The sequence below is a fragment of the Pseudoalteromonas sp. MelDa3 genome (assembly GCF_002863625.1).
Classification (GTDB): domain Bacteria; phylum Pseudomonadota; class Gammaproteobacteria; order Enterobacterales; family Alteromonadaceae; genus Pseudoalteromonas; species Pseudoalteromonas arctica.
The window spans coordinates 1-45,681 of the sequence record NZ_PJBR01000018.1; the positions used below are offsets into that span (position 1 = coordinate 1).

At 39.3% G+C, this 45,681-nt stretch carries 37 protein-coding genes, 6 tRNA genes and 1 other RNA gene; 28 read left to right on the plus strand and 16 right to left on the minus strand.

Annotated elements, in window-relative coordinates; all coding sequences use genetic code 11:
- Window positions 1–28: 28 nt before the first annotated feature.
- Window positions 29–1,144 (minus strand): energy transducer TonB, encoded by a 1,116-nt coding sequence (locus CXF89_RS05860; RefSeq protein WP_121954067.1) that lies wholly within the window; start codon window positions 1,142–1,144, stop codon window positions 29–31.
- 249 nt (window positions 1,145–1,393) lie between these two features.
- On the opposite strand from CXF89_RS05860, the gene ribA reads away from it, so the two are divergent.
- The 6 genes from ribA to csrA all read left to right on the plus strand — a co-directional run bounded on the left by ribA (window position 1,394) and on the right by csrA (window position 7,466).
- Window positions 1,394–2,017 (plus strand): GTP cyclohydrolase II, encoded by a 624-nt coding sequence (gene ribA / locus CXF89_RS05865; RefSeq protein WP_121954068.1) that lies wholly within the window; start codon window positions 1,394–1,396, stop codon window positions 2,015–2,017.
- A gap of 81 nt (window positions 2,018–2,098) precedes the next feature.
- A complete protein-coding gene (locus CXF89_RS05870) occupies window positions 2,099–2,887 on the plus strand; it encodes a BPSS1780 family membrane protein (RefSeq protein ID WP_024600767.1) in 789 nt (262 codons plus the stop codon).
- A complete protein-coding gene (locus tag CXF89_RS05875) occupies window positions 2,887–3,339 on the plus strand; it encodes a regulatory protein RecX (protein WP_121954069.1) in 453 nt (150 codons plus the stop codon). Before CXF89_RS05870 ends, CXF89_RS05875 begins: the two co-directional genes overlap by 1 nt.
- 19 nt (window positions 3,340–3,358) lie before the next feature.
- Entirely contained in the window at window positions 3,359–5,959 is a 2,601-nt protein-coding gene (alaS, locus tag CXF89_RS05880; protein ID WP_121954070.1) for an alanine--tRNA ligase, read from the plus strand.
- Window positions 5,960–5,965: 6 nt separating this feature from the next.
- Window positions 5,966–7,183, plus strand: coding sequence for an aspartate kinase (locus CXF89_RS05885; protein WP_101217461.1), 1,218 nt, complete (start codon window positions 5,966–5,968; stop codon window positions 7,181–7,183).
- Window positions 7,184–7,274: 91 nt separating this feature from the next.
- A complete protein-coding gene (csrA, locus tag CXF89_RS05890; RefSeq protein WP_004587515.1) occupies window positions 7,275–7,466 on the plus strand; it encodes a carbon storage regulator CsrA in 192 nt (63 codons plus the stop codon).
- 50 nt (window positions 7,467–7,516) lie between these two features.
- Here csrA and CXF89_RS05895 read toward each other — a convergent pair whose 3' ends face one another.
- The 3 genes from CXF89_RS05895 to CXF89_RS05905 form a co-directional block, all read right to left on the minus strand.
- Window positions 7,517–7,984, minus strand: coding sequence for a YcxB family protein (locus CXF89_RS05895; protein WP_024608368.1), 468 nt, complete (start codon window positions 7,982–7,984; stop codon window positions 7,517–7,519).
- A gap of 132 nt (window positions 7,985–8,116) precedes the next feature.
- Window positions 8,117–8,308 (minus strand): hypothetical protein, encoded by a 192-nt coding sequence (locus tag CXF89_RS05900; protein WP_007378921.1) that lies wholly within the window; start codon window positions 8,306–8,308, stop codon window positions 8,117–8,119.
- A gap of 58 nt (window positions 8,309–8,366) precedes the next feature.
- On the minus strand, window positions 8,367–8,540 hold the full coding sequence (locus CXF89_RS05905; protein ID WP_002961939.1) for a DUF1328 domain-containing protein: 174 nt from the start codon (window positions 8,538–8,540) through the stop codon (window positions 8,367–8,369).
- Window positions 8,541–9,059: 519 nt separating this feature from the next.
- Here CXF89_RS05905 and CXF89_RS05910 point away from each other — a divergent pair.
- The 5 genes from CXF89_RS05910 to CXF89_RS21165 all read left to right on the plus strand — a co-directional run bounded on the left by CXF89_RS05910 (window position 9,060) and on the right by CXF89_RS21165 (window position 13,543).
- Window positions 9,060–9,302: an OadG family protein gene (locus tag CXF89_RS05910; RefSeq protein WP_007583814.1), complete on the plus strand. Its 243-nt coding sequence runs from the start codon at window positions 9,060–9,062 to the stop codon at window positions 9,300–9,302.
- Between the two features lie 11 nt (window positions 9,303–9,313).
- Window positions 9,314–11,095 carry a sodium-extruding oxaloacetate decarboxylase subunit alpha gene (gene oadA, locus CXF89_RS05915; protein WP_024608367.1) on the plus strand — a complete coding sequence of 594 codons (1,782 nt, stop codon included), beginning with the start codon at window positions 9,314–9,316 and terminating at the stop codon, window positions 11,093–11,095.
- A 13-nt stretch (window positions 11,096–11,108) separates the two neighbouring features.
- Window positions 11,109–12,239, plus strand: coding sequence for a sodium ion-translocating decarboxylase subunit beta (locus tag CXF89_RS05920; protein ID WP_002961942.1), 1,131 nt, complete (start codon window positions 11,109–11,111; stop codon window positions 12,237–12,239).
- Between the two features lie 142 nt (window positions 12,240–12,381).
- Complete coding sequence (locus CXF89_RS05925) at window positions 12,382–13,353, plus strand: aldo/keto reductase (protein WP_121954071.1); 972 nt, start codon at window positions 12,382–12,384, stop codon at window positions 13,351–13,353.
- A 13-nt stretch (window positions 13,354–13,366) separates the two neighbouring features.
- Entirely contained in the window at window positions 13,367–13,543 is a 177-nt protein-coding gene (locus CXF89_RS21165; protein WP_007583822.1) for a hypothetical protein, read from the plus strand.
- Between the two features lie 82 nt (window positions 13,544–13,625).
- Here CXF89_RS21165 and CXF89_RS05935 read toward each other — a convergent pair whose 3' ends face one another.
- Window positions 13,626–14,939 carry a peptidoglycan DD-metalloendopeptidase family protein gene (locus CXF89_RS05935; protein ID WP_007585425.1) on the minus strand — a complete coding sequence of 438 codons (1,314 nt, stop codon included), beginning with the start codon at window positions 14,937–14,939 and terminating at the stop codon, window positions 13,626–13,628.
- A gap of 322 nt (window positions 14,940–15,261) precedes the next feature.
- Between CXF89_RS05935 and tyrS the strand changes: the two genes are divergently transcribed.
- Complete coding sequence (gene tyrS / locus CXF89_RS05940; protein ID WP_007585427.1) at window positions 15,262–16,461, plus strand: tyrosine--tRNA ligase; 1,200 nt, start codon at window positions 15,262–15,264, stop codon at window positions 16,459–16,461.
- A 96-nt stretch (window positions 16,462–16,557) separates the two neighbouring features.
- Here the strand turns inward: tyrS and CXF89_RS05945 are convergent, their stop codons facing one another.
- From CXF89_RS05945 to folE2, 4 genes are all read right to left on the minus strand, one after another.
- The gene (locus tag CXF89_RS05945; RefSeq protein ID WP_024594516.1) at window positions 16,558–17,502 is read right to left on the minus strand and encodes a cobalamin biosynthesis protein CobD/CbiB; all 945 of its coding nucleotides are present in this window, start codon (window positions 17,500–17,502) and stop codon (window positions 16,558–16,560) included.
- Window positions 17,503–18,210, minus strand: a complete 708-nt coding sequence (mtnN, locus tag CXF89_RS05950) for a 5'-methylthioadenosine/S-adenosylhomocysteine nucleosidase (RefSeq protein WP_024589694.1) — start codon at window positions 18,208–18,210, stop codon at window positions 17,503–17,505.
- A 122-nt stretch (window positions 18,211–18,332) separates the two neighbouring features.
- Complete coding sequence (locus CXF89_RS05955) at window positions 18,333–18,929, minus strand: DUF2726 domain-containing protein (protein ID WP_121954073.1); 597 nt, start codon at window positions 18,927–18,929, stop codon at window positions 18,333–18,335.
- 116 nt (window positions 18,930–19,045) lie between these two features.
- Window positions 19,046–19,966: a GTP cyclohydrolase FolE2 gene (gene folE2, locus CXF89_RS05960; protein ID WP_121954074.1), complete on the minus strand. Its 921-nt coding sequence runs from the start codon at window positions 19,964–19,966 to the stop codon at window positions 19,046–19,048.
- A gap of 232 nt (window positions 19,967–20,198) precedes the next feature.
- On the opposite strand from folE2, the gene arcB reads away from it, so the two are divergent.
- On the plus strand, window positions 20,199–22,517 hold the full coding sequence (gene arcB / locus CXF89_RS05965) for an aerobic respiration two-component sensor histidine kinase ArcB (RefSeq protein WP_121954075.1): 2,319 nt from the start codon (window positions 20,199–20,201) through the stop codon (window positions 22,515–22,517).
- A gap of 16 nt (window positions 22,518–22,533) precedes the next feature.
- On the opposite strand, the gene arcA is transcribed toward arcB, so the two are convergent.
- The 4 genes from arcA to trmB all read right to left on the minus strand — a co-directional run bounded on the left by arcA (window position 22,534) and on the right by trmB (window position 27,314).
- Window positions 22,534–23,250 (minus strand): two-component system response regulator ArcA, encoded by a 717-nt coding sequence (gene arcA / locus CXF89_RS05970; RefSeq protein WP_002962549.1) that lies wholly within the window; start codon window positions 23,248–23,250, stop codon window positions 22,534–22,536.
- A gap of 490 nt (window positions 23,251–23,740) precedes the next feature.
- Complete coding sequence (locus tag CXF89_RS05975; RefSeq protein WP_024600754.1) at window positions 23,741–25,345, minus strand: sensor histidine kinase; 1,605 nt, start codon at window positions 25,343–25,345, stop codon at window positions 23,741–23,743.
- 151 nt (window positions 25,346–25,496) lie between these two features.
- Window positions 25,497–26,522 carry a methyltransferase gene (locus CXF89_RS05980; RefSeq protein WP_121954076.1) on the minus strand — a complete coding sequence of 342 codons (1,026 nt, stop codon included), beginning with the start codon at window positions 26,520–26,522 and terminating at the stop codon, window positions 25,497–25,499.
- A 66-nt stretch (window positions 26,523–26,588) separates the two neighbouring features.
- Window positions 26,589–27,314: a tRNA (guanosine(46)-N7)-methyltransferase TrmB gene (gene trmB / locus CXF89_RS05985; protein WP_024600752.1), complete on the minus strand. Its 726-nt coding sequence runs from the start codon at window positions 27,312–27,314 to the stop codon at window positions 26,589–26,591.
- Between the two features lie 161 nt (window positions 27,315–27,475).
- Between trmB and mutY the strand changes: the two genes are divergently transcribed.
- Both mutY and CXF89_RS05995 read left to right on the plus strand, forming a co-directional pair.
- Window positions 27,476–28,537, plus strand: coding sequence for an A/G-specific adenine glycosylase (gene mutY / locus CXF89_RS05990; protein WP_121954077.1), 1,062 nt, complete (start codon window positions 27,476–27,478; stop codon window positions 28,535–28,537).
- 35 nt (window positions 28,538–28,572) lie between these two features.
- Window positions 28,573–28,845, plus strand: a complete 273-nt coding sequence (locus CXF89_RS05995; RefSeq protein ID WP_024600750.1) for an oxidative damage protection protein — start codon at window positions 28,573–28,575, stop codon at window positions 28,843–28,845.
- A gap of 52 nt (window positions 28,846–28,897) precedes the next feature.
- Here CXF89_RS05995 and CXF89_RS06000 read toward each other — a convergent pair whose 3' ends face one another.
- Entirely contained in the window at window positions 28,898–31,675 is a 2,778-nt protein-coding gene (locus CXF89_RS06000; RefSeq protein WP_121954078.1) for an ATP-binding protein, read from the minus strand.
- A gap of 340 nt (window positions 31,676–32,015) precedes the next feature.
- Here CXF89_RS06000 and CXF89_RS06005 point away from each other — a divergent pair.
- The 9 genes from CXF89_RS06005 to CXF89_RS06050 all read left to right on the plus strand — a co-directional run bounded on the left by CXF89_RS06005 (window position 32,016) and on the right by CXF89_RS06050 (window position 39,381).
- Window positions 32,016–32,091 (plus strand) — tRNA-Phe (locus tag CXF89_RS06005).
- A gap of 71 nt (window positions 32,092–32,162) precedes the next feature.
- Window positions 32,163–32,238 (plus strand) — tRNA-Thr (locus tag CXF89_RS06010).
- Window positions 32,239–32,372: 134 nt separating this feature from the next.
- Window positions 32,373–32,448, plus strand: a tRNA-Phe gene (locus tag CXF89_RS06015).
- A gap of 59 nt (window positions 32,449–32,507) precedes the next feature.
- Window positions 32,508–32,583, plus strand: a tRNA-Thr gene (locus tag CXF89_RS06020).
- A 55-nt stretch (window positions 32,584–32,638) separates the two neighbouring features.
- Window positions 32,639–32,714: transfer RNA gene (locus CXF89_RS06025), tRNA-Phe, on the plus strand.
- Between the two features lie 102 nt (window positions 32,715–32,816).
- Window positions 32,817–32,892: transfer RNA gene (locus CXF89_RS06030), tRNA-Thr, on the plus strand.
- 687 nt (window positions 32,893–33,579) lie between these two features.
- Window positions 33,580–34,995, plus strand: a complete 1,416-nt coding sequence (locus CXF89_RS06040) for an efflux transporter outer membrane subunit (protein WP_121954079.1) — start codon at window positions 33,580–33,582, stop codon at window positions 34,993–34,995.
- Window positions 34,985–36,301, plus strand: coding sequence for an efflux RND transporter periplasmic adaptor subunit (locus CXF89_RS06045; RefSeq protein ID WP_010554901.1), 1,317 nt, complete (start codon window positions 34,985–34,987; stop codon window positions 36,299–36,301). The genes CXF89_RS06040 and CXF89_RS06045 overlap by 11 nt, the downstream gene beginning before the upstream one ends.
- Entirely contained in the window at window positions 36,298–39,381 is a 3,084-nt protein-coding gene (locus CXF89_RS06050) for an efflux RND transporter permease subunit (protein ID WP_007587324.1), read from the plus strand. Before CXF89_RS06045 ends, CXF89_RS06050 begins: the two co-directional genes overlap by 4 nt.
- 186 nt (window positions 39,382–39,567) lie before the next feature.
- Here CXF89_RS06050 and ssrS read toward each other — a convergent pair.
- A non-coding RNA gene (ssrS, locus tag CXF89_RS06055) (6S RNA) lies at window positions 39,568–39,750 on the minus strand.
- 193 nt (window positions 39,751–39,943) lie between these two features.
- Between ssrS and CXF89_RS06060 the strand changes: the two genes are divergently transcribed.
- From CXF89_RS06060 to CXF89_RS06075, 4 genes are read left to right on the plus strand one after another with little or no spacing between them, the layout of a single operon-like run.
- Window positions 39,944–40,507 carry a UPF0149 family protein gene (locus CXF89_RS06060; RefSeq protein ID WP_007587323.1) on the plus strand — a complete coding sequence of 188 codons (564 nt, stop codon included), beginning with the start codon at window positions 39,944–39,946 and terminating at the stop codon, window positions 40,505–40,507.
- Window positions 40,508–40,537: 30 nt separating this feature from the next.
- A complete protein-coding gene (gene pepP / locus CXF89_RS06065) occupies window positions 40,538–41,860 on the plus strand; it encodes a Xaa-Pro aminopeptidase (RefSeq protein ID WP_121954080.1) in 1,323 nt (440 codons plus the stop codon).
- 15 nt (window positions 41,861–41,875) lie between these two features.
- Window positions 41,876–43,063 carry a 2-octaprenyl-6-methoxyphenyl hydroxylase gene (ubiH, locus tag CXF89_RS06070; RefSeq protein WP_121954081.1) on the plus strand — a complete coding sequence of 396 codons (1,188 nt, stop codon included), beginning with the start codon at window positions 41,876–41,878 and terminating at the stop codon, window positions 43,061–43,063.
- Complete coding sequence (locus tag CXF89_RS06075) at window positions 43,060–44,226, plus strand: FAD-dependent monooxygenase (RefSeq protein ID WP_121954082.1); 1,167 nt, start codon at window positions 43,060–43,062, stop codon at window positions 44,224–44,226. Before ubiH ends, CXF89_RS06075 begins: the two co-directional genes overlap by 4 nt.
- A gap of 268 nt (window positions 44,227–44,494) precedes the next feature.
- Here CXF89_RS06075 and CXF89_RS06080 read toward each other — a convergent pair.
- Window positions 44,495–45,681: alpha/beta hydrolase-fold protein (locus tag CXF89_RS06080; protein WP_257983183.1), on the minus strand; the 1,187-nt coding region annotated here is incomplete at its 5' end.

The following is a 45,681-nucleotide window of genomic DNA, read 5'->3' on the forward strand; positions in this document are numbered from 1 at the left end:
ATAAAGCGCCTTTTTTAATGAGCCGCTTTTAGTGGCGGTTAATTTTAAAGTCGAGTTGTACCTGAGAAATAGCGCTAACGGGTTTGCCATTTTCAAACTTTGGCGCGTAACGCCATTGCTCAAGCGCTGCTTTGGCTGACTTTTCAAATGCGCTGCCGCCTTCAGAGCTAAGTACTTTTGGGTTTTTTACAAAGCCAGCTGCGTCTACCTCAAACTCCATAATAACGCTACCATCGGTACTAAATCTGGCTTTGTGCACTGGGTATTTAGGATTAACACGATAGAGTGGTGTTTGCTCTTGCGATTCTTTCCATGGCACCATTTGAGCGATAGCGAGGCAGTGTTTAGTTGCTTCTTCGCTTTTGCCTTGTTTTTCGTACAGACCTACAAGTTTAGAATGAGCGGTTAGCTCAGCACTGTGATCGTATTTTAAGTTATCGTCAAACGCGGTAACTATGTTGTTTAAGCGCTCAATTGCTCGGTTATATTTTTTACTACCTTCGGCAAATGCGGCTATTAAAAAATTAGCTTTAATTTGCTCTACCGAGCTACTAGGCAGATTTTCACGGTAGTATTCGTCGGCTTCTTCTAGGTAGTTTTTCGCTTCGCGATATTTTTTAGAGCTAAACTTTTTAGCAAGCAGTGATGCCGCTTCTAGTTTCATGTCGGCTACAAACTTAGGCTTATTTTGTGTTTTAGCTATATCTATTACTTGTTCTAAAAAGTTAGCTGCTTTGTAAGCTGATGTTGTGTAGTTAGCTTGGCCGAGCAGTGCATCAATTGTTTCTATTGATAGTTTACCGTGATTTGCAGCTAAAATAGTATGGGCTTCGTTATAGAGTGCAAAACGCTGTTCGTTTAGCTCATCGCCGTAGCCTTTTATTGCTTTAGCGTAATTAATAGCTAAGTTGGCAGTATTGTCGTCGCTTTTACCGTAAACGGCTTTACCTGATGTGTAAGCAAGTTTGGCAGTTTGTTGTACGTTTTTGTCTGCTTTAACTGCTGCTAAATAGCTTTGGTATGCTTGGCTAAATACCGTTTGAGGATCGCTTGCTTGGCTGGCAAGTGCTGTAGTGCTTAAAGTTGTTGCGCTTAAAGCAGACAAACTTAAGCCTATAAATAAAGCGAGTTGCTGACGTTTCATAATAATCCCTATCGTTGTTTAAAATACAAAATACCAAACGCGCCCGTAAGTGTCACTGATTAAGGTAAATCAACGTAAATAACATTGGCTGTTATTTGTATTAATTTATTGCTTAACAATCATTGAAAATAACGCCTGTCGTCGCCATATATTTGCCATAAACAGTCTTGTACTACGGTGTATTTATCCTATTTTGTGATATTATCACTTTATTGTCGTGTCGTAGTTATTTAAATATTTGGATTTGTCGTGGCGCAAGTAAGAGCAAGAGTCCAGCTTAATGTTGGCAGAAATAGTGATATCCCTGCAGAAATAATCTCATTTACTGATTTAAAAGATGGCAAAGAACATATTGCTATGGTGTTTAACAACGCTGATACAGAGCAAGATGTACCGCTTATTCGTATGCATTCTGAGTGTTTAACGGGTGATGTATTTTACTCATCGCGTTGCGATTGCGGCGAGCAGCTAAATGAATGTATTGAAATGATGCACCAGCAAGGCGGTATTTTATTGTATTTACGCCAAGAAGGTCGTGGCATTGGTTTATACAACAAAATTGATGCTTACGTATTGCAATCGCAAGGTATGAACACCTACGAAGCTAATAATCATTTAGGCTTTGCTGATGATTTACGTGATTTTTCGGATGCGGTATTAATGCTCAATGCGCTTAATTTAAGCCACGTTAAATTAATGACCAATAATCCTAAAAAGCTTAACGCATTAAAAGACGCCGGTATTAATGTTGACTCGGTTGTGGGCACGCATGCGCACATTAAAGCGGGTGTTGCGGGTAATAAATCGTACCTAGAAACAAAAATTAAGCATGGTGCGCATATGTTAGATATTAAGAAAATTAAAAAACCTTAATCATTTAATTACGTTTCGTCTATTAATACCCCCTCACGCCAAGTTATACTTGGCGTGTTTCGTTTTAAATTAAGAGCAAGTATGTCTACACAATTACGAATTTTTAAAGCCGATGCAGGGCTAAAGTGGTTAAAAGCCGGATGGCTTATTTTTAAAACCCAGCCAGCAACCTTTATTTTTATGCATTTATTTATTGGCATTGTAGGGCTGCTGTCTTTATTTTTACCTTTACTGCAAGTGGTAGCAGCGCTAGCTACGCCATTTTTAACCGCAGGGTTTTATCAAGCGGTGCTTAGTAAGCAGCAGGGCGGAAAAATTATGCTGGCCGATATTCTCAAGCCATTTACGGCAAAAGGGAATCGCTTAGGGTTATTGCGTTTAGCACTTTACCAAATGGGTGCGGGCATTTTAATGGCATTACTTGCTAATGGCTTATTTGCCGATGCAGTGGCTGTTATGAGCCAACCAGGGCTTGATCCAAACGTAGCACTTGAACAAATGCTTGATAGTATTTCGGGCGCAAATGTAATTTTATTTTTTATGGCAATGCTAATTTATTTAACGGCATTTGCGTACGCTGTACCGCTTGTTTATTTTAGTAAAGAAACACGTATTTTAACGGCACTTAAAAAATCGTTAATGGTGTTTTATCATAACATTTTGCCACTTGGCGTTTTTGGCCTTATTTGCGCATTATTTATGGCGCTTTCGATGTTCTTATCGTTCTTACCACTGTTGATTTTAATGCCGATTTGCTACATTAGCTTTTTTGTATCTTATCAAGCCATTTTTATGCCTGTTGTACCACCAAGTGACGACATTAATGTTAAGCCACTTAGCAGTGAAACAAGCGGACGTTTTGACGCTTAATGGATGATAAATTAAAGCAAAAACTAAAAAACTATGTACTTTGGTTACTAGGGCGCCAAGAATATTCGCGTCGTGAGTTAACGCTCAAATTACAGCAAAAAGAAGCCACAGAAGAGTTTATTGAAACGCTGCTTGATTGGTGCGAAAAGCATAATTTTATTAACGAGCAGCGATACTGTGAAGGCTTTGTAAGAAAACACATATTTAAATGCCACGGGCTTAAGCGAATACAAAGCGAAGCTATGGGCAAAGGGATTGATCGTTCGCTACTTGAATTGGTAGTTGAAGAGCTTGAAGTAGATTGGTTTGAGCTTGCGCAGGATGCGTACAATAAAAAATATTCAAATACACCGCCAGATCTCGATTACAAAGATAAAGCTAAGCGCGTGCGCTACTTAATGTATCGGGGTTTTAGCTACGATGAAATTAATTTTGCAATGCAAGCACAGTAAATACAGGTGAGACTTTCAAATGCAGCACATGACTACCGCACAAATTAGGCAACAGTTTTTAGACTTTTTTGCCAGCAAGCAACATCAAATAGTACCTTCTAGCTCGCTTATACCGGGTAACGATGCCACGTTGTTATTTAACAATGCCGGCATGGTGCAATTTAAAGATGTATTTTTAGGCGCAGAAAGCCGCCCTTATACACGTGCGACAAGCTCGCAGCGCTGTGTACGTGCTGGCGGTAAGCATAACGATTTAGAAAACGTAGGCTACACTGCTCGCCACCATACATTTTTTGAAATGTTAGGTAACTTCAGCTTTGGTGATTACTTTAAGCAAGACGCGATTAAGTTTGCATGGGAGTTTTTAACTGAGGTAGTAAGCCTACCTAAAGAAAAACTTTTAGTAACTATTTATCATGATGATGAAGAAGCGTTTGGTTACTGGGCTAACGAAATTGGCTTACCAGAGGATCGTATTATTCGTATTGCGACCTCAGACAACTTTTGGTCTATGGGCGATACTGGCCCGTGTGGTCCGTGTTCTGAAATATTTTATGATCACGGCGAGCATATTTGGGGCGGTCCTCCGGGCTCTCCTGAGGAAGACGGCGACCGTTTCATCGAAATTTGGAACCTTGTATTTATGCAATACAACCGTCAAAGCGACGGTACAATGTTGCCTCTACCTAAGCAATCTGTTGATACGGGAATGGGCCTTGAGCGTATTTCTGCTATTTTGCAGGGCGTGCATTCAAACTACGAAATCGATTTATTCCAAGGCTTAATTGCTGCTGCTGCAAGTGTTACTAATGCACAAGACATGGACGATAAGTCACTACGCGTAGTGGCCGATCACATTCGTTCGTGTGCGTTTTTAATCTCAGACGGTGTTATGCCATCTAACGAAGGCCGTGGTTATGTACTGCGCCGTATTATTCGTCGTGCTGTGCGCCACGGTAACAAATTAGGTGCACAAGGTTCGTTTTTCTATAAATTAGTTGCTGCGCTAATTGAGCAAATGGGTCAAGCGTACCCTGAGCTTGCTAAGCAACAAGAAATTATTGAAAAAGTATTACGCATTGAAGAAGAACAGTTTGGTAAAACACTTGAGCGTGGCTTAGCTATTTTAGAAGAAAGCTTAAGCGACCTTAAAGGCGATATTATACCGGGCGACTTAGTATTTAAACTTTATGATACGTATGGTTTCCCAGCTGATTTAACGGCCGATGTTGCGCGTGAGCGCCAGATGACAATTGATCATCAAGGCTTTGAAGAGTGTATGGCTGTACAACGTAAAACAGCGCAGCAAGCAGGTAAATTTGGTGCAGATTACAATGACCAATTAAAATCAGATAAACACACTGACTTTAAAGGTTACGACAGCACACATTACAGCGCGACCGTTATTGAAATTTTTGCCGGTGGCGAAGCTGTTCAGTTATTAGAAGATGGTCAACAAGGTATTGTAGTACTAGACCGCACACCGTTTTACGCTGAATCAGGCGGTCAAACGGGTGACACGGGTACTATTACAGTTGCTGGTGGCGAATTTAATGTTACTAATACCACTAAGCTTGGTAATGCTTTTGCTCACCACGGTACTGTACAAGGCCGTATTGGTGTTAATGACAAAGTTGACGCAACTATTGATGATACGCGCCGCGATAGCATCAAGAAAAACCACACAGCTACGCATATTTTACACGAAGCACTACGCCAACTATTAGGTGACCATGTAGGCCAAAAAGGCTCACTTGTTCAGCCTGATCGTTTGCGTTTTGACTTTTCACACTTTGAAGCGGTTACTAAAGATGAGCTACGTGAAATTGAGCGTGTAGTTAATGACGAAATTCGTCGTAATTTTGCACTTAATACTGAGCTTATGGCTATTGATGATGCTAAAGCGAAAGGTGCTATGGCATTGTTTGGCGAAAAGTACGATGACGAAGTACGTGTAGTTACTATTGGCGACTACTCTATTGAGCTTTGTGGTGGTACTCACGTTGAGCGCGCTGGCGATATTGGTTTATTCAAAATTGTATCTGAAAGTGGTATTGCCGCAGGCGTACGCCGTATTGAAGCCGTAACTGGTGCAGATGCTGTAGCGTACGTTAGCGAGCAAGAGCAACAACTTAGCGATGTTGCAGCTTTAGTTAAAGGCGATAGCGCATCGGTACTTGAAAAAGTAACTGCGTTGCTTGAAAAATCTAAAGGCCTTGAAAAGCAAATTGCACAGCTTAGCGATAAGCTAGCAAGTGCAGCAGGCGCGTCTTTACTTGATTCGATTGTTGAAATTAATGGCGTTAAGCTACTTGTAGCAAACGTTGAAGGTACTGAATCTAAAGCGCTTCGCGGTATGGTTGATGACCTTAAAAACAAGATTGGCTCAGGTGTTATTGCACTGGGTGTTGCCAGTGGCGACAAAGTAAGCCTAATTGCCGGTGTAACGAAAGACTTAACAGGCAAAGTAAAAGCCGGTGAGTTAGTTAACCATATGGCAGGTCAAGTAGGTGGTAAAGGTGGCGGTCGTCCAGATATGGCACAAGCTGGTGGTAGTGAGCCACAAAATCTTGCTGCTGCACTAGATAGCGTTACAGCTTGGTTAACTGAGCGTACTTAAGCCTAAGTGGCACTTATTGTTCAAAAATTCGGTGGCACTTCGGTCGGCTCAATAGAGCGAATTGAAGCAGTCGCCGACCTTGTTGTTAAAACCAGACAACAAGGACATCAAGTGGTTGTGGTTCTCTCTGCTATGTCGGGAGAAACCAACCGCTTAATTAACCTCGCCAAACAAATTGATACTCGCCCGAGTAGCCGTGAACTAGATGTACTTATTAGCACCGGAGAGCAGGTTTCTGTATCACTGCTTGCTATGGCTATTATCAAACGTGGTCATTCAGCTGTAAGCTTATTAGCCGATCAAGTCAATATTCTAACCGACAACATGTTTGGTAAAGCCCGTATTGAAGACGTTGCCGCTACACGTTTAAAGCATGAGCTTGAGCATAACCGTATTGCTATTATTGCTGGCTTTCAGGGGCGTGACGTTGAGGGCAATATTACAACGCTTGGACGCGGCGGCACCGATACATCGGCTGTAGAAATAGCAGCGGCTATAAAAGCCGACGAATGCCAGATCTATACAGACGTTGACGGCGTATATACTACAGATCCTCGTGTTGAACCTAACGCGCGCAGAATGAGCCAAGTTACTTTTGCCGAAATGCTGGAGCTGGCAAGTTTAGGCGCGAAAGTTTTGCATATTCGCTCGGTAGAAGCTGCAGGTAGACACAATGTGCCACTTAGGGTGCTTTCTAGTTTTAATCCTGATGAAGGCACATTAATAAGTTTTGAGGAGAACGATATGCCAAGCAAGGTGGTATCGGGGATTGCGTTTAATCGTGACGAATGTTTAATTAAAGTAGATGGTGTGCCAAGCGGTACGCAATATCTTTCAAAAATATTGAAACTTTTTGCTGATAATGGCATCGAAATAGATATGATTAATCAAGTTAATCATATCTTTGAAAAAATAGACTATGCTTTTACTGTGCACTCGAATGATTATCTGCAAGCACTTGAATTATTGAGCGAAGATCAAGCTCAACTCAGTGCTCAAAATATAAGCGGATTACCAACAGTCGCTAAAGTTTCTGCTGTTGGAATGGGTATGAAATCGCATTCTGGTGTAGCAAGTTTATTTTTTGATGCATTAGCGCAGGAAAATATTAATGTGGTTTTAGTCTCGACTTCTGAGATCAAAATTTCAGTTTTAATAGATGAAAAGTACCTAGAGTTGGCAGTTCGTGCATTACACAAAGCATTTTTAACAGAAAATGGATAGATTGAGAGTTTTTACTTACTTTTCAGTCTAATTTTCATTAGTATGTTTAAGCGGAATCTTATAATTTTTATTGGAACATGGGAGCAAGAGAATGCTAATACTAACTCGTAGAGTAGGTGAAACCCTAATGATTGGTGACGAAGTAACAGTTACTGTTCTAGGTGTTAAAGGAAATCAAGTTCGAATCGGTGTTAATGCACCAAAAGACGTATCAGTGCATCGTGAAGAGATTTACATGCGCATACAAGCTGAAAAGTCGAACCCTAATCCGGGCAATGCTTAATCAACACGTATACGTAGTTGAGTAATTAACTCAACTAGTCAAAAAGCCACTCACTGAGTGGCTTTTTTGTTTATAAAGGCGAGTATTTCTGGGGTTAGTATTTGTTTTGAAATGTACTGCATTCCGCTTTTATTTTTAATAATAATACCTTGCTGAGTATCTATTACTTCGCTTATGTCTTGCCAAGTTAGCTGAAAGCTTTTGTAATGATTAGCCGATTTAATGCCTTCCTCATCAAAGGTAAGTGTTACCTCAGAGCCTGACGCTCTGCTGAGCATTTGTCTGGTTACCCACCAAGGTCTGCGATAGTAAAAAGCGACGCACTCTAGTACACCTAGCATGATCATAAACGATCCTAAGTAATGATCGTTTAAAACATAAATGCCAAATAAACCAAGCGCAACGAGGAGTACAAGTAAAAAGTACTTAGGTTTGGCGCGCTTACTGTACGGGAGTGACTCATCAAAGCACTCGTAAAAGTAAGGTTTATCTAGTGTGTAGGTTGTTGTAAATGCCATATTGCCTTGCTTTAAATATCGTTTTTTTTATTTTAACAAGCTAACCGCTAAATGAGCAGCTTTATAGTCAGTGATTTTATTACAGACACAAAAAAACGGCCCTAAGGCCGTTTTTTAGCGATACAAGAAGAATTAACAGTTAGTTTCTTCAGCGTTTACGCCTTCTTTAACATTTTCACATGCATCTTCTACTTTGTTTTGCACGTCAGTTACTGCTTCGTCAATACGTTCGCCTGCGTCTTCTGCATGATTGTCTTCACAACCCATGATGAAGAAACTTGCGAATAGACCGATTAGTGCTGCTTTTACAGTTGTTGAATTCATAATGTAATTCCTTGTAAGTATTAATTAAATTTTAGTGTTTGTTAGTTGAATGCTTTATCTACCTGGGTGATTTACCACGTAGTGCACCTGAAACTAATGAGATCACTAAAAGTACTAAAAATATAAAAAATATAATTTTTGCTATACCAGCTGCGGCACCTGCGATGCCACCAAAACCTAACACTGCAGCGATTAAAGCAATAACTAAAAATGTAATTGTCCAGCGTAACATTGTTTTCTCCTTGGTTATCAAATTTGCTCACAATAACTAATGCCAGTTATATGCCAAAGTTTATTTTTGTCTTATATCAGACAGTTATGGTTTTTAACTGTGTTTTTAGTTATTAGTTAGTTAGTAATTTTTACGCTTTGTTATGTAAGTTATTCACACTGTTACAAGTTACCGGTAAATATTCACTAAAAATAATGTTTTTGGTAAGACCAATTAACAATTGATGTGTGTTTTTGTACTTATTATAAAATTTGGCGGCTATTTTTATTAAGTTGAATAGTTAATTAACAACTTCCATATAACTATTAGCTATAGTCGTTATTTTCTGTATGTATTGTAGGGCGCATGATTGCTGGGTTATGGCATGTAAATTTGTTGAGTGTTATGTTGTTTATAGTTTAATTGGTTTTACCAATTTACAAGATGTAGACAAAGCGACTAGTTTTGTTATTATCCAGTGAATAAATATTTAATTAAATCGATTTTTTATTTTCGATATGGGTTTCAAGGGGGAGAAAAATGGATATAGGTGCTCTACTCACAACGGCTGGTAGCTTAATGCTAACTGGTATGGTTGGGGTGTTTGTATTTCTGTCGATATTAATTGGTGCAGTAACGCTTATGTCTAATTTGGTGACGCGCTATAGCGAACCAGAGGCATCACCAGCTAAATCACCGTCTTTTAAATCTCAAGGTGTGCCTAATGAGCACATCGCTGCTATTAGTGCTGCCATTGCTCAGTACAAATCAAATAATAAATAAGGGGCACACACATGGCTAAATTAAAATTAACAGAATTGGTATTACGCGATGCGCACCAATCATTGCTCGCAACACGTATGCGCTTAGACGATATGCTACCTATTGCTAGCAAGCTAGATGATGCAGGTTATTGGTCTATTGAATCGTGGGGCGGTGCTACATTTGATTCGTGTATTCGTTATTTAGGCGAAGATCCTTGGGAGCGTATTCGTGCGCTTAAAAAAGCGATGCCTAATACTAAACAGCAAATGCTATTACGCGGTCAAAACCTATTAGGCTACCGCCATTACGCTGATGATGTAGTTGAAAAGTTTGTAGAACGCGCACATAAAAATGGCGTTGACGTATTTCGTATATTTGATGCAATGAACGATGTACGTAACCTAGAAACAGCGATTAAAGCGGCTATAAAAGTAGGCGCGCATGCTCAAGGTACTATTTCGTACACGGTAAGTCCTGTTCATACGCTTGATATGTGGCTGACTCTTGCTAAGCAATTAGAAGATTTAGGCTGTCACTCAATTTGTATTAAAGACATGGCGGGTTTATTAAAGCCGTACGATGCTGAAAAACTAATTAAAGCACTTAAAGAAACCGTATCGGTTCCTATCGCTATGCAGTGCCACGCTACAACTGGTTTAAGTACTGCGACTTATCAAAAAGCGATTGATGCAGGCATTGATATGCTTGATACCGCTATTTCATCTATGAGTATGACTTACGGACACACAGCAACTGAAACTATTGTATCGATAGTTGAAGGAACTGAGCGCGATACTGACCTTGATTTAAATCATCTAGAAGAAATTGCTGCTTACTTTAGAGATGTACGTAAAAAATATGCGGCATTTGAAGGTAGCTTAAAAGGGGTTGATGGTCGTATTTTACTAGCTCAAGTACCTGGTGGCATGCTTACAAACATGGAAAACCAACTTAAAGAGCAAGGCGCGGCAGATAAGCTTAATGAAGTTTTACTTGAGATCCCACGTGTACGTGAAGATCTTGGCTTTTTACCTTTAGTAACACCCACGTCGCAAATTGTAGGTACTCAAGCAGTACTTAACGTGCTAACGGGTGAGCGTTATAAAACAATTACTAAAGAAACTGCTGGCGTATTAAAAGGTGAATATGGCTTAACACCAGCACCAATGAATAAAGAGCTACAAGAGCGTGTGCTTGATGGAGCAGAGGTTATTACTTGTCGCCCTGCAGATAACATTGCACCAGAGCTTGCAACGCTTGAAGCTGAATTATTAAAAGAAGCGCAAGAGCAAGGTTTAACACTTGCTGATGAGCAAATTGATGACGTACTAACTTATGCATTATTTCCACAAGTTGGTTTGAAGTTTATTAAAAATCGTAATAACCCTGATGCATTTGAGCCTATTCCTACTGTTGAAGATAAGAGCAATAAGGTAGCACCAAAATCAGGCTCAAATAATAGTAGCGTTAAAGCTGAGCAATACAGCGTAAAAGTAGACGGTAAAGTTTACGATGTAGTTGTAGCGCAAGGTGGTGAACTCAAAGAAGTAACTTTAAAGGATTCTGAGCACATTCCTCAGTCTGCATCGGTTGCATCGGGCGAAACACTTAATGCGCCGTTAGCAGGTAATATTTTTAAAATTAAAGTAAAAGCTGGGCAAGTTGTTAACGAAGGTGATGTAGTGATTATTATGGAAGCCATGAAAATGGAAACTGAAATACGCGCTACGCATACCGGAACAATTGCTGAAGTATTAGTTGGTGAAGGCGATGCTGTAACTACCGGCGACGCTATGATTGCATTAGCTTAGGAGTAAATAGAGGATGGAAGGTATTTTAAACCTCTGGAATGCTACTGGCATTGCTAACTTTACAATCCCATCGTTGATAATGATTGCGGTAGGGTGTTTATTACTGTTTTTAGCGATAGCTAAAGGCTTTGAACCACTATTATTATTACCAATTGGTTTTGGTGCAATTTTAACAAATGTACCAGTGGCAGGTTTGTCAGACCCAGGTGGGCTATTGTATTACGTTTATTACGTGGGTATTGATACGGGGATTTTTCCGTTATTAATATTTATGGGAGTAGGGGCGCTGACCGACTTTAGCGCGCTTATTGCAAACCCACGTATGTTGTTATTAGGTGCGGCTGCACAGTTTGGTATTTTTGCTACTTTGTTTGGCGCAATATTATTAAATTATGTACCAGGCTTTGAGTTTACTCTACAGGATGCATCAGCTATTGCCATTATTGGTGGTGCAGATGGACCGACTGCAATATTTTTAGCGTCAAAACTGGCACCTGATTTACTTGGTGCAATAGCGGTAGCCGCATATTCATACATGGCTCTTGTACCAATTATTCAACCGCCAATTATGCGTGCGTTAACAACCCCAGAAGAACGTAAAATTAAGATGCCAGAGCTTCGCAAAGTATCTAAAAAGGAAAAGATTATTTTCCCTCTTATGGTGCTTAGCTTAACGGCTATGTTTTTACCGGCTGCTATACCGCTTGTAGGTATGTTTTGTTTAGGTAACTTAATGCGAGAGTCGGGTGTTGTTGATAGATTAAGTAACAGTGCTCAAAACGAAATCATCAATGTTACAACTATATTTTTAGGTTTAGCTGTAGGTTCAAAGCTTGCTGCAGATAAGTTTTTAACTGTTGAGACGATTGGTATTTTAGTGCTTGGCGCACTGGCTTTTGCAATTGGTACGGCATCTGGCGTATTTATGGCAAAAGGACTTAACCGCATATCTAAAACACCTATAAACCCATTAATTGGGGCTGCAGGTGTATCGGCTGTGCCAATGGCGGCACGAGTAGTTAATAAAGTTGGCCTTGAAAGCAACCCACATAACTTTTTACTTATGCATGCTATGGGACCCAACGTAGCGGGTGTACTTGGTAGTGCAGTTGCTGCGGGTATTTTATTAGCACTTGTTGGCTAATAATTAACGTGGTAGTTAATAAATGATTTAGCGCAGTTTACTGCGCTTTTTTTTGTTCTTAATTTGTTCACCGCTAAATGGTTTCTTGTTCAGCGCTTTTTGTTTACAGTAACAGCTCTTCAAAATTTTAAGGATAGTTATCATGCTTCACACACCTTTAGCAAAGCACTTACCTCATGTTAGTAAACTTGTATTCGGATGCATGGGTCTGGGAGGCGGTTGGAATAAAGACGCAATCACTGATGCACATGTTAAGCAAACTCATGAATGCATAGATAACGCTATTGAAGGTGGCATTAACTTTTTTGACCATGCTGATATTTATACTTTTGGTAAAGCGGAGCAGGTTTTTGGTAAAGCATTAAGCGAGCGACCAGAGCTTAGAGAGCACATGTATATTCAATCTAAGTGTGGGATTCGTTTTGAAGATGACTTAGGGCCAAAGCGCTATGATTTTTCATCAAAGTGGATTGAGCAATCAGTTGAAGCATCCTTGAAGCGATTAAATACAGACTATTTAGACGTACTTATGCTGCATCGTCCTGATCCACTCATGGAAGTTAACGAAATTGCTCGTATATTTAGTTGCTTAAAAGAAAGCGGTAAAGTGCGCAATTTTGCAGTATCGAATATGCAGCAACATCAAATGAATTTTTTACAGCATGCACTTGATATGCCGATTGTGGCTAATCAAATTGAGGCTAGTTTACAAAAACATCAGTTTGTTGATGAAGGTGTATATGCCGGTAACAGTGACGGTAAGGATCTTAATTTTACGCCCGGTAGTATTGAGTACTGTCGCCATTTTGAAATTCAAATTCAAAGCTGGGGAAGTTTATGCCAAGGATTATACAGCGGCAGTGATTTATCAAACGCATCGCAGGCTGATATAAACACCAGTCTTTTAGTTAATAAGCTGGCTGCACTTTATGATACTTCTGCTGAGGCTATTGTCATTGCATGGTTACTGCGCCATCCCGCATCTATTCAGCCGATTATTGGAACAACTAATGCCAAGCGTATTAAAGCCTCTTGTGATGCTTTAAACGTACAACTAACTCGTGAGCATTGGTATGCACTTTATGTAAGCGCTAAAGGCCATGAGCTACCATAAGAAGGGCTTTGATATGAATATATTCGTTATTTTAATTGGTTTGTTTGTCGCGCTAGCGATACTTATTCCATTGCTTGAAAAATATCAAAGTAAAATAGGGCTCAACGGTGCAACCAAATACAGCAAATATATTTGGCCATTAGTGATGGTGTCTTTAGTGATTCAGCTCATTTATGTATTAATGTATTAATGTATTAATGGTTTTTAGCGTATACAAAAAAGCCTTTGCAGGTTTAACCTGCAAAGGCTTTTTTAATGTTTATTAATAAACTTTATTTAAGTGCTAACTGTAGCTCGCGATTGCGCTCAAGTTGGGCAATAAAGTTATCTGCAATCGGTTTAAACTTAGCAAGTTCTGAGCGAGGTAGTGGCTCTGACTTAGGAAGTTTTACTGTTTTAGGATTACGGTGAACGCCATTTACCAAAAATTCATAGTGTAAATGCGCGCCAGTAACACGACCCGTAGAACCTACAGTACCAATTTGTTGGCCCTGTTTAACTTTTTGGCCCGTTTTAACTAGTTTCTTATTTAGGTGTAAGTACTTAGTTACATATTGTGTGCCATGGCTAATAAATACGTAGTTACCGTTGTACTTGCTGTAACCCGCTTTAACTACCTTACCGTTACCTGATGCAACCACCGGTGTGCCAGTGCGTGCCGCAAAGTCGATACCACGGTGCGCTCTAACTTGCCCAGTAACTGGGTGTAAGCGACGAGGATTAAAGCTCGAACTAATATACTTAAAGCTTACAGGTGCACGTAAAAATGCTTTTTTCATGCTACGCCCTTCAGGCGTATAAAAATTGCCATCGGTATGGCGAATCGCTGCAAAGCGCTGACCTTGGTTTACAAATTCAGCGGCAATAATTTTACCGGTACCAATAAACTCGCCATCAACATAATGAGACTCGTAAATTAAGCCAAACACATCGCCTTTACGAATGTCGTTTGCAAAATCAACATCCCAACCAAATATGTCAGCAAAGTTCATTATTTGACGTTCGCTTAAACCTGCCGCTATTGCTGAAGTCCAAAAGTTGTTAGATATTTCGCCGCCAGCGGTTTTGGTTAGCGTTTCAATTTCTTTACTATCAATAGCTGTATCGTAGTTACCTTCTTCATTTAAGGTAACAAATAAAGTATCGGTTTTTGAAATCACATAACGCAGTTGAGCCAAAGAGCCATCTTCAGCTGTCGCAAAGCTAAGTATTTCACCGGGGTGAATTTTAGTTAGCTTGCGCGTTTCTGCGTTAGTGTTAATTAGTTTATGGAGCGTTTGAGCTGAAAAACCAGCACGTTTGAAGATAATTGCTAAATTGTCGCCATTTTTAACTTTATGATCGACAAAGTCGTATTCTGGTAACTTTTCTGCTGCTTGCTCTGAATTTAACTCAGTTAATTTTTCGTTGTCATCAACTTTAACTTGTAACTCATAGCGCTTGCCTATCTCTAATGCATCTGCATTATTGTCTTTAGAAGCAGTCGCTTTTTCAGAAGGAAGAAATGCCAAGCCGGCAATAGCAGAAACTAAACCTAAAATAAGCAATTTGTGTTTTTTTGGGAGAGTGTTAACCACGTGAACCATAACGTGCCTTTTTCTGCTGTCAAGATAATAAATACATAATATTGCAGGATATACTTAATAATGTACGAATACTAGTGCTTTGTAGATTTAAACTAACCTTAAACTACGCTAAAATCAGGGTTAAGAAGCCTTTTTTAACGTCCTATCTAACTAAGACTCAATTCATTTTGTTTAGTTGCATTAATAACTTAAAAAGTTATTTTAATTAGGTAGAAATTTGTTATGTTAGCTACATATATATATTCGGTTTAAACCTATATTAAACCGTGATTACAAGTAACTAGTCCGCCCCTTCGTAGGCAGAATTTTGGAGTAACACAAAGTGGATTTACAAACCGCTCTAGCAGAGATAAAACGCGGTGCAGAAGAAATATTAATTGAAGACGAACTAGTTGAAAAACTAAAGTCGGGCAAAAAGCTAAAAATAAAAGCTGGCTTTGATCCTACAGCCCCTGATTTACATTTAGGGCACACTGTACTAATTAATAAAATGAAAACCTTTCAGGATTTAGGTCATGAGGTTATTTTCTTAATTGGTGACTTTACTGGCATGATTGGTGACCCAACAGGTAAAAACGTAACGCGTAAACCACTTACTCGCGAAGACGTACTAGCCAATGCCGAAACATATAAAGAACAAGTATTCAAAATTCTAGATCCTGCTAAAACCACTGTTGCATTTAACTCTACTTGGATGGAAAAGTTAGGCGCTGCAGGTATGATAAAACTTGCTGCTAACCAAACAGTAGCGCGCATGCTTGAACGTGATGACTTTAAAAAGCGTTACGGCAGCGGTCAACCAATTGCAATTCATGAGTTTTTATATCCACTGGTACAAGGTTGGGATTCGGTTGCACTAGAGTCAGATGTTGAACTAGGTGGTACTGATCAGCGCTTTAACTTGCTAATGGGTCGTGAGCTACAAAAAGTTGAAGGGCAAAAGCCGCAAACAGTATTAATGATGCCATTACTTGAAGGTACTGACGGCGTTCAAAAAATGTCTAAGTCGCTTGGTAATTACATTGGTATTACTGATGCGCCTAACGATATGTTTGGTAAAATAATGTCAATTAGTGATGTGCTAATGTGGCGTTACTACGACTTATTAAGTGCGCTTTCTATTGAAGAAATTGCAGCTCAAAAAGAACGTGTTGAGCAAGGTACGAATCCGCGCGATATTAAAATTGAACTAGCTAAAGAGCTAATTGCTCGTTTTCATAGTGAAGCTGATGCACAAGGTGCACATGATGATTTTATTCAGCGTTTTCAGAAAAAAGCGTTACCAGATGAAATCCCAGAGCTGACAATCACTATTGCAGAAGATACTATTTTAATTGCTAACTTGCTTAAAGAAGCAAATTTAGTAGTAAGTACATCAGAAGCAATGCGTATGATTAAGCAAGGTGCAGTTAAACTTAACGGTGAAGATAAAATCACTGACACCAAACTTGAAATAGCAAAAGGCACAACGGCTATTTACCAAGTAGGTAAACGTAAGTTTGCAAACATCACTGTAGCTTAAATACCATTTGAAAACTAAAAAACCAGCCTAGGCTGGTTTTTTTGTGCTCGTATTTTGGGGTCTGTAAATAGTTACGAGGTAGTCACTAAATAGTCACTAAATCACTTTTAATATTTCAATACTTACAATTACTAACAACCAAAATACACGCGCCTGATTTAATCTATTAATTATTACAGGTACATCCTCGGGTGTAGGTAGTCTATCAGTACCTATACGCATTTTATTAAAGCGAGTACCTAAATAAACTGCAGGCCCGCCCAGCTGCACGCCAAGTGATGCAGAGCATGTGCTTAGTAGCCAACCTGTATTTGTTTGATAAAAATGTCTGCCATAATGCTTTATGTAGTGCATGCTTTGTTTGCTCGCTCTACTTGCTGCAATAGTTAAAGCGAGTAAGCGCATTGGAATATACTCAATAATAAACAAGAGAGTTTTAAGCGGCTTTAAAAAGTAGCTATTTGGGGATATGTCACTACGCCAGGCTTGTTGTATTAAAGTAAGTAATCGATAGGCGAGGGCAGCAATAGGGCCAAAGGCTAAAAATATAAATATAACTACGAAATAGTATCGAGCAGTGCGCAGTATTAAGCTTTCAATTAATGCTTTGATAATACCAGGAGATGAAAGCCTATTAACTTCACGGGCAAGCAGTGGTTTTAGTAATTCGCGTGCTGTCGATTTTTGATTTTGTTTAGTTAGCTTTGCAATGCGAAGTGCTTTTTTATCAATACTCTTACTTTCTAAGCATAAGTATAAAATAAGGCCAGCGAGTAATTCAGGATAAAAAGCAAACTCGAGTAGTAACACTACAATAATGAGAATGACACTTAAAATGAGCGTGCTTGCGAGTATAGCTGCCAAATATTGATAGCTTTTAGGTTCTTTGCTTTTGTATATGCGCTTGCCAATAGCACTAAAAACAGCATTTAACGCTGTATTAGGATGATACCAGCTAATAAGGGGAATAAAGCGCTCAGCAAGGAGCGCTAGTATGAAGGCAATAAAGTCCAAGTGGTTTTGAACAATATTGCTAAGCATTTACAGAGACACTGCAGTTAGCTTTTCTAAAAGTGCGACAACCATTTTAGATGAGTTGATTGATGCTGTTTCTAGGTATTCTTCAAATGATTGTGGTGACTCTTTACCTGCAATATCAGACATTGAGCGAATTACAACAAATGGTGTGTTAAGCGTAAAACACGTTTGTGCAATTGAAGCGCCTTCCATTTCAACGGCAAGCATTGTAGGAAAATCACTGCGTGCTTTATCGATACGCACAGGGTCACACATAAATGTGTCACCAGTACAAATTAAGCCAACAAGTGTTTTAACATCACTGATTTGTTCGATTGTTTGTTGTGCTGCTTCAACTAATTTAGGGTGAGCTGTAAAGCCTGCTGGCATTTGTGGTACTTGGCCAATTTCGTAGCCAAAAGCAGTAACATCTACATCGTGATGACGTACTTCTGACGAAATTACTACGTCGCCAACACTTAGAGAAGGATCGAATCCACCGGCAGAGCCTGTGTTAATTACGCAATCAGGTTTGAAGTTATCAATCAGTAAGGTAGTTGCAATTGTTGATGCTACTTTACCAATACCAGATTGAACAAGTGTTACTGTGTTACCAGCCAATTCACCAGTATAAAAAGTGAAACCTGCTTTAGTTAAAATTTGTGGGTTTTGCATCGCTTCACGTAAAATTTTAACTTCTGGCTCCATTGCGCCAATAATACCAACATTCATAATGTTTAATTCCTGAGTTTGAATCACTTGATTATACGTGAAGTTAGCAATAAAAAACAAAAAAGCGAGCTTGTTTATGAGCTCGCTTTAAATACTTTTTAGGAGAGTATTTAATTTGGTTTTTAAATTTCAGCTAAAGCAGTTGTTTGTGCTTTGGCTTGAGAAGGTGAAAGTACCGCTGGCTTATGTGAGCGATTACGAACAGGGCGCTGCGTTTGTGTTGCTGCAGGCTTACCAAGTTTAAACATAATTGCATCGCGTACTTCAGAAGGACGGTAGCCCGATTTAACTTTCATACGAATATGTGGAATGCCCGCAGACTCTAGTGCACCGTTTACAAACCAGTCACGTTGAGCTTTGTGGCCATCTTTATTGGCATTGTTAACTAGGTCAACGGCCGCAACAATAGTTAGTTTTTCTTTATCGATTAATACAAAGTCGAGTTGCTTATTTTTAGCTTTAGCTAAAGCAGCACGTTTAGATTTAATAGAAAGACCTTGCTTACAGTCAATAACGTCAATTAGCTTAACGCGACTAACAATTATATATTGATCGCCAACAGCACGCTCGAGAAGATTTAAAAAAGCGCCTTCAACCTGCGTAAAAACAGTTTGCTTGCGGGTAAAAGGATACGGGTTTCCGCCATCGTCATTAAATTTTGACGCAACAACAGAAGCCCCGACAACTAATACTAGAATTAATAATAAAGCGAATTCCATACGGTAACTCCATAACAACAAATTGACACTGCTCAAATAAAGCAATTTACGTGCCTAAAAAGTATGAGTTATAAAATAATTACCAACTGTTTATAAAAGCTAAAACGATGTAGATATTAAGCTTTGTATCCACCTTCAATACCTTTAACCGCAATAGCTACAGCATCGTGTGCATGGAGTGATTCATAATGGTTTATTTGTAGCCAGTAATCGCTGTAATTATCTGTTTCTAATAAAGCTTTAATTTTACGCGCTGCATCTTCACAAAACATAAGATTTTGACCATTTAAACGGGCAAATTCTTGCTCGTCTTCGCGTTTTACTGCCGCTTGTACAGGCGTTTTAAGTTCAGCTTCGAGGGTGTTTATTAGAGTCACTACGTCAAATTCTTGAATATTGCTATCAAGCTTTACTTTTACGTTGGCAATAGAGCGCTGCGAGTGAGGTGTAGCAACTATGCCTTGTGTAGTGCCTAGCCATTCGTGCACATCTTTTTGGCTTAAGGTTTCTTGGTTAAACTTTTCGTTAAACGCGTTTTGTATAAGCTGGCGCGCAAGTGCTGCAGAACAAGGGCATGTTGAAGAATAGGTAACATTTACAGTTAGCTCGTAGCTAATAATGTTATTTTCAATTGTACTGGTAAGTACAACTGGGTAGCTTTTCCAGCCTGCTTTCCCACTTAATAGTGATTTACGGCGTAGCGGTAATTCAAATTTAAATTCAATTTGTGCTTTATCGCTCAGCCCTTCGTGGCTAGTTATAAAGGTATCGAGTGCTTGCGCTATTGTTTGCGGATTGACTTGCTGCTCAGTTGAAAGCAGGTCAAGTGCTAAAAATAGACGTGACATATGAATGCCTTTGGCATCTTCTTTATGCAAATTTACAAATGCACGAGCTTTGGCATTTACTGTAACTGGAGATAAGTCTCGTGACTCAAAAATAAATGGCAGTTCGATTTCGCCCATGCCAACCCAGTCTAATTTACCTGTTTGTAAAGCGGGTGCAGTGTCTGCTATATCTGGCATATTGGTTTGCATGTGCGCTACTCGTATTTTGGAGATAATAAAGCGGGGCATTTTACACTAAATAATTTATTGCTGAAATGATGAGTTTAAGAGATGAGCAAAATCAAACATGAAAAATTCTGTTTTTATCGCACAACATGGGTAGTGGTAGGAGAAAAATGCTAAAATCTGGGAAAATGGTATGTTTATACATGCGCATTGCCTTCTTTATATTTAAGCACACAGCTAAGAGATAAAATTACGTATGACCGATTATTCTTTGAGCCCTTGGGCTCGGGTACTTTCCAGCTCAATAACGCGATTTGGTGAATTTAAAACAGCAGCTATTTGTTACACTTTATTTTTAACTGTATCTCTTATTTTATCGAGTATGTTTTATTATGTTGCGATAGGCGAATTGAACCTTGTTGATATTTTGGCTGTGGTGTTTTTTACTGCTGTAGTTTCTCCTTTAATTATAAGTGTATTACTTAATTCAATTCGTCAATTAGATGCCTCGTATGCTTATTTAGATAGTGCAACCAAACAAGAAAAGCTATTAAACCAAACCTTAAAAGACAACATTAGCCGTTTAAATATTGAAATTGATGAGCGTAAAATGGCGTTTCATGCCAAGCACCGCGCTATTGAAGAGCTGCGCCGAGAAATTGCTGAGCGTAAAAAAACACAACAAGAACTTGCCCAACAAAGTATGTTGCAACGCTCAATCGTTGATTCATCTCCCGATTTATTTTATTACCGCGATAACAACGGTGTATTTGCCGGCTGTAATAAAATGTTTGAAGAAGTAATGGGTAAATCAAGCAGCGAACTGATTGGTAAAACGGTTGAGCAAATATTTCCGAGTCATTTTTTAGCTGAAGTTTTGGCAACCGACAAAGAGGTAGAGCAGAGCCATAAAGCACTAACTATAGATGTAGGCTATGAAGTGGACGGTGAAACACGTTGGTTTGAGCTGCGTAAATTGCCTTTTATAAATGATGACGGTGACTACATTGGTTTATTGGGTTTTGGTCGTGATATCACTAGCCGTAAAGAAGCTGCACAAGCACTCGAAACTGCCTATAAAGACAAAGGTAAGTTTATTGCTACGCTGAGCCATGAACTACGTACACCATTGAATGGTATTGTCGGTTTAACGCGTATGTTATTAGATACAGAGCTTAACAAGCAACAGCGTAGTTGGGGCAATACTATTTTTTCGAGTGCTGAAACACTCGGTAATATTTTTAACGATATTATAGATTTAGATAAAATAGATAGAGATCAGCTCGATATAGCAACCAATTCTATTAATGTGTCAGACTTTATAAACGATGTAGTTAATTTTGCAGGCTTAATAGCTGAGCAAAAAGAGCTTGAGTTTGATATTAAGCGCAATGGCATACTTGATGTTTACGCGCAGCTCGATCCGACTCGATTACGCCAAGTTGTTTGGAACTTAATTAACAACGCCGTTAAGTTTACTCAGCAAGGCAAAGTAACACTCGAATGCAGCAGAGAAAATCGTGTAGAAGGCCCATGGTTAGTTATTAAGGTACTAGATACCGGTCAAGGTATTCCACCAGAGCAGCTTGCCCATATATTTGATATGTATTACAAAGCGCCGGATTTAAAAGGCACTAACGCAATAGGCTCAGGTATTGGTTTAGCTGTAACCAAGGCACTTGTAAGTGCAATGAAAGGGATAATTACGGTAAATAGTACTGAAGGCGAAGGAAGTTGTTTTACAGTGCAAATACCGCTTAGTTTATGTGTTGCACCAACAGAGCAAAGTTATGTTGGCCGTGGTTTGTATATTCTACTAGTAGAAGATGTGCCTCTTAACGCCGAAATTGCTACAAATCTATTAGAGCAACGAGGCCATGAAGTGTTATGGGCTGAAACCGGTGAAGATGCACTCTCGTTCGTCGAAACCGAAGATGACTTAGATTTAGTACTACTTGATATGCAATTGCCAGATATAAACGGTGACGTGGTTGCTAAGCAAATACGCTCAGATAGCCACTTTGATAAATTACCTATTGTTGCTTTAACTGCCAATGTACGCAGTGCTGAAAAAGAGCTTGAAGGTATATCAATACAAGGTGCGTTGGCTAAGCCAATTAACACAGTTAAGCTTGATAAAATGCTGGCTGACTTATTTGGCATTAAGCAAAGTGAATGCACAGAGCCACAGCTAAAAGTAAGTGAAGAAGCGCTAGAGGGCATTGATGCACACTTATTAGATATTGAAACAATAGAAGACTTTGTAAATTCGATGGGCTTGGTTGTATTTAGGCGCAGTAGTCAGTTATTTGAAAAGCTAAGTCCACAATATCAGCAAGAATTACTTACTTCATTAAATGCCGGCGATAGAGAAGAGTATGAATCAGTAGCGCATAAACTTAAAGGTGCGGCTGGATCGGTAGGTTTAAATGATGTGCAGCTTCATGCCAAAATAATGGAGCATGGTGCGATTGATGAATCTGATGAAGTGTTAAAGCAGTGGTTAGATGTTTTAGCAGATAAAATAAATGAAGGACAAAAAGCCCTTCATTTATTTTTACAGCAATTAGAGTAAAACTAATTAGCTCTAATTAAGCGTCAATTTTACCAATGAAACGGTAACCTTCACCATGGATGGTGCTGATTAACTCTGACGTTGAGTTATCACTTTCAAAATGCTTACGAATGCGACGAATAGTAACATCAACAGTACGGTCATTTGCACGAAGCTCACGTCCTGTCATGTGTTTAATTAATTGCTCACGGCTAAAGATACGACCTGGAGAATCAAGCATTAAACGAAGTGCTCTGTACTCACCTTTTGGTAAACGCTTAGCGTCGCCATTTGGAGAAGTAAGACAACGGCTATTTTCATCAAGTTCCCAGCCGTTAAATGTAATAACACCATTTGTTTCTAGTGCTGACTCTTCACCGCCTAAAGCAGTGCGAGTAATAAGGTTGCGAGCTCTAATAGTTAATTCACGTGGGTTGAATGGCTTAGTAACGTAGTCATCTGCGCCAATTTCAAGACCTAAAATACGGTCAACATCATTGTCACGACCTGTTAGGAATATAAGACCCACTTTACGCTTTTGGCGTAATTCACGGGCTAAAATAAGACCGTTTTTACCAGGAAGGTTGATATCCATAACTACAAGATTAACGTCATCGTTATTTGTAAGCTTGTCATGCATATCATCGCCATCAATGGCTTCAATAACTTTGTACCCTTCAGCTTCAAATAAACTAACTAGGTTCAGTCGAGTTACGTCTTCATCTTCTACGATTAGAATGACTGGCGTTTGCATTATTAATTAACCTTTTGGAATATTTTATTTATAAAAAACCGGTGACGAATTTATAACCGATTACTAGAGATTATAGGATTATACCCATTTGTTAACAAGGAAAAAACAAATTGGATAAAAATAAAACAGTAGGGTGTCCAAAGTCTACTAAAAAGGGCAGTGCAAAAACTACTGTTTAATTGATATATACGTGGATGTAGCTATTTGAATCATAAAGTCGAAGCCATTTTCCTTTAATAATTGATACATCATTCAATCAAACAAGGTACTTAAAATAATCAGACTAATTCAAAGCAAAACTATATCACTTTCTAACCTTTCATCAATGTATGTGATACAGCAAAGATAAAAAAGTTCATAAATCGCTTAGTAATATTTATTTAATGTAATTAAATAGTATTACACGCTTATCACATGCCTCATTAATGAGGTCATTAAATGCGAATTCAAGGATAAATTTTAAATATATGTACTTTTTAGTGATCTTTATTTAAGGAATAGTAATTATAAAGCGAGCACCGTGTTTTTCTTCAAGATCAAACATAACTCTTCCGCCGAGAGCCTGTGTTACTAAGTTGTATACTAAGTGCATCCCTAGGCCGCTTGCGCCTTGTCCTCGCTTTGAAGTTACAAAAGGGTCAAAAATTCTATTTTTAATATTTTTATCAACGCCTTGACCATTGTCAGAATAAACGATTGTTAATTTTTTCCCTACCAGTTCTACATCAAAGCGAATTTCATTATTTTCTTTACCTATAAATCCATGGATTACAGAGTTCATAAGTAACTGCTGAAACACCTGCTGTAGAGGTTCGGACTTACTATGAATGGCCAAATCGATCGGGCAGTTAATGATAACGACAGGCTTTTTAGGCAGTAACTCAGATTGTATTGATATTAAAACATCGCTAATTAATTTATGCACATTAATGTAGGTATTAACACCGTCGTCTTGAATAACGGCGACTTTTTTAAAATTAGAAATAAGGTCAGCGGCACGATTTAAGTTACGATAAATTAAGTCTAAGTTTTCAATACCTTCATCTATAAATCGTTTTAAGTGGTTAGAGGTTAGTTTTTTATCATTAAAGCTTTGTTGTATATCTGCTAGCTTATCTCGTAGTAATGTAGAACCTGTAATACCAAGCCCTATTGGTGTATTCACTTCATGGGCAACACCTGCCACCATTTGCCCTAAAGACGCCATTTTTTCGTTTTCAACAATTTGTGTTTGATACTGGTGCATTCGCTCAAGGGTTGATAATAGCTCTTGATTTGCCTCTCTGAGAGCAATAGTTCGTTGACTTACTTTTTCTTCAAGACTTTGGTTGAGCTGTTTTATTTCTTGTTTATCTTTTTCGTGGCGCTCAAGCTGCTTTTTGGTACGTGCAAGCATGATATTTAAACTATTTGAAAGAGCGGTTATTTCTTTTACATCGGTTCCTGGCGCGCGTGCATCATAGTTATGATTTTTAGATACATCCTGCAATAGCATGCTTAGCTGTTCTATTGGCTTAGCTATACGTCTTTGAACTTTTATAGCAATAAAGTAAACAACTACCAAAATTAATAGCGTTAATAGCACATCTATTAATATTTTCCTTTCAATATAAGTTTCTAAACTTTCCAGACTTCCTCGCATGTATACATAACCGACCAACTGTTCGTTATCGTAAATAGGGCGGGTTAGTTCAATATTATCGCTCGTAATTCGTGGTGTTTTTAGTTCATCAACACTGTCTATTCTTAGCGGTACTGGAGGCGTTTTTTTTGCATTGAAACTAATAAAAAAAACAGGTTTTTTTGATGCTTTTTCTATTGAATAAATATGTATGTTTTTGACAAGAGGGATGTTTTCAAATGACTTGAGGCGTTTTTCTTCTGTTTTTCTATCATCTTCAGCTACTGATTTACCAGCATCAAAAGCTACAATTTCAGAAAGTATGACGAGTTTATTAATGATTAATTGCTTTTGCTCTTTTACGCTTAAATACGTAGAGATCGAAATAGATAGCGACAAGCAAATAGCTGTAATAAGCATAATTAAGTTAATGAGCGCTTTACGAATGCTACTTTGATGAACTTTTTTAGGCATTATTTCATTATCGCCTGAGTTAATTTTAATTATTTAGAATTTTAGTTTAGCAAAGACAGGAGAAAATGAAGGAAAAAAGCTAAATTAATTCTTATATTTATACGAAGGTTAGCTTGAGTACAGTTGGACTCAAGCGTTTTAAAAAATAATATTAGCTGCTATATACGGCAAACTTGTTATTTTTAAATACCGTTTGGTAGCTTTCAAATTGCGTTTCTAAAATAGGCGGGTATTTTAAAAAGCTATTAGCAACAATATTCAGCTTTCCTATTTTAGTTAAATGCTGTTTTGCATTTGCTAAAAATGTCTCTGCTACTGTGTAGTCGGTTGCAATACCTGTATGAAAAGGTGGATTGCTAATAATTAAATCAAACTTACCGGTAATGCTTTTAAGGCCGTCACTTAATATCGCTTCGCCTTTGATGCTGTTAAGCTTTAGAGTTTGCTGTGTTGCGTAAGTTGCCAGTGCACTTACATCACTACACACAAACTCAAGTGCTGGATTATGCAGCCCTAAAAAGGTTGCTATTAAACCTGCGCCACAGCCAAAGTCGAGAACCCTACCTTGCTTAATTGTCGGTGCGTTTTCGAGTAGAACTTTCGTTCCCATATCTAAACTACCGTGATTAAACACCCCTGGGACACTAATAGCTGTAAACTCGGTGTCGGCAACATTAACAACAAACTTTTTATGGTAGGTCGTAATATCAAAGTCAGGATGCTGGGTAATCTCAGCAAATGAGTAAAGAACGCAGTGCTTAGCTGAATCAATTTTGTTACTAAACTCAGCTTTACCAGCTAATTGCTTTTCAATTGATTTAACACCACTTTTGTTTTCACCTACCACCAATAGTTCGGCATCGTCAGTAATAGCAGATCTAATATTATCAAGCGCCATTAATAACTCAGGTTTTGATTTAGGATAGTAAAGAATAACTAAATCGTAGCCGTTACCAGGTATTGTGTGATTTACACAAACCTCAACGTCTTTGGTGTTTTTAGCAAACTCACCGTTAGCATGGTTGTAGCTAAATGCAGTTACCTTGCTTTGCGGGTTAAGTTTTTTAAGCTCTGTTAAAAAGCCATCTTGAACAAAGTTGACCACCAAGATAGATTTGCCCGTTAGTGCCTCGCTATTACGAAGTAACAGTAAACTTGGGTTGGTTAGTACGCTCATAAATGGCTTTGCCTTACAGTATGTTTAGTTTTATCAAAAATAAAAGTGAATGCTTAAAGTTACAAATTACTCAGTACGTTCAAACATTAAATCCCACACGCCATGACCTAGGCGATGTCCGCGCTGCTCAAACTTAGTAAGCGGACGCAAATCTGGACGTGGAACATAATCGTTAGTTTCTGATTGGTTTTTAAAACCAGGAGCTACATTCATTACTTCAAGCATATGCTCTGCATAGTTTTCCCAATCTGTTGCCATATGAAAAACGCCCCCCATTTTAAGTTGGGCTCTTAGTTTTTCAACAAACTCAGTTTGTACAATACGGCGTTTGTGATGGCGCTTTTTATGCCAAGGATCAGGGAAAAACAATTGTAGAGTTGTTAAGCTTTCATTAGGTATACAATCTGCAAGTACTTCAACTGCATCGTGTTCAAAAACACGTAAGTTAGTAATGCCTGCTTCATCGGCATCCATTAAACAAGCACCAACGCCTGGGCGGTGTACTTCAATACCAATAAAGTTTAGGTGAGGGGCATTTGTTGCCATTTCGACAAGCGATTTACCCATACCAAAACCAATTTCTACTACTACATCGTTGTTATTGCCAAAAACTTCGCTTAAATCAAGCATACCGTTTTTATGCTCTAGGCCCATTGTTGGCCAGCATTTTTCGATTGCAGCGGCTTGGCCTTTAGTTAATCGACCTTCGCGTTTTACAAAACTGCGAATGGTGCGGATGTATTTACCTTCTTGCTTAGCTTGCTCAAGGTTAGTGTTGCTTGATTCACTCATATTATTGGCCTGACAAAAACAATGTGTTTAAAAATGGTTGCATATTATCCCTGACCGAGCCCGCAATCACAAGTATTAGCTGGTTTTACACGCCCTATAGCTTGATCTTTTTATTAACTACAATAGACTGAGCCGCCATTGAGCATCAGTAAAAGTACAATATGTTGGATTTAAATAAAGAACAGTCTAATTCGTTTTCTAATCAAGTCGTTGATTGGTATCACCTTCATGGGCGTAAAACACTTCCATGGCAGTTGGGTAAAACACCTTATAAAGTGTGGGTGTCTGAGGTGATGCTCCAGCAAACTCAAGTTATTACTGTTATCCCATATTTTGAAAAATTTATGCAAAGCTTTCCAGATATTATTGCTTTAGCTGATGCTGATGAAGATTTAGTACTGCATCACTGGACCGGCTTAGGGTATTACGCTCGTGCGCGTAACTTACATAAAACAGCTAAAATAGTACGTGACAAGTACCAAGGCGAATTTCCGCAAACGCTTGATGAAGTAATGGATTTACCGGGAATAGGGCGCTCTACTGCCGGGGCTGTTTTATCATTGTCGCTTGGACAGCATCATCCAATTTTAGATGGGAATGTTAAGCGAGTCTTAGCGCGCTACTTTATGATAGAAGGTTGGTACGGTGTTAAAAAAGTCGAAAACCAACTTTGGCATTTATCAGAGCAATTAACACCTAAAAATAATGTCACCGAATTTAATCAAGCTATGATGGATTTAGGAGCGAGTGTTTGCTCACGCAGTCGCTTTGATTGCGAGGCTTGCCCATTAAATTCAGGTTGTGGTGCCTTTAATGCAGGTAAAGTAAAAGAGTTTCCACATTCTAAACCTAAAAAAGCAGTGCCAAAGAAGAGTTGTCATCAGTTAATTGTTCAGTGCGGCGATAAAGTGCTTATGGAAAAACGCCCTAACAGCGGTATTTGGGGAGGACTATTTGGCTTTTTTGAATTTAATGAGTACGAGGAGCTTCAAACGTTTTTAGCTCAGCAAGGATTAGAAGCCGACTTAGTAGAGCTTGAAGCATTTATTCATGTGTTTTCACATTTTGAGCTGAAGATTAATCCGCATGTACTCAATGTTAAGAAAATTCCTGATGTAGTAAATGACAAACAATTAGTGTGGTATCCGCTTGATCAATCAATAGAGGTTGGCCTAGCAGCGCCAACTAAAAAGTTGGTTAAACAAATTACAGCAATAGTATAGAATAGTCCCATATTTAGCGTTAGAGAGAATCAATCATGGCACGTACAGTATTTTGTCAAAAGTTACAAAAAGAAGCCGAAGGGCTTGGCTTTCAGTTATACCCTGGTGAAATTGGTGAAAAGATTTTTAATAACATCTCTAAAGAAGCGTGGGGTCAGTGGCAGCATAAGCAAACAATGCTTATTAACGAAAAGCATTTAAATATGATGGACCCAGAGCACCGCACATTTTTAGAAGAGCAAATGGTTGGCTTTTTGTTTGAAAATAAAGATGTGGAAATTGAAGGTTATCGACCGCCTGAAAAATAATATTTTAAACATAAAAAAAGGGCTAAATAGCCCTTTTTTTGTGTGCGGTTATTTAATCACTTAACTCATCTTCTTGCTCAGAAATTTTAATTTGTTCTTTTAAAAATTGAGCTGCCTTAGAGTATTCAATTTCTAACTTATCTCTTAAGTCTATTAATTCATCGGTAGTGAGTTCACCTTTTTTACATTTATCTTCAAATGCACTTGAAAGTTCTGCCACCGTTTGGGCACCAATTGTTTTGGATATCGATTTTAATTGATGACACCCTTCAATAATCTCATCTAAATCGTTAACCATAACGCCTGAATTAATCCCCTTAATTAGCCCTTGGCTTTGTTCTAAATACATTTTGAAAAAGCGTAACTGTTTAGCTTCGTCACCATTTACATATTTAGCAACTGCTTCCATATCAATAGGTAGCGCCATGGTTTGATGGATAACTACATTTGGGTTTTGGCTTTGCTTATCGCTCCAGCGTTTTAAAGTGTCCTCTAACGCGTTTAGCTCTATAGGTTTGGTAATGAAGTCGTTTATACCTACGGCTAAACAACGCTCTTTTTCGCCTTTAAGTGCGTTTGCTGTTACAGCAATAATGTAAGGCTGCGCATCAATTGATTCTAATAACTCTGCTTCGTTACGGATTTTTTCGACCATATCGTAACCCGACATTTTAGGCATGTGTAAGTCGGTTAAAATAAGTGAGTAATCACCTTTTCTCCACATATCTAAGCCTTCTTCACCGTTGTTTGCTATCTCAACGCCAAAACCTAGTATGTGTAATTGATCGGTTAGCACTTGTTGGTTTAAAAGGTTATCTTCAACAAGTAAAACCAATTTGTTTGATTGACGAGCCTGCTCAACATTTAAATAATTATTAAGTGTTTTGGTTTTTTTAATTTGTTTAGGTGTATGCAAACCTGCAGCTACTAAAATAGACAGCATAAAGTTAGACTTACATAGAGGAGAGGCATTAATATAAAAAATATTATTATGATTTATAGCCGCTTCATCAAGCTTGCTTAGTACAACAACTTGTTGGTTATAATCCTCTAATGAATAAAATAAGCGTCTTAGCAGCGCGTTTGTTTTATCCATATTGTCTATGCCATCAGCCACCCAAATAATATCTTGCGAATGTTGATGCTCTTCAATTTCTTCTTCTGTGTGTGCATAAACTATTTTAGCGCCCATAAACGATAAATAACGGTACATTGTTTTTTCACGTTCTAGGTGATTACTAACTACAACAATTTGCTTACCATTTAATGCACCTTTGTGTGCGTACTTAATTCTACCCGATGTGCTAAACGGCAGTTCAACAGTAAACTCACTGCCAATTCCTGTATGGCTAGTTACATGAATAGTCCCTAGCATAAGCTCAGTTAAGCTTTTACAAATAGAAAGACCTAAACCTGTCCCTCCATATTCTCGGGTAATTGAATTTTCGGCTTGAATAAACGGATTAAATATTTCGCGTAGTTGTGCCTGCGACATGCCTTTACCGTTATCAGTTACGCAAAAGCGTAAGGTAAAGTGATCAGTTGTGTTATGCACCACCTCTACTGATATTTTTACATGACCTTGGGTTCTTTCATCAGTGCTCGTAAATTTAATTGCGTTGCTACACAGGTTATAAAGAACCTGACGTACACGTACGCTATCACCGGTAAGATTTATAGGAATATCTGGTGCTATTGCTAGCTCTAAATCAAGCTCACGTTTTTTAGCAACAGATGAGAGCACACGAGCAACTTCTTCTATGGTATCGGTTACTGAAAAGGGGATAGGGTCAATATTTAGCTTTCCAGCCTCAATTTTAGAGAAATCTAAAATATCATCCAAAATACTCAATAACGAGAACGCTGATTCACGAATAATTGTACTTAAGCGATGCTGAGCGCCATCAAGTTCGGTTTGGCGAAGTAAATCAATAGTACCTATAACACCATTCATTGGCGTTCTAATCTCATGACTCATGGTTGCTAAAAACGTTGTTTTAGTCTCGCTTGCTCGCTCTGCTTTTAGTGTTGCTTGCTCAAGCGCTAAAGTACGATTTTGTACTTCGGCCTCTAGACCATTTTGTAATTTATAAAGCTCTTTTTGGGCTGCGTCATTCTCGCTCATTGCAGTTTGTACTTTTTGTAGCAATAAGTTGATGTTTTTTGCTACTACACCTAAACCAATATCAAGTTGTTCATCAACATTACTATTGTAATTAGCATCTTCAGTGATTGTCTGTAACTCTTGAGTAAGAGTGTCAGTACTTTTACGCAAGCGCGTATTGATGTACATATTAAACATTAAAGTAAGTATGAATAATGTAGCAACACTTGCTATCGCAATAATATAAGCAATGACTTGAGAATCTTGAGCGCTCAAAGGAGTGGGTGGTAGGTTTTGCTTAATAATAAGCTCACCAATGGGTTGATCGTTTAACAATAGTAAGTGGTGAAGAATGCCTTGCTCTACTAAATGCTTTTCTGCTTCAATAGAGGCTATAGCAGGCTTACTGCTGCTATACACCAACTGAGTGGCAGATGCTGGATTGAAACGATATAAAGTATATTCAAAGTTATCATCTAATAAAGCCGTTAAATCAAGTAACTGTTTTACTTTACCTTGACCATACATAGTTAATGCATCGACCATTGGTAAGTCTAATCTATCGGCAAGCGTTACGATATTAACAGATGATGCTGGTTGGGCTGTCTTAACTTCAGCTTGTGTATAAAATGAGTGGGCAACAATAGCGAGCGCTGTTACAGCAATATTAATGATTAAAAAAAGTGGCAGTAAGCCTTTTACTGGCGATGAGAATTTACTCTGCATTGATTGTTTCCAATTGATGTGTTTTTACTACGATAAGTCCCTATCGTACGTATCTAAGTTAATCGTAACATTTACAAAAAATAATTCACTACGGTTTTAGTCTGATTTAGTTATATTTATTTATAGTTATAGTCCGATTTGTGGTAAAAATGAACGTTATTAATAAAAAACGTGCTGAGTTGTCTGAAAACCGTTCAAACAGTTATAAAGAATAAAAAAAAAGTTGACTTGTAAGGGCAAAACTCGTTTAATACGCCGCACGCCCAGATAGCTCAGTCGGTAGAGATGAGTGGGAATTGCATTAAAAATCCTTTAGATTTTTAATTAGCACTGTTTAAGTGCCTCGATAGCTCAGTTGGTAGAGCAGAGGATTGAAAATCCTCGTGTCCCTGGTTCGATTCCGGGTCGAGGCACCATTTATTAAAGTAGTGGTGTTTAATCAACAGTTTAAACATTATTACGCGTGCCTTAGCACACAGTTTTGTGTGCCGACTTAGCTCAGCTGGTAGAGCAACTGACTTGTAATCAGTAGGTCAACCGTTCGACTCGGTTAGTCGGCACCATTTATTTAAAGTAGTTTGAAAAGAAAGCTGTAATCAGTAGTCTGTTCAAATTACCCGTCGACTCGGTTAGTCGGCACCATTTATAAAGCTAAAAGTTAAATAATTATTTTACTTTTAGTTAGCACAGTTTATGTGCCTCGATAGCTCAGTCGGTAGAGCAGAGGATTGAAAATCCTCGTGTCCGTGGTTCGATTCCGCGTCGAGGCACCATTTATTAAAAGTTATCAATCTTTAAAATTGATAAAGTGCCTTAGCACACAGTTTTGTGTGCCGACTTAGCTCAGCTGGTAGAGCAACTGACTTGTAATCAGTAGGTCAACCGTTCGACTCGGTTAGTCGGCACCATTTATAAAGCTAAAAGTTAAATAATTATTTTATTTTTAGTTAGCACAGTTTATGTGCCTCGATAGCTCAGTCGGTAGAGCAGAGGATTGAAAATCCTCGTGTCCGTGGTTCGATTCCGCGTCGAGGCACCATTTATTGAGAAGCCTTGCTTATGCAAGGTTTTTTTATTTTAAGTGCTTTATAAAAGTTCTCAATCTTTAAAATTGAACGTGCCTTAGCACACAGTTTTGTGTGCCGACTTAGCTCAGCTGGTAGAGCAACTGACTTGTAATCAGTAGGTCAACCGTTCGACTCGGTTAGTCGGCACCATTTATTTAAAAGCCTCGCTTATAGCGAGGCTTTTTTGTTTTCAACTTGAGAATTAAAAATACCCATAGTTAAGAGCAAAGCAACTGACTTGTAATCAGTAGTCTGTATAAGTTATCCGTTCGATTAGGTTAGTCGGCACCATTTATTTAAAAGCCTCGCTTATAGCGGGGCTTTTTTGTTTTCAACTTGAGAATTAAAAATACCCATAGTTAAGAGCAAAGCAACTGACTTGTAATCAGTAGTCTGTATAAGTTATCCGTTCGACTCGGTTAGTCGGCACCATTTATTCAAAAGCCTCGCTTATAGCGGGGCTTTTCTGTTTCTATATGTCTAATACCAATCCGCAATAAGACTTAATCAATTTTAGGGATTAAACCTGACGCTAACTGCGTTAAAAATTTCTGATATAGAGCAACTAAATAACGAAATTTTTGCCTTGTTATCGACACGATTTTCTTACCTCAAAATAGATCACTTAATTAAGCGAATTGGTATAATCTCTTAGACACACTACAAAAAGTTAATTTTTTATTATTAAAAATTGCTGATCATTTGCTCATTTTTACCGTATAACTGGCTATTATGTTAGTTCATCGCTAGCTATGTAATGTTATGTAAAGTAGGTTGAGCAAAAGTTGCCAAAGTGCTTGAATTACGTTCATAAATAGCAGTAATTTAGGTTTAATTATGATTTGGCAATGCAAGCCAACCCTATTGGCAATTAGTGTGATGCTGCTTAGCGGCTGTGCGAGTGATTTTAACTCGTCGCAGCGCATGCAAGCGCCTAATAATATGCCACAGCAATGGCAGCAAGAAGCATCAAGCTCGGTATTAAAAGTACAAGAGCAATGGCTTACACAACTACAAAACCCTACGCTTAACAAATTTGTACAACAAGCACTTAAAAACAACCAACAGCTTTTACAAACTAGTTACGATGTAGAAATTCAAAAACAACAGCTTATAGTATCGGGCGCTGCGCTTTGGCCTAGCCTCGATTTATCAACGCGTACTAGCCGTAGTAAAGACAACCGCCCAGTGAGCTACGACAACGCAAGTTCAGTTAGTTTAAACTTAACTTACGAGGTTGATTTATGGGGTAAGCTTTCAGATTCAAAGCGCGAAGCTAATCTTAACTATTTAGCGCAACAGGCACGGTTTGAGCAAGCTAAACAGCAACTCGTTGCTGATGTGGTAACAGGCTGGTTTGATGTTGTTACATCGCAACAATTACTCGATTTATTTAAACGTCGCGAAGCCAATGCACAGCAGAGCCTTGATATTATCGAGTCTGGCTATCGCCAAGGTATAAACGAAGCACTCGATGTATATTTAGCCCGTAATGAGCTCAATACTGAACGCGCTCGCATTGCCACTCAAACGGCGAACCTATCGGCTTCAGCACGTGTACTTGAGCGTTTACTGGGTGAATACCCAAAAGGTGCCATTACTGCTAGTAGCGACTTACCCGTTATTAATACCGATATTCCACTAGGCTTACCTTCTGAACTTATAACACGTAAACCTACGCTGCGAGCAAGTTGGTATGATCTTTTAGCCACCGACGCTTCATTGGCGTATGCGCACAAACAACGCTTTCCAAGTTTAGATTTAACAGCTTCACTAAGTGATAGCACCGACAGAGTAAGCGACTTGTTTTCTCCATCAAGCCTTGCATGGTCGTTATTAGGTAGTATTTCAGCACCACTTTTTGAGGGCGGACGCTTAAAAGCGAATGAAGAAATAGCGCGCCTTAATACTCAAAAGCAAGAGCAACTTTATTTGCAAACGCTTTACGATGCATTTGGTGATGTAGAGAATGCGATTTCACAGCAGCAGTCTCTTAAATCACAATATAGCAGCACCCTTGAGGCGCAAGAAAACGCACTTGCAGCAGAGCAGTTGTCGTTTGAGCAATATCAAAGTGGCTTGGTAACTTACACTACGGTGCTTGACGCACAAGATAGGTCTTTCGATGCACAAAGCTCCTTAATCGACATTAAAAACCAATTAATAGCTAACAGAATTAACTTACACGTTGCCCTTGGTGGTGATTTTGCAAAGCCCTCAAGTGAACTAAAGAGCAATAATGATGAAAACTAAAACAGCAAAAATTATTATTCCAGCGGTGGTTATTATTGCCACTATTTTAATTGTTATGTTTATTAAAGGTAATCCGCCAGAGGCTAAACGCTTTGGCTCACCTCCTAAAGCATCAATAAGCGTGGCTGCGCTTGAGCTTAAACCACAAAATTACCAAGTGATGATTGATAGCTACGGTACGGTAAAACCACGTACACAAAGTTTATTAGTTGCTCAGGCATCTGGGCAAATAATTGAAGTAAGTGATGACTTTAGAGAAGGCGGCTTTTTTGAAAAGGGCGACGTACTTTTAAAGCTAGACGATAGAGATCATCAAGCTGAAGTTAAATCTGCTCAAGCCAATTTATTAACGGCAGAGCAAGGCTTATTAGAAGAAAAAGCGCGTGGACAACAAGCTATTACTGATTGGAAACGCCTTGGCGGCTCAAATCAGGCAAGCAGCTTAGTACTGCGTGAACCACAACTTGCAGCAGCCGAAGCAGAAGTTTTATCGGCGCAAGCAGTACTTGAAAAAGCCATGCTTGATTTAGAGCGCACTAAAGTAACCGCGCCATATGCGGGTCGTATACTTAGCCGTAGTGTTGATTTGGGGCAAGTTGTTACTAACAATACCCAGCTTGCCACTATTTACGCAATCGATAGCGTAGAGATTCGTTTACCGATTAAAAATAAAGATCTTCCGTTCGTAAATTTACCAGAGCAATATCGTGATGGCGCCAAAAATCAAGCAGGTTCAATTGTTAAATTTACCTCTGACTTAGTGGGTGAGCAAACGTGGCAAGGGCAGCTAGCGCGTACCGAAGGTGCTATAGATGAAGGTGCACAACAGCTTTACGTAGTTGCTAAAATTAACGACCCATATAAAGCAACGGCTAATAACCAGTACCCAATAAAAATAGGGCAATACATAAAGGCGCAAATTACCGGTAAAACAGTTCCTAACGCACTTATAATCCCTAACAGTACTATTTATCAAGGGACGTATGTTTATGTTGTTGAAGAGGGTGTACTCAAGCGTAAAGACATTACACTTGCTTGGCAAAATGCGACACAAGCGATGATAAAAACGGGATTAAATCCAAATGATAAACTGGTTATTACTCCACTAGGGCAAGTGAGTTCTGGAACTCAGGTAAGTATTTTAGGCGAACAAAGCACAGAGCAACCTAAAAGCCGAGGAGCTAATGGGCAAGGTAAAGGAAAGCGCCCGACGCCAGAGCAGCTTGAGCAAAAAGCAAAAGAGCAGGGTATTAGTGTTGAAGAGCTAAAAAAACGCCGCGCAGCAAAGCAAGGAGATAAGCCATGATCGCTTGGTTTGCCAAAAACCATGTTGCTGCTAACTTATTGCTAGTAACGCTGTTACTGTCGGGACTTTTTAGCTTATCAAGCAAAATACCGCTTGAGGTATTTCCTTCATTCGAAACTGACATGATAAGCGTAAATGTAAGTTTGCGTGGTTCAACACCAGAGGATGTAGAGCAAGGTGTAACTATACGAATAGAAGAAGCAGTACAAGATTTAGAGGGCATAAAGCAAATATTTAGTCGCTCTTCTGAAGGTTCTGGCTCTGTGACAATAGAAGTGGAAAGCGGTTACGACCCTCGTGAGCTTTTAGCTGATATAAAAAGTCGTGTAGACGCAATTAACACTTTTCCAGCCGATGCTGAAAAGCCGATAGTAGCGCTTGCTGAGCGAATTCGTGAAGTTATCGCGGTTACCGTATCGAGTGACTATGGCGAAAAAGAAACCCGCGAATACGCAGAAACAGTACGCGATCAAATCCTACGTTTACCTAATGTAACGCAGGTAGAGCTAAGTGGCGTTCGTGATTACGAAATAGCCATTGAAGTAAGCCAAGATATTCTTCGTCAGTACGATTTAAGCTTGGCACAAATATCGAGTGCTATTTCAAACTCAAGCTCAGATATTTCTGCTGGTAACTTAAAAACAGAAGGCGGGGACGTACTTATAAGCTCTAAAGGGCAAGCATATCGTAAAGATGAATTTGCCAGCATTGTTGTTAAAAACCAAGCCGATGGCACTATTATTCGCTTAGGTGATATAGCGACTATAAAAGATGATTTTGAAGAAACACCAGTACGTACTCGCTTTAATGGTAAGCAAGCTGCATTTATCGACGTATATCGAATTGGTCCACAAAGTGCGATTACAGTTGCTGACGATGTTAAAAACTACATAAAAGAGCAACAAAGCTCTCTCCCGCAAGGGTTTGAACTAAGTTACTGGGATGATGATTCGGAGCTGGTTAAAAGTCGTATTTCGACCCTTACTACCAATGCTTTACAAGGCGGTATTTTAGTACTGGCTTTACTTACTTTGTTTTTACGCCCTGCAATTGCATTTTGGGTATTTATTGGTATTCCGGTTTCGTTTATGGGCGCGTTTATAGCGATGCCTATTTTTGGCGTAACCCTTAATATTATGAGCTTATTTGGCTTTATATTGGTACTGGGGATTGTTGTTGATGACGCCATAGTTACCGGTGAAAACGTCTACACCCATTTAAAAACAGCTACGTCGGGCGAGCAGGCCGCAATTTTAGGTACTCAAGAAGTAGCAACACCAGTAACATTTGGTGTGTTGACTACCGTTGCTGCCTTTTTACCTTTGGCCTTTATTGAAGGGGCGCGTGGTGCCTTGTTTGCACAAATACCGGTAGTGGTTATTCCGGTATTATTGTTTTCATTGATTGAATCTAAATTTGTACTACCAGCACATTTAAAATATATAAAACTACGCCACGAAAAAGGCGAACCTTCAAAGTTTGATGTTATTCAACAGCGTTTTGCAGATGGATTTGAAAACGCGATTTTAAAATACTATCAACCCACTTTAAATTTAGCACTGCGCCATAAATTGGCTTCGGTAAGCTTGTTTATTGGTGTATTTGTTATAATTTTAACCATGATCACCAGCGGTTGGACTAAGTTTGTATTTTTCCCGCGCATACCAAGCGAAACAGTCCGCGTTAACTTAACACTACCAACAGGTACACCGTTTGAAGTAACTAATAAATACGTAATTGACATGTCGCAAAAGGCGCAGCAATTACAAGAAAAGTACCGCGATCCGGATACTGGCGAAAGCGTTATTTTAAATATATTAGCCACAACAGGCGGGCGTGGTGGTGTATCTAATTCAGGCTCTGTACGCTTTGAAATAACACCGGCTGAAAAGCGTGAATCAGACATAGGATCACGAGAACTTGCCAGCGAATGGCGCGATTTAATTGGTGTGATACCAGGCGCCGAAAGTTTAACGTTTAGAGCCGAAATTGGCCGAAGTTCAGACCCCATTGATGTTCAGCTTAGCGGCACTTCGTTGACTATTTTACAAGACGTGGCTGATCACATTAAAACCCGTTTATCGACCTATCCAACGGTATTTGATATTGCCGATAGTATGTCCGACGGTAAAGAAGAGTTACAAATAGAGCTTACGCAACAAGGTTTAGCGCTGGGCTTAAATAGAGTCAATGTAGCAGGACAAGTACGTAACTCGTTTTTTGGCTCGCAAGCACAACGTATTCAGCGAGGCAGGGATGACGTACGTGTAATGGTACGCTTACCTATAGATGAGCGCCGCTCTGTAGCTGACCTACAAAACATACTTATAAATACGCCTGATGGAGGCTCAGTGCCTTTATCGCACGTGGCAACACTTACTGCTGGGCAAAGTCCATCAACTATTAATCGAATAGACCGTTACCGCACATTAAACGTAACAGCCGATATCGAAAAAAATAATACCAACATGACCATACTGCAGGCTGACCTAACGGAGTATTTAGATGGGTTAATGCAGCAATATCCTGGAGTAGATTACAAACTAGAAGGTGAGGCTAAAGAGCAAAGAGAGTCGTTTGGGTCGTTGGCTTGGGCACTTGTGTTTGTATTTTTTATTATTTATGCGCTATTAGCAATACCGCTTAAATCTTACTTACAACCAATCATAGTAATGAGTGTTATTCCATTTGGCATGATAGGTGCTGTAGTAGGGCATTGGATCATGGGAATGGACTTAACTATTATGAGTTTACTCGGTATGCTTGCGCTAACCGGGGTGGTGGTAAATGATTCGCTTGTACTCGTTGATTTTATTAATAAAAAGCGCAGTGAAGGTGGTAAAGTTCTCGATGCTATAAAAATTGCAGGTGCATCACGTTTTCGCCCTGTAATGCTAACTAGTTTAACGACCTTTATTGGCTTAATGCCATTACTGTTTGAAAAAGCGACTCAGGCACAGTTTTTAATACCAATGGCGGTGAGCTTAGGGTTTGGGATTATTTTTGCTACCTTTATTACTTTATTGTTAGTACCAATAAACTACATGCTAATGGAGCGTTTTCAAGGTTGGTTTAAATAACTTCACTCTTAAATACGTGATTATTAAAGCTGTAGGTAAGCAATTACCTGCGGCTTTTTTATAAGCTAAAAAGTAATATTAGACAATAGAAGATAAGTGAATAAAAAATTTAAATAAATATAAGAATAAACAGGAAGGTTAATTTTTTTTGATAAAGCCTTTTAAAGGCGAGGGTTTGCTAAAAAGGTGTTCCCCAAGATACGGTACTCGGTTTCAGTCCTGAAACCAGAAGGTTTCAGGGCGGGAATCTGCGGTTTACCGTAGACTTCTCGGTACATGCCGAGCCTGCACAATAGTAGACGAACAGAAACCCTGGTATAAAATTTATCGGCTCAGGGACTTAACTAAGCTCCGGTACCCCAGGGAACAATTTAAGTATATAAGACATAATCCAATCCTTAAACCCCAAACGTAAAAAATTATATCGTTCGCTTAGTTTTTCCGCACCTTTAACTCATCATTTACTTTATCGCATGGTTTTTGAGCTTGATCATACAATTAATTGGAGTTGCTTTTTATCGAGTGGTAGCATTGCCTTAACTTGCAAAGCGAAGATTCGATTATGAACGATTTACCCGATTACGAAAAAGCTCAACTGCTTTTAGAAAAAAACGAAATATTTGTATCACCTGCCGAAGCGCATGGCGTGATTAGTGGTTTACTTGCGTGTGGTTTAACCATTGACGACAAAGAATACTTAGGCCTTTTGAGCGATGTGTTTAACGATGGTGAATCGTTTAGTAACGATTTAAAGCAGTTTTTTGGCACTATTTATAAGCAAGTAGTCGCGAGCTTTAATGATGATGAATTTCAGTTTGATTTATTTTTACCAAGCGACGACGAAACACTCATCGATCAGGCTAATGGCCTCGTATCATGGGTAGCGGGTTTTATGCTTGGTTTTGGTTTAAAGCAAAAAGACTACGGTAAACTATCGAGTGATGTTAAAGAGGTTATTACTGACTTTAGCGAAATCACTCGCCTAGATACTACTTTTGAAGAAACCGAAGAAGACAGCCAAGCGCTGCACGAAGTGATTGAATATGTGCGTGTATCAGCACTACTTTGTTTTGCAGAGCTTGGTAAAGAGCAAAGTACGCAAAGTACTAAAAAAACACTTCATTAACTTTTAAAAAGTAAAACGGGTTGGTTAATAATGGTTGAAGTACAAAAGTCAGAATTTAAAGCACGTCGCGAGCGCTTACTTGCTCAAATGGATGAAAATAGCGTTGCTATTATTCCCGCTGCGAGCGAAGTGACGCGCAGCCGCGATACCGAATATGCATTTAGACAAGATAGCGACTTTTTTTACTTAACTGGCTTTAACGAACCCGACGCCGTACTTGTACTCTGTAATAACAGCGATGCACCCAGTACTTTATTTTGCCTAGATAAAGACAAGCTTGCAGAAATTTGGCATGGCCGCAGAGTTGGCTTTGATAAAGCTAAAAGTGACTACTTGTTTGATGAAGCTTATCCGCTAAGTGAATTAAACGATAAGACACTCGATATGCTAAATGCAAAAAATGCGATTTATTTTGCACAAGGTGCTTATCCCTCATTTGATACCAAAGTGTTTTCGTTACTAGGTACGCTTCGAAGTGGCTCACGAAAAGGCCTCAAAGCACCGAGTACTTTAAAAGAGATACGCGGCCTAATTCATGAAATGCGTTTGTTTAAATCGCCAAGCGAGATAGATGTTATGCGAGAAGGCTGTGAAATTAGTGCGCGAGGGCACATGCGCGCTATGCGTTATTCGCATGCCGGTGCCACAGAGTTTCAGCTAGAAGCAGAGCTACATCATCATTATGCAATGAATGGTGCGCCTCATCCTGCGTACGGCACAATTGTTGGTAGTGGCGACAACGCCAATATTTTACATTACACACAAAATAGCGATGTTTTAAAAAGTGGTGACCTAGTACTTATAGACTCCGGTTGTGAGTTACAAGGTTACGCTGCTGATATAACGCGTACATTTCCGGTAAATGGTCAATTTAGCGAAGAGCAAGCCGCGCTTTATAATATTGTACTTAAAGCGCAAAAAGTTGCTTTTGATGAGGTAAAACCCGGTGGTTATATGTCGTATGCTAATAAACGTGCAATGGAAGTAATGACCCAAGGTTTACTTGATTTAGGTATTTTAATTGGCGACTTTGACGAGCTAATGGCAAAAGGTGCGTGTAAAGAATATTACATGCACGGGCTTGGGCATTGGCTTGGTTTAGATGTACATGATGTTGGCGATTACAAAGTAAATAACGCTGAGCGGGCATTTGAGCCGGGTATGGTACTCACTATAGAGCCAGGGCTTTATATAAGCGAAGACTCAAGCGCACCGCAAAAATACAAAGGCATTGGCATTCGTATCGAAGATAACTTGCTAGTTACCGAAACCGGCCATGAAAACTTGACCCTAAGCGTACCTAAAAAAATTAGCGATATAGAAGCACTTATGCAAAGTGCTAAAAACGTATAAAGCTCGGAGAGTAAAGTGGCTAAGCAGTTTGATGTAGTTATTATTGGCGGTGGTTTAGCGGGAGCAAGCTGCGCATTAAGTGTGGCTAAAACTAATCCCGCGTTAAATATTGCCGTTGTAGAAGCGAATCAAGTAACCGGCGACTACCACCCAAGCTTTGACGACAGAAGCATTGCACTTGCTCAGCAATCGGTAGAGTATTTACAAAGCCTCAATTTATTTGAGCAAAATGCCCCTTACACCGCAGCAATCAAAAAAGTGAGCGTGTCTGATAGAGGCCACTTTGGCAAAGCGCACATTAATTGCGACGAATTTGCTAAGCCCTCACTTGGTTACGTAGTAGAAGTAAATCCATTTGGCCGAGCGCTCCACCTGCGTTTAACGCAGTCAAATATTACGCTTTTGTGCCCCGATAGCGTAACTGCCATCGAGAAAACTCTGCATAGCAATACACTCACCCTACAAAGCGGCGAGCAATTAAATGCAGCACTATTGGTTATTGCTGATGGCGCACAATCACCAACACGCAATTTACTCGGGCTTGGTTTTAATACCCTGCCTTATGAACAAGGCGCTATTATTGCTAATGTAGAAGTGGCTGGTGGGCATAATAATCATGCCTTTGAGCGCTTTACACAAAACGGGCCTATGGCGTTATTACCCATGAGCAATAACCGTTATTCGTTAGTGTGGTGTATGCGCCAAGAGCAGGTTAAACAGCACATGGCACTCAGTGAACAAGATTTTTTAAGTGCCCTGCAAAGCGCGTTTGGTTATCGCGGTGGTCAATTTACTAAAGTAGGTATGCGCACGAGTTACCCGCTCGTTTACGGGCAAGTTGAGTCTTTAACTGCGCACCGTACAGTGGTTATTGGTAATGCTGCACATGCTATTCATCCTATTGCAGGGCAAGGTTTTAATTTAGGTCTTCGCGACGTACAAGTACTTAGTAATTTAATAGCAGATAGCCAGCACGATTTAGGCAGCTATGCGTTTACACGTGAATATTCAAAAAAGCGCAGTGATGATATAAAAACCGTAATGAGTTTAACCGATGCACTTGTTAGGCTTTTTTCGAACTCATCGCGAGTGCTCGCATTGGGGCGCAGTATTGGGTTGTTTTCGATGGATTTATTTCCCGCATTAAAAGCGCCATTAGCTAAACAGTTAATGGGGCAAGTTAAACAAGGTAGGCGTTTATGAAGCAAGCACAGGTTTGTATTGTAGGTGGCGGCTGTGTAGGGCTAACACTAGCACTTGGATTGGCAAAAGCCGATATAAGCGTCGTTGTACTCGACGGCGCACCAACACAAGCGTTACCAACTAATGAATATGGTTTGCGTGTAAGTGCGTTAAGCATTGCAAGCCAAACCTTGCTTGAACAATTAAATGTATGGCCCGAAATTATCGCACAGCGAGCGTGCGCTTATACACATATGGATGTACGTGATGCCGACAGCTTTGGCAAAATAGCGTTTAATAACGAGCAACTTGAGCTTGAACATTTAGGCCACATTGTTGAAAACGACATTATCCGCTTTGCGCTTATAAAAGAGCTAGAGCAACAAAGCAGTGCAACACTAATGTTTGATACACAGTATCAGCAAATACATCAAAGCGAATCTGATGTATTTATAACACTTAAAAGCGGCGAGCCAATTATTGCAAAACTGCTGGTGGCGGCTGATGGTGCAAATTCAGCTATACGTAAACAATTTAATATGGCGCTTAGTTTTAAAGATTACGATCACCATGCGCTAGTCGCGACAGTTAAAACTAAAGAGCAACATGCAAACACCGCACGCCAAGTGTTTTTACCAACAGGCCCACTCGCATTTTTACCACTGAGCGATGCCAACACCCATTCAATAGTGTGGTCTACCAGCCCCAATCATTGTGATGAATTGTTAGCAATGGACGACACCGCTTTTAATAAAGCTGTAATGGCTGCCATAGATGGCCAATGCGGCCTGTGTGAAGTGCAAAGTGCGCGCGCAGCATTTCCTCTTAAAATGCGCTACGCCCAGCAATGGGTTTCAGGCAAAGTGGTACTCATTGGCGACGCTGCACATACAATCCATCCACTTGCAGGGCTTGGTATGAACCTAGGCCTAAAAGATGCGGCTTATTTAATTGAGCTTTTAACAAGCGATAGTAAGGAGTTTGCAAGCACTCGCACACTGCGCGATTACGAGCGCACTCGTAAGCTCGATGCACAAAAGCACATCGCTATGATGCAAGGGCTAAAAGAGTTATTTGAAGGTGCAAACCCAGTTAAAAAACTTATTCGTGGAGTAGGGCTATCATTAGTTGATAATCTTGGGCCAATCAAGCACCTGTTCGCCAAAGAAGCGATAGGCAAATAAGTAGGTTGGGTTGAGCGAAGCGAAACCCAACAGATAAAGTAAAGTGATGAGCTTGATTAAAAAAACCGATGTTTAATTTAAACATCGGTTTTTTTTATGAAGGTTTTAAATATATTTAAAGCCGCGCTTTTCACGCGAGCAAGTTCGGCGTCTACATGCAAAGTTTAACACTGAGCTTAATTTTACCTGTAGGCGTTTAGCTTGCTGACGCGACGAGCGTAGCTCGTAATTACTATCGTTAGTTAAAAAGCGCTTTGCGTTAAATCAGTTACAAATTCTTTTGTGCTTCATTCACCATATCTTTGAGCGCATCAATTAACAGCGGGTCTTTTTTGTTTTCTTTTGCAAGCTCGAGTGCGTGTTTCATGCTGGTAACGGCTTCTTTAAACTGTTTGTCTGCAGTGTACCCTTGCGATAAACGCATGTGAGAATAAGTTGCATTTGGGTAATGGGTAGTAAAGTGTTTAAGCGTGGTAATAGCTTTAGCTGTATTACCAAACTTTTGCTGGCTATGAGCAAACTCTACGTATACATCTTGTGGAATTTTAAGCTCAAACCCGTACTTATCACTAAGTGCTTGGTAATAACCTGTAATGAGCGATACATCAGCAAACTTTCCGTGCTCGTCAGTAACCTTAAATATTAGGTCGCTAAATAAGTGAATTAGGCTATCGCTAAGCGCTGGTAGTATAGTGCCCATATGAGTAAAAGCGGGATAATGTTTATATTCCCATTTAAGCTGCGAGGGCGTTTGTTGTTCTAAATTTACCAAAGTATTTAATACGCCTGTATAAAAGCGTGCTCCTTCGCTTGCTACACTAATAAATAACGATTGACCGCCTTTAGGGTTTTTAGTGTATTTTATAATATTATTTTTTAATTCCTCATCACTCCACCAACTGTTTGGGCTTATAGCTATATAGTTATTAAATAACTCAGGCTGATTAACTAAAGTATAAAGCGCCAAAGTACCTGCATTAGAGTGGCCAATTAAGGTGTTGTAGCCGTTAGTTGAGTAATTACTGTTTATATGAGGCATGAGTTCATCAGACACAAACTTTAAAAACTTGTCGGTTTGTCCTGCGTCAGGCCATTTGTTTTTAACAAAAGTTTGAAACTCTGTTTTAGGCTCGCCTTCTACTTTGGGTAAATAATCGCGAACACGGTTAGTTGTATCAATACCAACGAGCATTGCGTTAGGTATCTGCTCGTAATCAACAAGGGATTTAATAACACCAGACACCGTATGAAAGTGCTCAACACCATCAAGTAAATAAATAACATAAAGCGGCTGATCGTCTTTTACAGTGTCAGGTATGAAAATTTTAATGGGTCTGTCTTCGTTAAGTATTTTTGACTGCAGAATGACTTTTTTACCAACGGTTATGTCAGTTGTATTGGTTTTTGCGTGGCTTAAAAATGGTGTACTAAAAGTAAGTATTAATACAAGCGATA

What these genes read in the sequence shown, in the direction of transcription:
- CXF89_RS05860 (WP_121954067.1), bottom strand. Translation starts at nt 1,144, where the DNA reads ATGAAACGTCAGCAACTCGCTTTATTTATAGGCTTAAGTTTGTCTGCT.
- CXF89_RS05870 (WP_024600767.1), top strand. Translation starts at nt 2,099, where the DNA reads ATGTCTACACAATTACGAATTTTTAAAGCCGATGCAGGGCTAAAGTGG.
- CXF89_RS05875 (WP_121954069.1), top strand. Translation starts at nt 2,887, where the DNA reads ATGGATGATAAATTAAAGCAAAAACTAAAAAACTATGTACTTTGGTTA.
- alaS (WP_121954070.1), top strand. Translation starts at nt 3,359, where the DNA reads ATGCAGCACATGACTACCGCACAAATTAGGCAACAGTTTTTAGACTTT.
- csrA (WP_004587515.1), top strand. Translation starts at nt 7,275, where the DNA reads ATGCTAATACTAACTCGTAGAGTAGGTGAAACCCTAATGATTGGTGAC.
- CXF89_RS05895 (WP_024608368.1), bottom strand. Translation starts at nt 7,984, where the DNA reads ATGGCATTTACAACAACCTACACACTAGATAAACCTTACTTTTACGAG.
- CXF89_RS05900 (WP_007378921.1), bottom strand. Translation starts at nt 8,308, where the DNA reads ATGAATTCAACAACTGTAAAAGCAGCACTAATCGGTCTATTCGCAAGT.
- CXF89_RS05905 (WP_002961939.1), bottom strand. Translation starts at nt 8,540, where the DNA reads ATGTTACGCTGGACAATTACATTTTTAGTTATTGCTTTAATCGCTGCA.
- CXF89_RS05910 (WP_007583814.1), top strand. Translation starts at nt 9,060, where the DNA reads ATGGATATAGGTGCTCTACTCACAACGGCTGGTAGCTTAATGCTAACT.
- oadA (WP_024608367.1), top strand. Translation starts at nt 9,314, where the DNA reads ATGGCTAAATTAAAATTAACAGAATTGGTATTACGCGATGCGCACCAA.
- CXF89_RS05920 (WP_002961942.1), top strand. Translation starts at nt 11,109, where the DNA reads ATGGAAGGTATTTTAAACCTCTGGAATGCTACTGGCATTGCTAACTTT.
- CXF89_RS05925 (WP_121954071.1), top strand. Translation starts at nt 12,382, where the DNA reads ATGCTTCACACACCTTTAGCAAAGCACTTACCTCATGTTAGTAAACTT.
- CXF89_RS21165 (WP_007583822.1), top strand. Translation starts at nt 13,367, where the DNA reads ATGAATATATTCGTTATTTTAATTGGTTTGTTTGTCGCGCTAGCGATA.
- CXF89_RS05935 (WP_007585425.1), bottom strand. Translation starts at nt 14,939, where the DNA reads ATGGTTCACGTGGTTAACACTCTCCCAAAAAAACACAAATTGCTTATT.
- CXF89_RS05945 (WP_024594516.1), bottom strand. Translation starts at nt 17,502, where the DNA reads ATGCTTAGCAATATTGTTCAAAACCACTTGGACTTTATTGCCTTCATA.
- mtnN (WP_024589694.1), bottom strand. Translation starts at nt 18,210, where the DNA reads ATGAATGTTGGTATTATTGGCGCAATGGAGCCAGAAGTTAAAATTTTA.
- CXF89_RS05955 (WP_121954073.1), bottom strand. Translation starts at nt 18,929, where the DNA reads ATGGAATTCGCTTTATTATTAATTCTAGTATTAGTTGTCGGGGCTTCT.
- folE2 (WP_121954074.1), bottom strand. Translation starts at nt 19,966, where the DNA reads ATGCAAACCAATATGCCAGATATAGCAGACACTGCACCCGCTTTACAA.
- arcB (WP_121954075.1), top strand. Translation starts at nt 20,199, where the DNA reads ATGACCGATTATTCTTTGAGCCCTTGGGCTCGGGTACTTTCCAGCTCA.
- arcA (WP_002962549.1), bottom strand. Translation starts at nt 23,250, where the DNA reads ATGCAAACGCCAGTCATTCTAATCGTAGAAGATGAAGACGTAACTCGA.
- CXF89_RS05975 (WP_024600754.1), bottom strand. Translation starts at nt 25,345, where the DNA reads ATGCCTAAAAAAGTTCATCAAAGTAGCATTCGTAAAGCGCTCATTAAC.
- CXF89_RS05980 (WP_121954076.1), bottom strand. Translation starts at nt 26,522, where the DNA reads ATGAGCGTACTAACCAACCCAAGTTTACTGTTACTTCGTAATAGCGAG.
- trmB (WP_024600752.1), bottom strand. Translation starts at nt 27,314, where the DNA reads ATGAGTGAATCAAGCAACACTAACCTTGAGCAAGCTAAGCAAGAAGGT.
- mutY (WP_121954077.1), top strand. Translation starts at nt 27,476, where the DNA reads ATGTTGGATTTAAATAAAGAACAGTCTAATTCGTTTTCTAATCAAGTC.
- CXF89_RS05995 (WP_024600750.1), top strand. Translation starts at nt 28,573, where the DNA reads ATGGCACGTACAGTATTTTGTCAAAAGTTACAAAAAGAAGCCGAAGGG.
- CXF89_RS06000 (WP_121954078.1), bottom strand. Translation starts at nt 31,675, where the DNA reads ATGCAGAGTAAATTCTCATCGCCAGTAAAAGGCTTACTGCCACTTTTT.
- CXF89_RS06040 (WP_121954079.1), top strand. Translation starts at nt 33,580, where the DNA reads ATGATTTGGCAATGCAAGCCAACCCTATTGGCAATTAGTGTGATGCTG.
- CXF89_RS06045 (WP_010554901.1), top strand. Translation starts at nt 34,985, where the DNA reads ATGAAAACTAAAACAGCAAAAATTATTATTCCAGCGGTGGTTATTATT.
- CXF89_RS06050 (WP_007587324.1), top strand. Translation starts at nt 36,298, where the DNA reads ATGATCGCTTGGTTTGCCAAAAACCATGTTGCTGCTAACTTATTGCTA.
- CXF89_RS06060 (WP_007587323.1), top strand. Translation starts at nt 39,944, where the DNA reads ATGAACGATTTACCCGATTACGAAAAAGCTCAACTGCTTTTAGAAAAA.
- pepP (WP_121954080.1), top strand. Translation starts at nt 40,538, where the DNA reads ATGGTTGAAGTACAAAAGTCAGAATTTAAAGCACGTCGCGAGCGCTTA.
- CXF89_RS06075 (WP_121954082.1), top strand. Translation starts at nt 43,060, where the DNA reads ATGAAGCAAGCACAGGTTTGTATTGTAGGTGGCGGCTGTGTAGGGCTA.